The organism is Psychroflexus sp. MBR-150, assembly GCF_053628795.1.
The window spans coordinates 1-45,096 of the sequence record NZ_JBRJHB010000017.1 but is presented as its reverse complement, the minus strand read 5'-3'; the positions used below and the strand labels follow the sequence as shown (position 1 = coordinate 45,096).

The window sequence follows — 45,096 nt, the reverse complement described above, 5'->3', positions numbered from 1 at the left end:
ACGTCATAAACTCCACCAAAAACAGAAGTGTCAAAATATAGTCTTAATTTTCTCATTTTCTAAAGATAAAAAATCTTTTAGAAATCGAAGTATTTAATGTAGCAGAATTTTTTTTTATGCTGTCGCACAACGGGCGAGTGTAACATTAGTGGCGTGCAAAAAGGCAACACATTTTCGTTTTTATTGGTAAAGATAGAAAAAAAATTCAAACCCTAAAATTCTGCCCAAACACAGCCATTAATGATATACATTGTTGGTAGTAGCGGTGGAGTAGGCGAGAACATTTGCTGAAAACGCCCAAGCCTTTCGTACCCATTTTTTTTCTTTCCCACGTTTTAAATTTCCCATAATTTCGATGTTATAACATTTCGTTGACGCTTAGCCATAGTTTTTGATTTAGCATCGTTCCTCGTTTTCTTTATTCACTATTTTATTGCAAATCAGCCTTTTGTTTCGGATTGTGATTTTCTCGTCGTGATGAGATTTTATTCGTTATCAATCATCGTGATAAGCCTATCATTTAGGATTTAGAAAAATTCCACCGAAAAAAATCCTACATCTTACTTTATCAAAAAATGGGTGAGCCTATAATTTTAAAAATATTATAGAGTAGTTGCTACCAACGGGCGAGTGTATCATTAGTGGCGTGCAAAAAATCAACACATTTTTGTTTTTATTGGTAAAGATAGAAAAAAATCTCAAACCTTAAAATTTTGCCCAAACACAGCCATTAATGATACACATTGTTGGTAGTAGCGGTGGAGTAGGCGAGAACATTTGCTGAAAACGCCCAAACCTCTCGCACCTATTTTTTTTCATACTCACGTTTCAAATTTCCCATAATTTCGATGTTATAACATTTCGTTGACATTTAGCTTTAATTTTTGATTTAGCATCGTTTGTCGTTTTCATTAATCGCTATTTTATTTGCAAATCAGCCTTTTGTTTCGGATTGTGATTTTCTCGTCGTGATAAGATTTTACTCGTTATCAATCATCGTGATAAGCCTATCATTTAGGATTTAGAAAAATTCCACCGAAAAAAATCCTACATCTTACTTTATCAAAAAATGGGTGAGCCTATAATTTTAAAAATATTATGGAGTAGTTGCTACCAACGGTAAGTGTATCATCAGTGGCGACCATAGATACGATGCTCTTTATTTTTTAACCATAAATTTAGAAAAAAATCCAGAAACGTCAAATTTAATTCCAAACTTCGCCATTGATGATACACATGGTTGGTAGCCGTTTTATAATTTTCTAGTTCATATTTTATTATTCATTAACACTTAAATCAATAATATTTAAGTTCTTAATATTCTTGATTTTTTTGATTTTATCTACTCTTTTTTGTAATCTTCTACCCATAAATAGACCTGACAAATAATATAATTCAATATCTTTATCTTGTATGTTATTTCTATTATCGACTACAATTCTTGTTTCAGAGTTTAAAATTTTATTTAGCTTTTTTCTAATATCGTTGTTTGCTATCTCTAATTTTGAAAAATTCTTTTCATTTACCAAGTCGGCTTGATATTCAATATCTTCATAACAATTTAAATAGTAAAACTGATTATTTTCTTTATATTCAAGAACAAGCATTGGCATAGATAAGCCTTCTTTAAATGTATTTAGAAGTTTTGTAGAGTCACTAAATGTCCTTATGCTGTATCCATAATCAACATTACTAATCATACCTTCATAATATTCTTTTCTATCTTGATTGCTAACATAAATGTCGGCATCTTTAATACCCAAATACGTTTTGAGTAAAGCGTTACAAGAACTTAGCCCTATCACTATTAAAAATGATAAGACTAAGATTTTCAAGATTTTATTCATAAGCAATGTCTAAATCGACGTAACCATTAATTAATGAGCTATCATTATAATTAACAACATAATTTTTTGCTAAAATTATAATTCGATTATAACCTAAACTTTCAGATATATCATCAGGCAAAATAAAATCGTCATCTTCATTTGATATGAAAATTTCATTAACGTCATAATTTAACTGTTCTTCAAATATAAGTCTGATAACATTTAAATTATCTGTTGTTTCAAAAATAACTCTACTTTCATTATTATCATTTGATGTTCTACTAGATACCGTAGCAGTAACTCTCACGTTACATAAACCAAACGACGTTGTGCAAGGTTCAACATTATGTCTTTCACTCCATCTTCTTCCCCTATGAAGAGTTGCAGAAACACTAACACTTACCTTAGGTTTTTTGTTTTGATAAATAATTTCACTTTTAGAATCAAATTCATTTACATCTTCACTACAACTGATAGATACCATTGTAATTACTACTAACAGAAATAATAACTTTAGGATTTTTTTCATTTTTTAAATAATTATATGTTATATCTAAACTTTATAAGTTTAAGGTCATTATAGTTTAGTTCGTGGTCTATCCACTTTAGACCTGTTGGCTTTCATTCTTCACTTTCAGAGAGTCAATTCACATTTTTTCTTTCAAATTCCGTAAGTCGGATGGTCTTTAAATTGCTCTGTTCAGTGTTCAAATGGCTACCAACGGTTTGGCTATGGGCAGTAGCGCCAAAAAAGTCATTCAGTTTTGATTTCAGACGTAAAGTTAGAAAATAAATCCCAAACTTATGTTTTTAGCCCAAACCCAAGCTATTGACTATAGCTATTGTTAGTGGCTTTTTTTAATTTGATGATATTATTATTATACCACCCTTTTCTTTTCCAAATAAGTTTATTGTTTTCGTATAAATAAAACTTTGGAAAAAAATCATCATTAACCCATTTAATATCACATTCTTCAGCGTTAAAAAAATCAAAATTGTCAAAATACTTACCGTGTATTTTAGTTATATAGCTTGTTTTTCCATATTCTAAAATTATTACATTTATTTTTGAATATAATTTATTTTTATACATCTTTTCAAGTGCAATATCGCAATAACCACAACCAGCTCCTGATATCATTACTAACTTATATTTACCATAATTATTTTTATTATGGTCTTGGTTAATTTTCTCACAATTGTTCAATCGCGGAGCTTTTGTTTGAGCTAAACAGTTTAAACTAATGAAATTAATAGTCGATGTGATAGCTATAATTATTATTTTTTTCATTTTCTTTAATTTTAACAGTAAAAAGTTAGTGGCAATTTACATTTATTGGACTATCTCACCATAAATTATGCAAATCCAGTTATTTCTTCTTTTACAACCTCTCGGTTTAGGTTTATAACCCTGAAAAATTTTAGGATCTGGAGCTATCTCTAATTGTTTATATACTTCACTTTTGTATTCCACTAAATCATTCAAAAATGAATCCATATCTGAATCATCCAATCTTTTTTTGATACTTGAAATATCAGCACCAATAACTCTGCCCTTATCATCAAAAATTAGACTTTCAGTAAATCTAGCATAAGCTTGACTATCAATACCATAGATTTTATCTAAATTTTTATCAAAAACTTTTGTTTTAAAATCTAAATTTTTAAAATCCAATGTATCATTCTGTAAATCATCGTTATTCTCACTACAAGCGGAGAATATAAAAATCATAATAATAAAAATTGTTTTAATTTTTTTCATAATTCTAAATTTTAAAGTTAAAAAAAATCGTAACTAATCAGTCCGCAAATTAGCAATAATATTTAGTGTAGATAAAACTGATTGCTGATTTTTTAAACAAGAATCTGTTACAGATCTAAGTATGGCAAAGTTATCACAGCCCTGTTCTGATCTAAATTGTCCAGAGATTTTCTGTTTTACTTTTATATTTCTTATTGCTCTTTCAGAGGCGTTGTTATCTGGAGGTACATCCAGATGATAGAGGAATGTAAAGATATAGTTCCTGTATTTTATAAGTCTTTTTTTAAAAGTTATTAATTCTTTATGTTCTTTTGGCGGATCATGATTTAAGATGATATCCATTCTTTTTTCTATACTTTTCTTTATTGGACAATCCTTGTTAAAGGCTATATCTTTTATATTTTTCTTAAAGTTGATGGCTTTTAAAAATAAGTTTTTGCAAGCTCTACTCCATTTATGATCGTACTTTTCAGTTAGATAGTTTAAATCCCGAAGTAAATGTGCCATGCAAATTTGGTGTGATTGAGCGTTGGTATTGAAATGACTCTTCCAACAATCGTGCACTAACACAGCATTTTCAAAACCATTTTCAAAGGTTTGTTCTATACTTTTTTGTCCTCTATTATCAGTTATGGTAATAAAGGTTGCTTTTTCATTTTGCCATGTCCACGCCCAGTTTTTGTCTCCTGATACTTTTACTCCTGTTTCATCGCTACCGATAGGTGATTTTGAGTTTGCTATTTCTTGTTTTATCAGATTATATGCAGGTTCAGCTTTAGTGACAAGTTTGTTTAATAAATAGTGTATTCCTCCTTCACTTATAGGAATATTAAAAACCGTATTGAACATTTCTTGCATTCTCTTAAAAGGCAAGTATTGTCTGGTATGAAAATATCCTATTAAACTTTCAATATTATTCCCATAGCTTACGGGTGCATTTGCTTGTGATGGATAGTCGCTTTTTGTTTCACAACCGCAAGGACAAACTTTTTTATAAACCTTGTGTTCTGTGACTTTTATTTTTATTTCAGGGATGTCAAATACCTGTCGACTTCCTGCATATTGATGTGGAAGTGATGAAAGGTCGTTTCCACAACAGTTACAATAATCTGGTATGTGTTCTTCTGTAACATCAGGTATCTCAACCATCTTCAAAGTATTGCCTTTTCTTCCTGTTTGCCCACCTGGCTTACGCCCTGTCTTTATTCTTAGGCTTTTCCTCTTTGGTCTATTTTCATCCTTTGAGGGTGGTATGGAGCTATTATTACTGTTTTTTGGAGTTTCATATTTGGCCAGTCGTGCTTTAAGTTGACTATTTTCTAATTCTAAAGCAATTAGCTTTTTAGAAAGTTCTTCTACCTTCTGCAAGAGTGATTCTATAAGCTTATCCTTTTCCAACTTTTTTTCTTACAAATGTAGGGTGGTATGTTTGTAACAAACAAATTATTAACCAATTAGTTATCAATCCAAAAAGTTAAAAATGTTGATAAAGGTCTGATTTTTAAAATCAAGCTCTAATGAGTGGCTTATTTGAAATTTTTTTTAAAAAATTGAAATAAGCACAAAGAAAATATATGCTCAGTTTGTATTATCCAAAATTTATAGTCTTATTTTTGACACTGATTAGTTACAAAAAATCAATTGCCACTAACTAGTATATATCCACAAAAATACACCACTTTTTTAATTTTTAGGCTTGTTTTTATACTTTTTTGCCATTTTGTCTAATGGACTTTCTATCTTTTTAGTGCTTTTTTGACTAATATGAGTATAAACTGTAGTCGTTTTGATACTGCTATGGCCCAAAAACTTTTGTATATATCTTATGTCTGTCCCGCCTTCTAACAAATTCTGACTAACGTAAAATTATATCACTATAAATCAGTTGTTTATATTTTATTCAACATTTCAATTTTCAATCTAAATTTACTCATTTTACGTTAGCCGAGAGTCTGTTGACAATGACTGTATGGCTATGTATTGTTGTGTAAAAAATCCACAGGATTCTTTCTGTCGTAAACCAATTTTCGGTAAAAGTAAGGAATTTTAGATAGAAAATTACGAAGCATTGAACTATAGCTTGTGTTGTGCGTTTGTATTTTTTCGCTATTGACATTATTTTTTTCTTTTTTTCCGAGTGTAGCTTTTCCTCCAAAACTTTGGTTTGGGTAATTCATTTTCCACAATTTCGATTCCTTTATTTCTCAAAACCATTTCAATCAGTTCAGATGTTTGGTCAAATTGCATAGCTAAATCTTTTATTGATATACCTTTTAGATATCTTTTCTGAATTTTCTGTTGTTCCAAGTCAGTTATATGTTTGTTTACAAAGTCAGATTTATTGGGAATTTTTGCTTGATAATTTTGAAGAACTTTTATAATGTCAGAAAGGACAGTTGGATTAATTTTTATTGATCTTTTTTCGTTTTCTGAATCAATAATGTTTTGGACAATTTCGATGTATAATAATCCGTTATCCTGCTTAACTAAATCAATCAGAAAATCACTTTTGTCGAATTCAAGTTGAGTGGTTTCTATTATCGTTTTCATTCCTTAAAGATTGGTTCAGTATGACTCACAACGTTCAGGCTATGAGTAGTGCGAGAAAAGAACGCTCTAAACTTTCAAACTCGGCCCAAACTCAAGCGAGCAATTCTCTATTTTTTAATTTTATAAATATATAAATCTCTCGTGAAAAAACACCCTTAATTTTTCGATTTTGCCAAAACATGTGCATTACTGATAGCTTTGTTAGCGGTTATTATTATTCTATTTTCACAGAAATTGGACCACCATGTGAAACGTATCCTCCACCAATTTCATCAATATTCACATTCAATTCATCACTTGTATTGACACCGACAATGTTTACATCAATTTCATCATGATTACTCAGTTTAACACTAATAGTTCCATCTTCATTTACTGGTACAATGCCATAATTGACATTAGGAGCAAGTTCCAATTTTTTTGTTGGCTCATTAGCATAAGTATTTGGAATTAAATCCAGATTTTTAATTGTCAAAATTGTAAGATTAACTGCAATAATTGTCAATACGATTTTAGTAAATTTGTCTGCTTTCATTTCTTTTAGTTTTAGTTATTGTTACATTTTATAAATATATAAATTGCTCCCGAAAAAACACCCCTAAATTTTTGATTTTGCCAAAACACGTGCTTTACTGATAGCCTCGTGTTAAACTCAATACATTAGTTCTACAAAACATAGAAAGGCGGATGCTTCTTTATTCCGTTAAGGCAATGAGCAAAGTTTTTAGAGCCAAGTTTGTGGCAGAATTGCGTTTTAATCACCTTGGCTGTCAATCTTTGTATGATAAACTCTTTTCTAAAGATTGGGTTATCTATGCCAAAATAGGTAATTTTTGCAAAAAGAAGGCTAAACTCAACGGTTTAGTTCAACATAATTTTTCATCGTTGGTGCTACGCACCCGACGAAAACTTAGTTGTTGGCAACAAACAGGCTTTCATTTCGTTTCGTCAAGTCTATTAGGGTTTTGTCTTGTATCAAAAACATTTGCTATTTCCACTCGGTTGAAATCATAATTTACCCAATAGACAATTTTATAGTTTTTATATACTATGTATCGAAATTCTTTTTCTCTGTGCTTTAAATTTAATTCAATTTGCCCGATTTCAGGTTGATTTTCTATTCCAATAGTCGTATTGACTACCAGTTATAAGTTTTTCAGCTATTTTTTTATTCGCTTTAATTGAATAATATTCGTAAATCGCTACAAGTTTATGTTCAGCAAGATCAAGCCAGTAAACTTCTAATTCCATTTCTGAATTTTAGCTTTTAATTCCGTTGCTTTAATCATTCGTCCATTTTTTGAATCATCCATCGCTTGGTCTATTTCAACGTCATATTGTTCCATTGTCATTGGCTTAAAACTTTCATCAATCAACTCAGCTTTTCTCTGGTGCAGAAATTTTTCAAGTTCGCTAACGATATCTTCATTCTGAAGTCTTAAGAATTCTTGAATAAATGATATTTTTCTTGTTTCTAAATTTTTTTAAACTTTAATCTAAGATACAAAAAATACAATTTATTTTCTATTGGTTTTTTAGTATGATTTTTTTTTATAGCTTCTGACTAACCTAAAATTATATTACTGTAAATCAATTGTTTATATTTTATTCAACATTTCAATTTTCAATTCAAATTTACTCATTTTACGTTAGCCGAGGGACTAAAGTTTCTATGAGTCTATGAGGGATTGTGGGTAACAGTTTTTATTAATTCGGGTTACAGTTTTTCATTCAAATCTTGTCTTCCGACAATTGCCATTATTTCTATAATATCTTCATTTACTTTAAAATAAATGCTATCAACTCCACAGACACAGCGTCTGTAGTCTTTTTTAATATAGTCAACCGATTCAAATGAAAAAGGTCTTTCAGCAATAATGTCGAAATATTCAAAAAAAGATTCGAAATATTTGTCCGCTTGGGTTATTCCAAATTTTTCAATTCCGTAGTGATGAATTCGTATCAAATCATTTTTCGCTTCGTTGCTTAATCTATATTTAGCCATTAAATAAAGACTTTGATTGTGCTAAAATTTCTTTTTTGCTGTCAGACGTAAATCCGCTATTTTCAGCTTTATCTAATTTAGTACGAACCCAGTCAATTTGAGCTTGTTGCTTTCGAGCTTGTCTAATCAAGTCATTTACCAGTTCGCTTTTACTCGAATATTCATTACTATCAACTTGAGATTTTAGCCATTCCTCGTTCGGACTTGTAAATGATATACTTTGTCTTGCCATAATTTTATTTTTTGGTGTAAAAATACATCAATTACGCATCATTTCCAAATTCTGACTAACGTAAAATTATATTACTGTAAATCATGCGTTTATATTTTATTCAACATTTCAATTTTCAATCCAAATTTACTCATTTTACGTTAGCCGAGGGACTAAAGTTTCTACGAGTCTATGAGGGATTGTTATCAACGGGTTGCACATATGGTTTGTGGCGAGCAAAAATGTGCAATTTTTTCTGTTAAGGTTTTATGTTTTTAAAAATACAAAAACTTTGGATTTGTTACTAATTCCGCCATAAACTATATGTGCTGTTATGCAACGGTTTTTTATATTTTTTTCTTATTCGGATTCTTTCTGTTTGAGAACAAAGAAACAATCTCAATTGAATTTTTATTAATTCGGTAATAAAGATTATTATGTTTTTCAACTACAGCTTTTCGAATATTTTTTTCTCGAATGATACTGGGAAAATTTCAGGGGATTTAGAAATCAGTTCTAATGTATGGTCTAATTTAGCAGAAAATGTTCTTAATTCTCTTTCAGTCCATTTGTTTTCAAGGTATTCAAAAGTTTCTTTAAGTTCTGATTTTGCGTGGTCAGTCCACAGTATTTTATAACCACTTTTCATAAACTTCTTTCACGTTTGAGTGAGAAGTCAATTTTCCGTTATCAGCATCTTGAATTCCTTTTTCAATGGACTCTTTTTCGCTTGCAGAAATTTCACTCCACCAATCATTTTTTTCTTTTTCTCTTAATTTCATTAATTTATCAATCAGAGAGATATCATTCAATGTAGATAACCATTGAATTAATTCTATTTTTTTATTTTCTAAACTTAAATCCATAATATCAAAGTTACAAATTTAATCTAAACATTCAGTTTTTGAATGCGATTTTTAACTGTTTCACAACGGTCTGGCTATGAGTAGTGCGGAAAAAGAAAGCTAAAACCTTTCAAACTCAGCCCAAACTCAAGCGAGTTATTTTGGATTTATAATTTTCATTCTATAAATATATAAATCGTTCGCTAAAAAACACGCCTAAACTTTTTGATTTTGCCAAAACACCTAGTCTCGTGATGTCCACCGTTTTCTATTCATTATCATAAAATTCAACTGTCTTTAAAAGCTGCTCTTCAAACTTATAAATGTCATCAACAGATTCAATTTTTTCTTTAGATTCATTTTTATCTTGGTCAAATAGGCTTATGTATTTTACTCCACCGTTTAGATGTAATCTGCAAATAGGTTTCCTGTTATTATCGTCTAATAAAACTCCAAAATAAGATTGAGTATCTCTATGGACTATTCTTTCCTTATTTACTTTTCTTCTTAGAATAGCAACAATAATTTGATAACCTTCTAACTCTTCATCAGTCGTTACAATTTTACTTATAGGTTCTTCTTCAACCTCTTCTTCTTGTTGCTTTTCTTGTTCTTTGTTTAAAGCTGAATTTAATCTGTCATTTACTTTTTCACTAATAATTTGATTAAAAGCCTTATTTACAAATTCTGTGAATTCTTCCATTACTCTTGAAGTCAATTTCCCACTATAAGTTTTTCTTGCAAATAATTTTACAAATTCTGGGGATGGTTCTAAAAGTTCATTATCAATTAGTGTTTTAATTTCGCTTGTATATTTTAAATTACTTGCATTGTCAACTATTAGAGAGACATCAAATTTTGATTTGTGAAATTTCTCAACTTCTTTTGCTGTGCTTTCTTTAATTTTAGTGATATCAAACTCCAAAAAGGGTTTTTCATCCATTTTGTTGTTTTCTTCCAAATCAGTATAAAATCTGTATTTTATTCCATTAGTTAAAAGTGCAAATCTTGTTTTAGTTACGTGAAAATATCTGAAAAGTTGAGAGTTATGAACGTCTAAATTTTGTTTCCAATGTTTACATTCTACAATCAAAATTGGGTTTTCATTTTGGAATATCGCATAATCAACTTTCTCTCCCTTTTTTAACCCTAAATCAGCTGTAAACTCTGGTACTACTTCAGTTGGATTAAAAGTGTCATATCCTAAGATATTAATAAATGGTAAAGTAAAAGCGTGTTTGGTAGATTCTTCAGTTTCGATTTTATCTTTCAATTGTTCGATTTTTTCGGCTAGTCTTTTTAGTTGATTGTATAATTCCATATTTGGTTATTTAAGTTTTTTTTCAAATGGGGGGCAACGTGCTAATGCTTCATTAATAGCATACAAAAAGTCAACACATTTTTGTTTTAATTGGTAAAGATAGAAAAAAATCTCAAACCTTAAAATTTTGCCCAAACACAGCCATTAATGATACACATTGTTGGTAGTAGCGGTGGAGTAGGCGACAACTTTTGCTGAAAATAAATGAATTTTTAGTTGGTTTTTGACTCAGTTCTTTGTTAGCTGCTGGCTTTTTATGTTTTTAAATTTTCTAATAATTCAATTCGGTTTAAGAAGTAGCCTAAATCTAAATCTCCTTCACTACGTCCTCTGTGAATATTTTCAAGGATATTCAAGAAACTCGAATTTTTGTCTTTATTAATTATTGAATCTATTAAAAGTTTATTTGAACTTGACTCACTATCATATTCATATAGCTTTTTGCGATAATATCTCGATTCTAAAAAGTTGTGATAGAAATTAACCAAATAAACTTCTAGCCACATTAATTCATTTTCTGTTTCATCATTCTTATTTAAAATAATTGTTTTTAAATACCTCTCCTGAACCTCCAAAAGAGTTAGTTCTTTATTTTTCAAACTAGTGTAAAACTCATTGTCCGTTATTTTAATAAAAGCTAGAAAAAGAAATATATGTGGAACTACATAGTTGTTAGATTTGAAACTTCTTAAGGCTACTCTTGCCAATCCAAAAATCTTTTCTTGTTGTCTTAGTGGAATATTTCGGTTCGTAAATAACAATTTGGCTATTCTCAAAAAGTATTCACTATCCTTTTGTAATTCACGATATTTTTGTCGTTCAGTAGAGTTGAAGAATTCATTGAATTCGTAATATTCAAAGAGGTATTTGTAGAAGACATCAGCATCTGGTTCGGGAATAGAATATTCCAAGTCAATAAATCGTCTTAAATATTCCTCTGAGTCAATGAAATCACTTCCATAAACACCTTTTATCGCATTACCTAATTGAACTTTGTCAATAGATAATACAAACACCACATTTGGAACAGAAAAGAAATGTTTGATCTGTTCTAAAATTGATACAGCATAATTTGGTCTACATCTATCAAGTTCGTCAACTATGAAAATTAAAGGTTTTCCTTCATACGTATTTGCAATAAATTCCGATAGACTTTTTTTGAATTCTGTAATGCTCTTTTTCTTTTCGGCATATTCGTTTACCTCATTTTCAAAAACATCTGATAATCCTTTGGTTACTCCTGCAATCGCATCTTTAACTCCTTTCGTGTCAATATATTTGTCGGCTAGTGCTTGCGCTATTACAGGTGCAATATGTTTAGATAAAGTTGCGGCTTTCTTTAAAGTTGATTTAAATTCTGGTTCAGTTGATTTTTTTGTCAGAGTTTTTAATTCTCCCATTAATGCTGTCAATGGATTATCCTCAAAGTCATTTTCCCAAGCGTTGAAATAAACTGTTTTATGTCCGTTATTTTCTAAGTCTTTTTGCCACATTTTTACAAACGTGGTTTTTCCGGTTCCCCATTTATTATTTATTCCAAGGACGAAACCATATGTGTAGGAATTAACAATATTTGTTAAAACATCAGCATATTTTTTTCTATCAAGTTTGCAGTTCGCAAAAGGATTTTCTTCTGATATATCTATTTCATTATGCCTAATGTTCATTTATTGTCTTTGTGTTTTTTTCAGCTTGCAGGTAACGGGCGAGTGTAACATTAGTGGCATACAAAAAGTCAACACATTTTCATTTTTATTGGTAAAGATAGAAAAAAAAATTTCAAACCTTAAAATTTTGCAAAAACACAGCCATTAATGATACACATTGTTGGTAGTAGCGGTGGAGTAGGCGAGGTCTTTTGCAGAAAAATGTCCAAACCTCTCGCACCCATTTTTTTATAATCCACTACGGGTTTCTATTATCAAATCACTATATGATTGGTCTATCAGGTTGGCTTGGCCCAATTCAAAGAATTCAAAAAATTTATCACATTGTTGTTTCAACTCTTCTATTGTAAATTCTTCATTGCTATCTATGGCTTCAACTTCTAAAAAGGTTCCTAAATCTTCAACTAAATCAAAGTGAAATTTAACATTATTGATAAAATATATTTTTCGTTTTTTATCCACTATAACTTTGATGCCAAGCTGTTTTGTCAATATTTTTTTCAAAGCAACGTTGGGTTCATGTTGGTATAAAATAATTTTAGATTCTTTTGAACCTAAAATATCTTCTCTATCATAGTTTATCAATGAATTTTCAATATTGCCTTCTCTTAGTTTCAATCTACCGTGTTGAACATTAAAATATGTATCTATTTGGTGGTCAATACCTTTAAATTCTGGATTAAGTGTTAGTAACTTGTTTTCGTAAGTTTCAATTTTGTCTATTTTTGCCTTAAATTCAAAATTCTTAACGTTCATTTTTATTTTTTAAATATTTAAACCCTTCAGATTATATCATTCGGTATTACACATATTGACAAAGTTATATTTTTCTTTTTGGAAACATATTTAATTTTAGCGTAAGTTCAACTGATAAAATTTCGACATTTCACGAAGCGATGTGTTTTTAAACCACTAATTCATTGACTAATGCAAGCTTAATCAATGCATTAATAACAAAAAGTAGAATTTGAGATAAATATAATTTCTATTTATTGATTGAAGTTTTAAATTGCTGTGGTGTCATTAATTCTAATTTTTTAAACTGTCTGTTGAAATAGCTAATTGAATTAAAACCTGAATAAAAAGCAATATCTGAAATACACAAATCTTGTCGTTCTTTTATCAGTTTTTTAGAAAACCTGATTTTTTCAGAATTGATATAATCTACAGGTGAGATGCCTAAGGTGTTTTTGAAAGTTTTGTGAAAATGGGACTTACTCATATTAGCTATTTTGGCCAATTTTTCAACGCTAATGTCTTTATTGGTTAAGTTTTGCTTGATATATTTTATAACCGAACCTATTCTTGTATCTGATAACGTATTTTGCATATCACTGATCAATAAAGCTTTAGCCTTGGTTTGAAGCAATCTGACAATCAGTTCTTGAATCATCAAATCAAGCAACACATCTTTTGACTTGGTATTATGCATAAAAGTGTGAACCAAACGATTGATCAAATCATTTACATCGCTGTTATGGGTTAAATGATTTGACGTATCATTCAAAGACCACGAATTATTTTCATTTTCAACACTTACAATTGTGTTGAACCTATCAACAACTTCAGCAATTTTAGCGTCATCAATACCAAGAGCTAAGCACTGCGTTGGATTTTGATTTGAAGCTAAAGGAAAGTCGATAAGCATTTTTTGTCCACTTGGCATAACTACAGACTCACCAGGAAAGAAATCAAAACTCGGTATGCCGTCAATGTGCATAATTTTTTTTCCTGAAAGCATACTGGCTATAACAGGAAAATTAAATTTCAATTCAACTTTCTCGGCATATTCATGCGTCTCATAAATATTAAGCTCTGCAAAATCAGCACTATATACAGTTCTATTTTCTACTAAGGTAGTGAGTTTTCTTCGTTTTTTATGATAATTTAAAAGGCGTCCCATTTGATTTAAAAAAAAATTGCAGATTATAAATATAATAGAATTGTGCAATAAAATGATATTATTGTTCAATAAATAAACAAAATAATTCAATAAATTTAGAAAATAATAAAAAAACACAAAATCATGAGTTATTCTAAACCTAAATTTAAAGCCAGTTATGGCAACTTTATTAACGGTAAATTTGTTGAACCTCTCGGTGGAGAGTATTTTGAAAACACTTCACCTATAGACAAAAGTCTAATCGCAAAATATCCCCGATCTCAAAAAGAAGATGTAGATTTGGCTGTCGATGCCGCTAACAAAGCCAAAGAAGCTTGGGGCAAAACATCTGCTACAGAACGAGCAACATTGCTCAATAAAGTAGCAGATATTATTGATGACAACTTAGAGGAATTTGCAAGCGTAGAAACCTGCGATAACGGTAAACCCATTAGAGAAACATTAAATGCAGATGTTCCATTATCATCAGACCATTGGCGGTATTTTGCTTCAAGTATTAGAGCAGAAGAAGGAACTGCTTCAGAGTTAGACGAGCACACGCTATCATTGAATATCAAAGAACCCTTAGGTGTCGTTGGTCAAATTATTCCTTGGAATTTTCCACTCTTGATGCTGTCTTGGAAGTTGCCACCAGCTTTAGCTGCAGGAAATTGCGTTGTTCTAAAACCTGCCGAACAAACTCCATCTTCAGCAACTCTATTGATGGAAAAAATTGCAGATGTCTTCCCTGCTGGTGTTGTTAATGTTGTTCATGGCTTTGGACCAGAAGCTGGCAAACCTCTTGCTTCACACTCAAAAATTGACAAAGTCGCCTTTACTGGAGAAACAACAACAGGTCAACTCATCATTCAATATGCTTCCAAAAACATAAACCCTGTAACCGTTGAACTCGGTGGTAAATCGCCCAATGTATTTTTTAATTCTGTCATGGATGCTGATGACGATTTCTTAGACAAATGTATAGAAGGTGCCGTGCTTTTTGCCTTTAACCAAGGCGAAGTTTGCACTTGTCCTTCAAGAATCCTTGTTCAAGAAGATATCTATGATAAATTTATGGAACGCGTTGTTGAAAGAACTAAAGCCATTGTTCAAGGCAGCCCATACGATATTAATACACAAGTCGGTGCACAAGCTTCAAACGACCAATATGAAAAAATACTATCCTATCTAAAAATTGGTCAAGACGAAGGTGCCAAATTACTATGTGGTGGCGAAGCCAATAAAGAAGACGATTTGTCAAAAGGATTTTACATCAAACCTACAATTTTAGAAGGTCACAACAAAATGAGAGTTTTTCAAGAAGAAATCTTCGGTCCTGTAGTTTGTGTTACAAAATTTAAAGACGAAGCCGAAGCTATAGAAATCGCTAACGATACGCTATACGGTCTTGGTGCTGGCGTGTGGACCAGAGACGCTCACCAATTATATCAAATTCCAAGAGCCATCAAAGCCGGTAGAGTTTGGGTCAATTGCTATCACGCTTATCCAGCTCACGCTCCATTTGGTGGTTATAAAAAATCAGGCTTTGGTCGCGAAAATCACTTGATGATGCTCAACCACTATCGCCAAAACAAAAACATGTTAATCTCTTATGATAAAAACAAATTAGGTCTTTTTTAAATCAAAACTCCATAAAAGTAGGCTAAACTCAGCCTACTTTTTTTTTAATCTTAAACTTAAAATAAAACAAAGCAAGTAACTAAATATGAATTATATAATATAAATAAAAATAACAAATCTATACTAAAAATGAAACGCATAGACATCACACCCGAAGCTGCAAAAATTGTAGAAAAACTAAAAGCAAAACATGGCGACTTGATTTTTCACCAAAGTGGCGGATGTTGCGACGGCTCTTCACCTATGATTTTTGAAAAAGATGATATGTATCTCGACGAAAGTGATATTTATTTGGGTAAAATTGCAGACGTGCCATTTTATATGAATCAAGACCAATTTGAATATTGGAAACACACTTTTCTAACCATAGACATTACCGAAGGACGCGGTTCAAGCTTTTCATTAGAAATTCCATTAGGCTTAAGATTTATCATTCATTCTCGCCTTCTTAACAAAGAAGAACAAAACTTTTTTAACCAAACAGAACAATAAAATATTGACAAAACACATCTATATAATTTGGGCGTGCCTCCCGTCAAAAGCGGAATGTGGGATTTCCGTTGCAATCCCTCACGCAGGAGCAACAAGATTGATCAACCTAAAAAAAATAGAAAATAAGCAGGGTTTTAGTGTTTGCAAGCTTGTTAATCAAACCTATTTTCATAAAATCTTGCAGATTTAAATTCTAATTCTAATTAAAATTTTATTTTTAAGCATTGAAATACAACATTTACACAAAATAATAAACCATGAGCAATTACCATATCAAACACCTTGAAGAATATTATCAAGTTTACAGAAAGTCAATCAGAAATCCCGAAACATTTTGGGAAGAAATCGCTGAAGAACATTTTATGTGGCGCAAAAAATGGGATAAAGTCTTAGACTGGGATTTTTCTAAACCCGAAATCAAATGGTTTGAAGGTGCAAAACTCAACATCACCGAAAATTGTATAGACCGTCACCTCTACACAAAAGGCGATAAAACCGCCATACTTTTTGAGCCCAACAATCCCGATGAAGACGCTCAACATATTTCTTATAAAGAATTACACAAAAAAGTATGTCAAATGGCAAATGTCTTAAAATCAAAAGGCATTCAAAAAGGCGACCGCGTTTGTATATATCTTCCTATGATTCCAGAATTGGCCATTTCAATATTGGCTTGTGCACGAATTGGTGCTATTCACTCTGTAGTCTTTGCTGGATTTTCAGCCAATGCCTTAGCTACACGAATCAATGACTCTGAGTGCAAAATGCTCATCACCAGTGATGGTTTCTATCGCGGTCAAAAAATAATAGACCTAAAAGGCATTGTAGATGAAGCTCTTAAATCTTGCAGTTGCATAGAAAATGTGCTTGTCGTTAAACGGATTCAAACTGACTTCGATATGAAATCAGGACGTGACCATTGGCTTCAACCGCTTTTAGACCAAGCCGATACCAATTGCGAAGCTGAAATTATGGATGCTGAAGATCCGTTGTTTATCTTATACACATCAGGTTCAACAGGTCGTCCTAAAGGTATGGTTCACACCACAGCAGGTTATATGGTTTATACGGCCTATACGTTTAAAAATATATTTCAATACAGAGACAACGATGTCTATTGGTGTACCGCCGATATTGGTTGGATCACGGGTCATAGCTATACTGTTTATGGTCCATTGTGTAATGGTGCAACAACGGTGATGTTTGAAGGCGTTCCAAATTACCCTGATTTTGGTCGCTTTTGGGATATCATTGAAAAACATAAAGTCAATCAGTTTTACACCGCACCAACTGCCATCAGAGCTTTAGCCAAAGAAGGTGTTGAACACGTAGAAAATCACGATTTATCTTCTCTCAAAGTTCTTGGCACAGCAGGCGAGCCTATCAATGAAGAAGCTTGGCATTGGTATGATGATAATGTAGGGAAGAAAAAATCTCCTATTGTAGATACGTGGTGGCAAACTGAAACTGGTGGGATTATGATTTCGCCCATTCCGTTTGCAACACCAACCAAGCCGACTTATGCCACATTACCATTTATTGGCATTCAACCAGTTTTGATGGATGAAAGCGGAAAACCTGTGGAAGACAATCAAGTTGACGGGCGTTTGTGTATCAAATTCCCTTGGCCAAGCATAGCAAGAACCATTTGGGGCAATCATCAGCGTTATAAAGACACCTATTTTTCAGCTTTTAAAAATATGTATTTCTCAGGCGATGCAGCTTTTAGAGATGAAGTAGGCTATTACAGAATTACAGGTAGAGTAGATGATGTGATTATTGTTTCAGGACATAATTTAGGCACCGCACCGATTGAAGATGCCATCAACGAGCACCCAGCTGTGGTAGAAAGTGCTATTGTAGGTTTTCCTCACGAGGTCAAAGGCAATGCACTTTATGGCTATATCACGATGAAAGAAACTGGTGAGAGCAGAAATCAAGACAACGTTAGAAAAGAAATCAATCAAATCATTACCGAACAAATCGGGCCTATCGCCAAACTGGACAAAATTCAATTTACTAATGGTTTGCCCAAAACCCGAAGTGGAAAAATTATGCGTAGAATTTTAAGAAAAATCGCATCAAATGATATCAGTAATCTTGGCGATACCAGCACATTGCTAAATCCTGAAGTGGTTGATGAAATAATTAAAGGTAAACTATAAATTATTTAACGTGAGTTCAATTCAAATTCCAATAAAATATATTCATATAAAATACAGATATTTAATCATTTGTCATGTCGATAGAGCGAAGCATGAGCGATGAGACATCTCAGATGAGATTTCTCCTCATTCTTCGTTCGAAATGACAAAATTTGCTAACAAATATATGTAATCATCTGATTTACAGATTTCAATAAATCGAACTCACGTTATTTATGTCAATAGGTGGAAGCCTAAGTAAAATAGTCCAAAACAAACTAAAAACCAAAGACAAATTCTGCTGAACCATAGATAAATTGGTTTTAGCTTTTGGTTTTGTGGGAAATCATCAGTTGTAACTAATTTCAAATTTAGCCAAGCAATAATTGGCGAGGTTAGAAACGCTAAACCTGTTGCAAAATCTACAAACACCGTAAAACTATTAGAAAAAAAGTAGAGGAGACCTAAACTCAAAATTGAAATTAAAAATAAGAATAAAACATAACGGTATTTTGACTGTTTACTGGTTTTTAATTGCAATTTTGTATATTCATCAAATACTCTTGGATAGGCATCAGTAACGGCCAATGTGGTGCTAAACATCGCAAAAAATGCAGCTATTGCAATAATGGTTTTACTCCACTCACCAATACTATATTGGTACATTTCTATCAACTGACCCGAAAAACCAACAGCAGTTGTTGATAATTCTATTTCTCTACCAAAAAAAACTAAAACTCCAAGCAAGAAAAACAATAAGCCGATAAACGAAGCTGATAAATAACCAATATTAAAATCAATTAAACTGTTTTTAGTAGAATTATTTAGGTATTGTTTGTTTTTTTCTTTAGTCCAAATAGAATGCCAAACAGAAGCATCAACTGGAATCGGCATCCAACCCATAAATGCTATGATAAAGGCTATTGAACTGACTTGCCATAAATCGGGATGTGCATAACTAAAAAGCTTGGTGTTTTTTTCATTGTCAATTGCTAAAAAGACAGCGATTAAAGTCGCTATGGTCAATCCGCTAATCAACAATTTCATTAAACGGTCAATAGTTTTATAACGTCCAAGCCAAAGTATAATAATACAAACACTCAAAATGATACAAGACCAACCAAAAATGCTTATTCCTAATCGAAATAAATATTCGGCTAATCCAGCAGTTACCAAAGTTACTGCAGCTTGAGTAATAAAGGCACTACCTATGCTGACAAAAAAATACAATTGCAAAGCCCATTGGCCAATGCCTTTATAACCTTCAATTAAAGATTTGCCTGTTGCAGAAGTATATCGTGGTCCAAACTCCATAAATGGATATTTGGTTAAACAAGCAATGATTAAAGCTCCAATCAATACAAAACCGTATTCAGCACCAGCTCGGGTGGCTTGCACCAAATGAGAAACCCCGATTGCAGCTCCAGCCAACAAAAAACCTGGTCCGATGGATTTTACTAAAGATGTAAAAGACTGTTTCAAAATCAATTAAAATTTTGGATTGGTCATACATTCGATATTATCTATAAAAAAACGACTTGGATAGGTTACTATTGTTGAATTTTCTATGTTTTGAATTAGCTCATCTTTCAAAACAAATGTCTTTTCATAATTTGTTGCACTTATTTTTATCAATACGATTTCAGATTTGATCAATTCATCAAAAGCTTTTTGTGTTAAAATAAATTTCGCATAGTTCGATACCGTTGTGTATTCTGTCTCTTCATCATATAATTTGATTCCACAGATTTTTTCATCAACTTGAGAGATACTCACAATTGATCCATTTTTGAGTGAAAAGTTTAACCGAGAGCCTTTTTCAAAACAAATAGGTTCTAAGTCTTGAGCAGATGAATCTTTAGTGATTTCAATTTCTATAAAATATTGATTACCAGTTCTTATCAATGAAGCCAATACAATTCTGCCGTTAAGCGGGGTTTCATAAATATCTAAAGTGATTGGAAGTGATTTTAAATAAGCTTTGTTAGTCGTATTATCATAAGCCATTTCGCTATATTCACATTGCCCAAAAGAGAAAAGCGAAAAAGTGAATATAAACGCAAATAAGTAAACCTTTATCATCAGTTCTGAATTTTATCACAAATTAATACTATTTTTTGATTATTAAAATCTGAAGTAAAAAAAACATAACAATCTCCACCGTCTTTTATTTTGTATTTTGCTTTAATCTGTTCGGGTTTTAGTGGATAGTTTCTGCTACTAACATTAGCTTTTAGATTGGGAATATGCTTTTTTAAATCTTTCTGTTTTGGCGATATCATGGATTTAATCATAAATCGTCGTCCTGGAAAATCAACTAATTTATCACTTGTGAGTAAATGCGTGTTTTTAGCTAAAGCCGAAAGCTTAAATTGTGTTGATAATTCGCCAAATAAACCAGATTTCATAATGGCTGCATTAGGTTCGTATAAATAAGTTTTTGGCTCAGATATTTTTGGCAAACAATCTGATAAACTCAATGGACTTTGAAAATTGATTTGCTCGGTTTCAAGATTTACAGCTTTTAAAACAGGTGAACTTTCATCAGGGTTAAAATCTATTAAAAGCAAAATTTCTTTAACTTCATTTGTTATTGCAACAATATGTATTTCAGTTATTAAATTTATTTTACTTAAGCAATACTTCAAGTCGAGTAGAGGTGAGGTTTTTATTAAAACACGATTAGATTTTGACTGAAATAAACCTAAATATTCTAAAACATTAGGCGTGGAATCTTCAAGTTTAAATACTTTTTTTTGATGTTTATTTCGTCTTGAAGGATCGATATAAATCAAATCATATTTAGTTTTATTTTTTTTGAGAAATTCTATGCCATCGGTTTGGTGTAATTCAATATTTGAATTTAGGATTTCAAGATTATGGTTGGCATAATCAAAAGTTTTGGATTGCATTTCACAATAAGAAATCTGTTTTGTTTTTTGTGCAAAAGCCAAGGTGTCAATTCCCATTCCGCCAGTAATATCAATAACTTTATCATTAGTATTGATAAATTGAGCTTTATAGTTTGCGGCAATTTCAGAAGAAGATTGTTCTAAATTTAACTTTGGTGGATAAATAATTGTTTCGCAATCATAAAATTTAGGAAATTTAGCTTTAGCAACTTGCCGACCTTTAATTTGCTGTGCAATCTGCTGAATGCTAACAGACTTAAAAGGACTTCCTTTTAAAATTAATTCTGGAATATTATGATTTTCGTGTTGTTTTACAAAATCAATAATTTCAGGTTTTAAAAGATTTCGGTCGATACTCATAATTGCTGATTTACACATGCGTAAAGTGCAATAGCTGTGGCTTGGGCTACATTTATACTACTGTTGTGACCATACATATCAACATGAGTTGACTTATCGACAAGATTTAAAATAGACTCAGATACACCTGATTTTTCATTGCCTACTATTAAAGCAGTTTTAGAGTTAAATCTTATCTGAGGTAAGGCTATACTTTTATCACAATATTCTATAGCGACATTTTCATAATGCTCATTTTTAAGAATTTTGTGTAATGAAATGAAATCAGTATAAAACCCAATATCAAGATGTTGATGTGTATGTCGAGCAGTTTTTTTTAACCTATTAGATTTTAGAAAATCTTTATTGGTTTGGTGTATATACAATTTTGCAACACCAAAAGCATCAGCTATTCTGCAAAGATTTCCTAAATTGGCAGGCGATTTTAAAACATCACAAATTAAAATAATCGACAAATTGTGTTTTGCATTGGAAATATCTTTATGAGCCAATTGCTGCATTTTAAATCTTTAGTTTAAGAAAACGTATTTAATAATATTGGCGCCCATTTTTAAAGCTTTTTGACGCACTTCTTCAGGATCGTTGTGAACTTCAGGATCTTCCCAACCGTTGCCTAAATCACTTTCATAAGAAAATATCAATATCAATCTGCCTTCGTGGCTCAAACCGAACAATTGCGGTGGCTTTCCGTCGTGAACGTGTATTTTGGGTAATCCTTTTGGAAAACTGAATGCACTTGAAAATATGGGATGATTGGCTGGTATTTCTTCTAATGTTTTATCGGGAAATACGGTTTTAATGGCTTTTCTAAAATAAGGGTTTAAACCATAATTATCATCAACGTGAAGAAATCCGCCACTTAATAAATAGTTTCTGAGATTTTGTGCATCTTTTTCACTAAAGAATACATTGCCGTGACCTGTTAAATAAACGTAAGGATAGTTGAACAGTTCAGGCGAATCAGGTGTTACTGTGGGTATTTTTTCAGATATTGCGGTATTTATTTCTGTATTGCAAAACTTCACCAAATTGGGTAAAGCTGTAGGATTGCTATACCAATCGCCACCGCCTTTGTATTTTAGGACGGCTATTTGCTGTGAAGTAGATTTAAGGGATATCAGAAATATTAAGACAAAAAAAACTCTAATCATATTTTAAATTTGAATTCAAATTTAAGCATTTAATAGCGTTAAATAAATACCAAGTGTTTTAAATAACACGAATTTAGAAACAAGTTTTTTAATTGATTTTAAAAAAAATGCATACAGGTTTAATTTTCTTCAATCTTTTAGCATTAAAATATTAATTTAGCAACCCAAGATTAAAAACAGTTTATGTCAAATACTCATTATATTGATTATGAAACACTTACTATAAATAAAGTAGAACAAATTATAAAAAAAGATGTTCAACTTAAATTAAGTGATAAAGCAAGACAAAATATCATAAAGTGTAGAGCGTATCTCGATAAAAAACAAGATCAATCCACATATCCAATGTACGGTATCAATACGGGTTTTGGATCATTATGTAATGTAAAAATACCAAAGGATCAACTAGCTCAACTTCAAGAAAATTTAGTGCTGTCTCACGCTTGTGGCACTGGCAAAAGAGTATCAAAAAAGATTGTGCGTTTGATGTTGTTTTTAAAAATTCAATCTTTAAGTTATGGTTATTCTGGTGTAAGTATAGAATTAGTTGAAACCCTTATAGACCTATATAACCATAAGGTTTGCCCGTTGGTATTTGAGCAAGGTTCGTTAGGAGCTTCAGGAGATTTGGCTCCTTTAGCCCATCTGTCTTTGGTTTTGTTGGGTCAAGGCAAAGTAGAATACAAAGGCAAAGTTGAAGATAGTGCAAAAGTTTTAAAGCAAATCAACCTTAAACCGCTCAAACTAAAATCAAAAGAAGGATTGGCTTTACTCAACGGTACACAATTTATGAGTGCACATGGATTATGGGCTTTAATTCAAAGTCGCTATATTTTAGGTTTTGCCGATTTGATTGGGGCTATGTCCACAGATGCTTTTAATTGCAATTTGTCACCATTTGACGATTTGGTACATCAAGTCAGACCACATGAAGGACAACGTCAAACTGCAAAACAAATTTTAAAGTATTTAAGCGATAGCCAAATTGCCCATACCAAAAAAGATAATGTTCAAGACCCATATTCTTTTCGCTGTATTCCACAAGTTCATGGTGCTACAAAAGATGCATTAAAATATGTTTCTCAAACTTTCACAACCGAACTTAACGGAGTAACAGACAATCCCAATATTTTTGTAGAAGCAGACCAAGTGATTTCAGGTGGCAATTTTCACGGTCAACCGCTTGCTATTGCTTTAGATGTCATGGCTATTTCACTTGCAGAAATTGGCAACATATCAGAAAGGCGTATATATCAATTGGTTTCTGGCTCTCGAGGTTTGCCAAATTTTCTAATAGATAATTCTGGACTCAACAGTGGATTTATGATTCCTCAATACACAGCTGCCAGTATTGTGAGCCAAAATAAACAACTCTGTACACCAGCTTCGGTTGACTCTATTGTATCTTCAAATGGTCAAGAAGATCATGTGAGTATGGGTGCTAACGCGGCGACAAAACTTGTGAGCATTGTCAAAAACATACAAACAATTTTAGCTATTGAATTGTTAAATGCAAGTCAAGCCTTATATTTTAGACAACCTTTAAAAAGCTCTAAGACCATTGAAGCCTTTTTAAAGTTGTATAGAGAGGAAGTTCCAATAATTAAAAACGATAAACTGATGTCTGATGAAATTGAGAAAACACGCCAATTTTTATCCACAAAACAAGCCCGAGCGTTTTTAGATTTTTAAACTTTCAAAGTCAATTTTAGTCATACAGTTTGATTTGATAAATATGCACACCTGCAGGAAGTCTTGAGAATTAGAGATATAATTGGATTAACAGTTTACAAAATCAATCAAAAAAGGCTTTTAGGATAGCTTAAACTTTAGTGATTAAAGATTAAAAAAAATACTATTTTTGCAAAATATTAAATTTTCGGGATGTAGCTTAGTCCGGTTAAAGTGCACGTCTGGGGGGCGTGAGATCAGAGGTTCGAATCCTCTCATCCCGACTTTTTTCTTTTAATTTCTTTTAAGATTTTTGCGACAGGTTCTACGGCTTATGTTCACTATATTTGCAGAGTAAACAAAAATTATGATAGTAGATTTTAACGAACTTTCAGATGCCTCTCGGGTATGGATTTATCAATGCAATAGAAGTTTTACCGATGAAGAAATCCAACAAATTTCAAAAGATATAGAAACATTTTTACAATCTTGGGTAGCTCACGGTCAAGAACTAAAAACATCTTATCTTATCAAATACAAGCGTTTTATCGTCATTAGTGTTGATGAAAGTCAGTCTTCAGCTTCGGGTTGTTCTATAGATAATTTAGTGAGATTTGTGCAAGGATTAGAACAAGAATATAATGTAGATTTGTTAGATAAAATGAATGTTTCTTACAAACATGGCAAGCATATTGCATTCAAACCACTTTTGGATTTCAAAAAAATGGTCAAACAACGTGCAGTAAATGCTAATACCATTGTTTTTAATAATTTAGTTGCCACTAAACAAGAATTTGAAGATTATTGGGAAGTTCCATTAAAAGATAGTTGGCAAGCTAGATTTCTCTAAAATATAAACATTGATGAAATATTTTTATAGCTTAATCATAATTTTTTTATGTTCAAAAATTTTTTCTCAATCTTATTCGTATCAACCTTTACAATCAAAAGACAGCTTAGCCCAACAACAATGGGTAGATAGTTTATACCATGCTATGAACCTTGACGAAAAAATAGGTCAACTGTTTATGGTTGATGTTTTTTCTAGAAATCCAAGAGCTGATATAGAAAAACTTATTACAAAATACCATATCGGTGGTATTATTTTTTCTAAAGGTAGTCCGATGCAGCAAGCTGATTTGACTAATAAATATCAAAAGTTAAGCAAAACCCCTTTGATGATTGCTATGGATGCCGAATGGGGTTTGGCTATGCGGTTAGATTCTACCTATGCTTTTCCTTGGAATATGACTTTAGGTGCCATAAAAGACACTAACACCGTTAAAGATGTTGCACGCCAAATTGCAAAACACAACAAACGCTTAGGCGTTCACATCAATTTTGCCCCAGTTGTGGATATTAATACAAACCGCAATAACCCGATTATCGGTAATCGATCCTTTGGTGAAAACAAATATAACGTTACCAAAAAAGCAAAACTATTTGTTGAAGCTTTTGATGAAGTTGGTATATTATCCAGTGCAAAACATTTTCCAGGACATGGCGACACCGATAAAGATTCTCATAAAACTTTACCATCAATTCACTTTTCAAAACAACGTTTAGAAAGTGTAGAATTATTTCCTTTCAAACAACTTGTCAACAGTAGTTTGAGTAGTATTATGGTGGCTCATCTAAACGTTCCAGCTTTAGAGCCACAACAAAATTTACCAACTTCGCTTTCCAGAAATGTAGTCACAGGTTTAATCAAAGAAAAACTGGGTTTTGAAGGTTTGATTTTTACCGATGCTTTAAATATGAAAGGTGTTGCCGATTTTGAAGAACCTGGCGAAATTGATTTACAAGCATTTTTGGCAGGCAATGATATTCTTTTAATATCTGAAAATGTGCCTTTGGCTATAAAAAAAATAAAAAAAGCTTATAAAAAAGAATACATAACCGAAGACAGATTAGCCTATTCAGTCAAAAAAATATTATACGCCAAATACAAAGCGGGTTTATCAGAATACAAACCTATTGATACTCAAAATTTAGTCGAGAATTTGAATACTCAAAAAAACGACGCCATTTATATGAAAGCGATTGCTGATGCTATTACTGTTGTAAAAAATAATGCTAATGTTTTGCCTTTTAAACACTTAGACACAGAACAGATAGCTTATCTCAAAATGGGAAAAGCCAGCAATCAACATTTTATAGAGGTTCTAAACCTATACGACCAAGTTGATACCATAGATTCAGGTTTACTTTTAAGTGATAAAATTGAACAATTAAAAGCTTATGATAAGCTGATTATCGGGCATCATTCTTCTAATGAAACGCCATGGAAATCTTATAAGTTTACAGAAAAAGAACTGGTGGCTATACATGAAATCAGTTTGCAAATTCCAGTCATATTGGTCAATTTTGCAAGTCCGTATGCTATAAGCGATATCAAAAGCACGGTGAACATAAAAGGTATTGTGCAAGCTTATCAAAATTCTGATTTGGCACAATCGGCGGTGGCTCAAATTTTGTATGGAGCAAGACCAGCTCGAGGTAAATTACCTGTAAGTATCAATAAAATATATCCTGAAGGTTCGGGTTATCGTTATAGTTCTATACACAGATTAGCCTATGGTTTTGCACAAAATCAAGGGATGAATCCCAACTATGAAGCCAAGATAGATTCAATAGTCAGATATGCCATCGCACAAAAAATGACGCCAGGTGCTCAAATATTAATTGCTAAAAATGGCGTGAGTATTTATCAAAAAAACTTTGGCTATCACACCTATCAAAACAAAGTTAAAGTCAAAGATAATGATGTTTACGATTTAGCATCATTGACCAAAATATTGTCAACTTTGCCTTTGTTTATGCGTTTAGAAGAAGAAGGAAAAGTAGATATAAATGACAGTTTATATCAACATATTCCCGAACTTTTAAATACCGATAAAGCATTTATCGATTTCAAACATATGCTTTCTCACTATGCTAGATTTCAATCTTGGATACCGTTTTATTTAGAAACCATAGAACACCCAGAAATTTATTATAAAAACAAATTAGATTTAGAATTTTCAACTCAAGTGGCTGAGAATTTTTATGTAAGAAATGATTACCGCGATAGCATTTATACAAAAATTTTTGAAAGTGAATTACGCCCAAAATTAGAATACAAATACAGCGATTTACCATTTTATTTATTACAAAAAATAATAGAAAACTACAACAACGAAAGTCTAAAACGATCAATAGAAGACAAGTTTTATAGTAAAATGGGCATAAATAAAATGCGGTATTTACCATTAAAACATTTCAATAAAGATCAAATTATACCAACAGAAAACGACACCGTGTGGCGAAAACAACTCCTTAAAGGTTATGTTCACGATCAAGGAGCAGCCCTTTTGGGTGGCATTGGTGGTCACGCAGGATTGTTTGCCAATGCCAATGCCGTAGCCAAATTTATGCAGATGTATATTAATGGAGGAACTTATGGCGATGCTCAACTGTTAAAACCTTCTACCATAGACAGGTTCAATACTTGTTATTTTTGTGAAGATGATGTGAGAAGAGGTGTAGGTTTTGACAAGCCCCAATTGGATGAAATTGGACCAACATGTGGCTGTTTGTCAATGACAAGTTTTGGTCATAGTGGTTTTACAGGAACCTATGCTTGGGCAGATCCCGAAGAAGATATCGTCTATGTTTTTCTATCCAATCGCGTTCATCCTGATATGACTAATAGAAAATTAATTTCAGAAAATATCAGAACTGAAATTCAAAAAATTATCTATGAAAATATAAATAAACCATAATTTTGGATTTCCTTAAGACCAATACCTTAGAATTAGATTTATCTTAGTGCAAAAATTTATAAATGAAAATTGCAATTGTTTGCTATCCAACTTTCGGCGGAAGTGGAGTAGTGGCTACCGAATTGGGTATTGGCTTATCCAACAGAGGACATGAAGTCCATTTTATTACCTACAAACAACCCGTAAGGTTAAAATATTTGTCAGCTAACATTCACTTTCATGAAGTTTCTGTACCTGAATATCCTTTATTTCACTATCAACCATATGAATTGGCATTGTCAACAAAACTGGTCAACACCATAAAAAAATACAATATTGATATTTTGCATGTGCATTATGCTATCCCGCATGCTTATGCTGGCTATATGGCCAAACAGATGCTGAAAGAAGATGACTATGAAATTCCTATGATGACCACGCTTCACGGCACTGACATAACTTTAGTTGGAAGTCATAATTTTTATAAAGGAGCCGTCAACTTTAGTATCAACAAAAGCGACTGTGTAACTTCGGTTTCAAACAGTTTAAAAGAAGATACTTTAAGAATATTTGATATAAGAAAAGATATTCATGTCATTCCAAATTTTATTGATTTTGATAATCTCATTAACAATGTTGAGGATTGCCAAAGACATACTATGGCAGATGATGATGAAATGATAATCACGCATGTCAGTAATCTTAGATCTGTAAAACGTTTGGGAGATGTCATAAAAATATTTGCCAAAATATCAGAGCATCAAAAAGCAAAACTCATCGTAATAGGCGATGGTCCAGATCGTGATAACGCGGTAAATATTGCTATGGAACTCGGTGTGAGAGAGCAAGTTATTTTTATGGGAAAAAGCAATGACATAGAAAAAATTCTTTGCTTTTCTGATCTTTTCATTTTGCCATCAGAAAAAGAAAGCTTTGGTTTGGCTGCACTTGAAGCTATGGCTCACGGCGTTCCTGTAATTTCGACTAACACTGGTGGTTTGCCTGAAGTCAATATCCACGGATTATCGGGATATTTAAGCGATGTTGGCAATGTTGAAGAAATGGCTGATAATGCTTTAAAAATTTTAAAAAACCCTGAAACACATCAAACCTTTAAAGAAGCTGCAAAAAAACGTGCCAAAGAATTTGATATCAAAAATGTCATCAAATCTTATGAAACACTTTATCAATCTATGTTAGTTGCCAATAATGTCGAAAAACAATAAAAAGTTTCTATTTATTGCGTGCTAAGCATTGCTATTTGTCAGTTGGTTGTAATCCCTTTATGAAATATACTAAATAACGTGAGTTTGATTTATTGAAATCTGTAAATCAGATGATTACATATTTTTGTAAGCAAATTTTGTCATTTCGACGAAGAATGAGGAGAAATCTTATCTGAGATGTCTCGTCGCTCATGCTTCGCTCTATCGACATGACAAATGATTAAATATCTGTATTTTATTAGAATTTATAACGAACTCACGTTAAATAAATTCGATTAATTCCAAATGGCTTTTATGTTCTTTCAACGACACCTTTTATTTCTTTATTATTCAGGAATTTCTTAGCATTTTCTGCTGCTTTTCTTGCTCCTTCAATCAAAATGTTTTCGACAATAGCTGAATTGTGCGGCGATCCTAAGAGATTGGGCAATTCAAAAAAGGGATAATTGATTTTAAAATGTCCAAACTTAAACGGCTCGATCCACCACGCATCAATTCCAGCTGAAAAATCGGGATGGTTTTTTAGATGTTCATATAAATCTTTTTCTTTAACAATTGGTCCTCTCGCTACATTAATCAATATGGCGTCATTTTTCATTAGCTCTAATTCTTTTTTTCCGATTAATCCTTCTGTTTCGTCTGACAGGGGAATGGAAATAACCACAAAATCAGAGTGAATCAACAGGTTATCCAAATCGTTTAATGTCCCTATAAAATCAACATCTTCAGTTGTTTTTCCGCTTGTGTTTAATGCCATTACTTTCACATCAAAACCACGCATCAACTTGGTAACTTCTTTACCAATTGAACCGAAGCCGATAATTCCGAGCGTGGCTCCTTTAATCTGCCTCGTAATGCTTTTCAGTTGTTCAAATTTTCCTTCTGCCATGCGGTTGTGATACAAGCGCAATTTTTTTGACAGTGCAAGAATCATTGCGACCGTATGTTCTGCCATCGCTGGTGCATAAGCACCTTGGTTTGCTGCAATTAAACATGTGGTGGGAAACATATCGAATTCTAAATGATCATAGCCGGCAGACAATAGTTGAATAAAACGAAAATTACGGAACAGGTTTTTATCAAATTTTTCTAATTCTCTTGTCGGATTCCACGCGATTATTATTTCACTTTTCAATAATATCTTTTCTTTTTTATCTGTTTCTGTATCATCTAAAAAAGAAATTGCATGATCCTTAAAAAAATTTCTATAAAATTCTTTTTCGTTTTCGTTGGTTTTATATGTTACTAAAATATTTTTCATTTGTGATAACTTTTAAAAGAGATATATTGATTTTGCACCTAAATCGCTATTGTTTTAAGAACATTATTGATCCGATATGTGATTTTTTATTTCTAAAGTTTCAGAACGGAATTTATTTTTACCAAAATCTAAAGTTCTAATTGGGAATGGGATATTGATGTTGTTTTCGTTATAAGCTTTCTTAATGGCTAAAATTGCCTTGTGTTTTGCAAGCAATTCGTCTTTTGCATTTCTTTCTTTAATCCAAAATCTAACTTCATAATCAATAGAGCTGTTGCCAAAAGCTTTATAAAACAACTCAACTTTCTCACCAGGTAACTGTGGTAAAGCTTTTTCAATGGCTTGCACAGTGATTTTTTCTACAAACTCTAAGTCGCTTTCATAACCAACACCACATTCTACAGTAGCAATGCTTCTATCGTCACTACTCAAGTTTTTAAATGGATTGTCAACTATTTTTGAATTGGGAATTGAAACTAAATTCTGATCTGCTGTTTTTAAGGTTACACTTCTTAGATTGATGTCTGTAACAAAGCCTTTAAAGTCGTTGGTTTCTACCCAATCTCCAATCTGTATTTTTGGGATAAAACTCAAAATAACGCCTGAAAAAGTATTGTTTAAAGTGCCTTGAAGTGCCAAGCCAACAGCTAAACCAACAACACCCGCAGCTCCAAGAACAGAGGTTAATACGGTGCTTAAATTTAAAATTCCTAAGCCTACAAAAAAACCAATGAGTATAAAAATAGTTTTATAAACTCTAATGGTAATAACAACTACCGAATGTTGAGCAGAAGTTCGCTGTAATATCTTTTTTAGTAATCTAGAAGTAAGGTTAGCAAATACTATAAATAAAATAAATACAATAACTGCTAACAAAAAATTGGGCAGACTCAATATAAATGAATCTACCCAACCTTGAAATTTATCATTAAGTTTATCCCAAGAATCTTGAGTTTGATTTACAATACTTTGTGAGACATCATCTTGAAAATAAAACATGTTTTTTTATTGCAAATTAACGCAATTTTTTGGTCCATACATCAAGCATCCAACTTGTTTTTTCAAGTTCTCTGATATATGCTCCAATCAAATCTATAGTCCCTTCGTCGCCAGCATCGCCTGCAACTTTGACAACCTTACGCATTTGAGAGATAATAGTGCCGTGATCTTCAAGCAAAATATCTACCATTTTAGCATCGTCTAAATCAGCATCTGATTCTTTGAGATTAGTGATTTTTAGATAATCAGATAAGTTACTTTTTGGCGAATGTCTTAAAGTCAAAATACGTTCAGCAATTTCATCAACTTTAAGTTTAGCATCATCATACATTTCCTCAAATTTTTCATGTAAATCGAAGAAATTTGTTCCAATCACGTTCCAATGAAAGTTTCTCAATTTTTGATAATACAAATGATAGTCAGCAAGCAAAATGTTGAGTTGTTCAACAGTTTTTGAAGTTTTGTCTTGGTCTAAATTCAGATAGCTCATAGTTTTTATTTATTGATTTATAAAATTTAATACAAATATACAATAGGTTAGAGGTTTTTAAACTAAAACCCTTTAGACTTAATATAAGTTTAACGTCTTCTATCGAGAAAGTTTTTGGTATAACTCATCCGAAATTTGTCCACCTGAAACGCCATAACCATCAACCAAAACTCCTTTTTTGCCATCAGAAGTTGTTATGGCATACAGAATAGAATTGTCATCAGGGTTTGACATACCTTCAAACCTAAAAATACCATCTACTTTAAACTCATTTGGTTTATAAGCAGTCTTGTCTTTGTGCTCAGATATTCTATCAGATTCAATATTAAAATCAAGTGTGTAGCCTTGATCTTTTAGTTCATTGATTTTTTGTGAAAGTGTTGTGTTACTCATAGTTGTTATTTTTTTTATTAAAAAAACTAAAACTTATCGGTAAAGCGAGAAAAAGGAAAAAATAATATCCTGTAACAAGCCCAATTATTGTGATGATGAGACCAATTATATTTAAAATCCATTTCGTATTCATATCTTAAAAATACAAATAACAATTTGTTTCAAATAGGTTTTTGATAAGTTTTTAACAAAAAAACGATTGATCTAATACCAAATCAAACCTCGTCGAGAAGACAAGCTTGGTGAGTAGAGTAGTGGGCTTCGTCTTGGCGTGCCTGTTAACTTGTCAGCACGTTGATAGACCGAGTTTTTAACTCTAAACGAACCAGAATATATCGGCTGATTGTTGTAATCCATAAAAATAGAAGATTTAGAATTATCTATCTCAACCTTAAAATTTGCATATTGAGACATTTGACGATCGATAGCGTCATAAAAATTCTGATAAGAAAGTTGATGAGTTTTAGAAACAGAAGCCTGCATAAAATCAAATGCATTTTCAGTATTGGGTGATGCAAATACGTTGACATTTTTTACTAACAAATCAAATTCGTTGACATCAAAATCTTGATAAAGTGGCGATTGAATTTGAGGTGATAACTCATCTGGGCTTAATGGTGGCAAACTGAATTCTTGAGCTAATCCAAAATTAGCAACAAAAACAATAAATATGTATATCAGCTTGGTTTTCATTATGATAAATATATCAAATTTTATTCCAATTCAATCAAATAGGCATAAAATCTAAAAAAGATTCATCTTTCCATAACTTTGGAAAAAACTGACGCCCTTGATGCTTGGGATGAAGATATTTTTTCCATTCAGAACCACCAGTAGCTTGCTTGTTTTCGCCTTTTTTATCCAAGTAATGTTGAGCAGTTTTTAAATGGACTAATGGCCATTTTACGTTATAAGTATGATCAAAAGTTTTCATCAAATCAATAAGATCTTCTGAAGGATCATTAAGCTTTTGAAAACGTTCAGCAATGGTTTGACCTTTTATTTGGGTGGCAAGAGCTTTAAATTGTGCAAGATATTTGTCTTCAAACAGACTTAAAGTCAGCGTTTTTGAGCCATCTTCGGGATTGTAACCTGCTGCTCGCCAATATATATGTTCAAAAAAATCATCTATATTTGGCGTATCAGGCAATAATTTTTGTTTTTTTTGATGTACAAGATTGATTAAAGGCGTGCAATATATTTCTAAAAATCTGAATTGTGCACTTTGAAAACCACTGGCAGGCGTAAGGCTTAATCGAAATTTGTTGTAATCTTCATAGCTCATACCGTCTTTCATAACATCAAAAGAGGTAATCAGCATTTCTGTATAGCGGATAAGGCGTTTGAGTTTGTCTTTGAATATAGGTTCGTTTAAATTTTCTTCAAAGACTATTTGCTTAATTTCGTGTATCATCAATTTTAAAACCAATTCGGTAACTTGATGATAGATGATAAAAACGGTTTCATCTTTAAAATCAGTTCGTGGTTTTTGTAAGGAAAGCAAAGTATCTACTTCCACATAATCCCAATAGGTTATAGGTTTAGAATGAAACAAACCGCTTAGGTAGTGCAAATGATTTTCGCCTAAATCTGTATATTTTTTTTTGAGTTGTTTTATGATGTCATCAGACATAGATATAGTTTTCTACAAAAATACTAAATTAAATGAACGTGAGTTCGATATAAATTCCAATAAAATATATTCATAAAATACAGATATTTAATCATTTGTCATGTCGATAGAACGAAGTATGAGCGACAAGACATCACAATAGGATGAGATTTCTCCTCATTTTTCGTTCAATCTGATGTACAACTTTCAATAAACCGAACTCAGGTTATATGATGATTTCTTTTATTAGTAAGGAAGCTTAATCAATCCTTTAGTGTAAGAAATTATAAATTTCTATTTTACATAATATATATTATGATTTATTTAGATATTAAAAAAATCATCGCAGAAAATTATTACCAAATACCCCAAAATAGATATAATTTGCTCTGCGATGATGATATACAAATATAAAAACATAATTTGTTATAATCCTAATAAATCAAACTAAAACTTTTATATGAATGTTTAAAATTTTGATACTGCATGTTGAGCCACTATAATATTTTGTTTCTTTTAAACCAAATATAAATAGCAATACAAATCAAAACCATTATGCCTAAAACGATGAAATATGCATTTTTATATTCTAATTCAGGCATAAACTTAAAATTCATGCCATAGATGCCTGCAATAAATGTTAAGGGTAAAAAGAACACCGAAAAAACAGTCAATAGCTTCATCACATCATTATTTTTTTGTGCTGTGATAGATAAATATGAATTGAGCAAAGCTTGAGTATCTTCTATTATTTCATCTGCTGTGTGCAAAAGATTGAGCATTGAATCTTTGATATCTTGCAATTCGGAGTTAAAACCTGTGTTGTTAATTGCTAATTGATTAATGACATTTTGATTCATTTGTAAAATCTTTTTGTGCATTCTTGCTTTAGACTTGATAAAATATATTTTTTCTATTGAAAATTCTTCTGTGTTATCGAGCAAAACAAATCTTTCCATTTTGTCAATTGCTTTGCTGTAGTTGTTTAAAGGCTTTTCAAAGCTATCTATGATATGTTCAATCATATAAAAAAGAAATGCACCTGTGGAATTGAATTCTTTGTTAACTTGGCTTAAGAAATTGATTTTTTTTCTGTGAATACTAATCAGATTTTTGTCTTGAATTATAAAAGCAATTTTAGTAGAAAGTTGACCAACACTTAATATATCAGGGTTTTTAATGTCTGTTGAAACTCGCAGAATGATAAGTTCTATGTCTTCATTTTTCTCATATTTTGGCAAATGTCCTACCTCTAAACTATCTTCAATAAAATTATCAGGTATTTGTATAGGTGTATTGAGTTGTTTTAGGTCTTTGAAATTGGCTTGAAGACAGTCGTACCAAGTAAAGTTTTTATAGGTTTTGCTATTGAGTTTCATATTTTATTGAACATCTAAAGTCATTCCGTTGATATGTTCTAAAACGGCTTTAGCAGCAGATTCGCCATTGAGCATTGCTGCATTTAAAGAACCGTTAGACAAAACATCACCGGCTAAAAATATACGGTCTTTTAATTTGGTTTCGGTATGCGGTATTTGGTAATTAACGTCTGCTATGTTTGGCAAGGCTTTTGGTATTTTGTAATGTTTAAGCAGTTTATTGATTTTTATATCGCAAACATCAAGCAGTTCTTTTTGTGTTATTTTTGCTAATTCTTCGTTACTTAAATTGTGATTTTTGACTACACTGACCGACAAAATTTGCTTTGGCTCAGAGGCTAAGCTCAAATAATGAAAATTGTTCACAAGTGTATTTTCTTCAGCAACCAAGCCTATCATAGGCAGATTAATAACTCGGTTTTCTACCTCAAAGTATAGATTGTCAACACTTTTCCATTCTTGTGGTTGATTTTTTAAATTGGAAACTAAATCTGAAGGTTCTGTAGCTATAATGATAAAGTCTGCTTCAACTTGAGTATGGTTTGCTAAGGTGATGGCATTATCTTCAACACTTTTGACCTTAGTATTAAAATGAAATGTTGTCTGTTTCAGTTGATTGGCCAATTGATTAGGTATAGCTTGTATGCCTTTTTCCGGAATGCCAGCTTTTGTTTCAGAAAACAATTTAAAGGTAAACTCAAACATACGGCTTGACGTATCTAAGTTTTCTTCGAGAAAAACACCAGCATAAAAAGGTTTAAAAAAATTATTGATAACCTTATCAGAAAACCCAAACGACTTAAGGAAGTCAAGCGTTGTTTGGTTTTTTGAATTAAAGATTTCTTCAAAAGTTTTATATTTTAATGACCGATATAGTTTTATGATTTTTAGCTTATCTGAGAAGTTAGCCAATTTTGAAAACAAAGTTGAAAACAATATATCAAAATCTTTTGCGGGATTGCCTAATTTGCCTTGTTCTCCTTTTTTAAACACAAATGCACCTGGTGAAAAATATTTTAAATGTAAAAGATCAATATCTAAATATTTTTGAACTGCTGGATAATTGGGCAGCAAAATTTGAAACCCCTTGTCAAATGTGTATCCATCGATATAATCGGTTTGAACTCGCCCACCTACTCTATCCTTTTGTTCGTATATAATAGGTTCATAACCAGCCTTTTCGAGATTTATAGCTGCTACAAGTCCACTGACTCCAGCTCCTATAATTACAATTTTTTTATTCTCCATAAATTATTTATCACTCTATATTTATAAATTTTTACTAAAAATAGGTCAAGTCTTTGAAAATCCAAATGAAAATGCGTTATTTAATAAAAAAATATGATGATTTCAAAAGACAACAAACAAATAAACCTGTATTACCATCCTGATTATGCTTTGTCTAAGAAATGTTTAGCCATTGCTCAAGCCAATAAAGCTGTTATTTTTCCTATTGATATCAGCAAAGCAGGAATTAGCCAAACCGATTGGTCTGAAATGGCAAAAATGTTAAACCTTAGTGTTGTTGATTTGATTAACCTCAATCACGAAATCATTACTTCAAAGTTTGGTAAATCTCCAAATATAGACGAGTTTGATGCTTTAAAAATTATTGAAAAGCATCCAGAAGTCGTTGATAAACCTATTGCAATCAGAGGTAACAAAATTGTTCGTGCTTCTCACGCCAACGACATTTTGCAACTTCAATCTGTCGATACAGGAGAAATTAAAATTCCTTAGTATTTCTATTATCTGATATAATATTTAAAAGGATTTTTTTACTTTGCTATTTTATTGAATAATCTCACAATAATTTAGTTATGAAAATCCACCATATTTCTAATCAAAACTCTGTCTTAAATCAATTTTTAATAGAAATAAGAGACCAAAATATTCAAAAAGACAAATTGAGATTTAGGTTTAACCTTGAACGTATTGGTGAAATACTTGCCTATGAAATGAGCAAAAGTCTTGATTATAAGTCTCAAACTACAACAACACCTCTCGGGCAACACCAAAAACCACTCATTAAAAATGAATTGGTAATTTGCTCAATTTTACGTGCAGGATTACCAATGCATAATGGCGTTTCTAGAATATTTGATTGTGTTGATAATGCTTTTATTTCAGCATATCGCACAAAAAATGACAAAGGCAATTTTGAAATTCATTTAGAATATTGTGCAACACCTGATTTGACTTCAAAAGATTTAATATTAGTAGATCCTATGTTGGCAACAGGACATTCTATTGTTGAAGTCTATAAAACTTTAACTAAAAAGTTTAAAATTTCATCTGTAAATATTTTATCTGCCATAGCTGCCCAGCCAGGCATTGATTTTCTTCAAACTCGATTGGGTCAAAACACTCAACTTTGGTTGGCAGATATAGACAAGAAGCTTGATGATAATGGATATATTGTGCCAGGTTTAGGCGATGCTGGCGATTTAGCTTTTGGTCCTAAACTTTAAATGATTTACTGCTCACCTGGAAATTTGATATAATTTGGAACTAAAGATTTAGTTTTTGTTTGGTCTTTGTCTTTCGGAGTTTGTTTGTTGCTGTCATCAGATTCTTTTTTGTTGAGCATTTTTCTAAATAATTCTTCAAAAGTTTCAAAATCAACAGTATATAAAATACCTAAACCTTGAGTGTATCCTAATTCTTCACCGATAAACTGAATATTACTTTCTCTATTAAACATTTGAGCTCTTAATGAGCCTGATTCGTTGAGTAAAAAATTTAATTCAACATCGCCAAACACAAACGACTGCGTCTGCCCACCTACAGGAACGCCAAACCGACCATTAATAAAAATTCTATCACTCAATTGGGTTTGAAGGGTCATCCCTACTCTATCTGAGCCTATAGCGTTTTGGTTTGGAGTTTTTTCCGCTTGAATATAATCAAAACCAATGTTAAACTTACCTTCATCATCTTTTAGAATCTGATCTATAATACTTGTTGCTCTTTCCGCTAATAGATTAGAGCCAATGGCATTCATACCAACGCCTTCGTTGTTGTAGAAAGTACCTTGAACAACGAGAGACAAAGCTTGCTTTTCAGTGTTTTCACGACCTTGAATTCTGTAATTCAATTCAGATTCTACTGTTGAGCTCAGATTTGGGTATTGTATATCAAAACTAATATCTGGTTGCATAAGCTCACCATTTAGTGTAATGATGACATCTATGGGTATTTCTCTATTAACGGATGGGTTGTCCAGTAAAACAGCAGGATTTGCATTTGTGGTATATTTGGCTTGTATATCCATATTGGCGTCAACGGGATTGCCTTCCCACGATAAATAACCACCAGGAATAACTTCAAACTTTTTTTCGATAAGACCTTGATATTTATAAATATATTCTCCTGATAGTGCTACAAAATCTCCATACATATCAAATTTACCATTCGTATTTATCTCTATGAGCAAGTTGCCGTCTCCTCGACCTCTTAGCGTGCTTCCGCTTTCTTGATCAACTACAACTTCTACTAAGGCATCATTGGTGATGATCAAGTCAAATTTTAGACTTAGCCCAGAAACTTTTTCAAGCAAATAATCTTTGCCTTGTGCTTTTTTTTGTTTGTCTTCAGGTGTTAAAAAATAAATAAATGAATTATCTCCAATAGTTTCAGTATCTGAAAGCGGAATATTAAAAACGGTATTAGGTTGACTTGTAGCATTAACATTTATTGTTAAAGCATCGGTTGGTCCGCTTATCGATGCTTTTCCTGAAATAAATGCGGTTCCGTAGTACAAGCTTTCTTCAGTATATGGTGTGTCTAAAGTTAAAATATTATCTGAGGTTAAATCTAAGTTTAAATTCCAATCTTTGAATTGATCGTGAGATATAAAACCACTCAATGTGCCTTGAGTTTTGTATTTAGTATCCGTTAGAAGAATGTCATCTAGCACAAATTTCTTTTTGTCTAAAATGATTTTAGCCTTGTTTTGAAAGTCAAAATCAATATTGAGGTAAGGAAATTTTAGACCTGCATCATCTAAAAGTAATTGACCAGAAAAATCAGGATTTGATAGAGAACCAAATAATTTTGCGTTTCCATTAATTTTGCCTCTTATCCTACTGATCACATCTGAACCCAATGGGCTGAGAGAACTTATATCTAAATCATCAAAACTTATATCCAAATCTATCAATTGCTCTTGTTGGTTGGTGGTTATTTGACCTTCTGCTGACAAAAAATTCTGTTGTGCTTTAGTCAAATAGGCTTTTAAATCAAAATCTGATAAATTTTCATTGCCATTAGCTGATAGTTTTAAATCGCCGTATTGCAAATCATTGACTTCAAAATCTCTTACCATCACATTGAGATTTGGGGCGTATTGACCATTTTTTTGATATATTCTCATATTAGCATTAACAAGACCACCAAGCTTTAGACTGTCTATATATGGTGTGATATTGTTTAGTTCAACGGTTTCAAGTTTAAGGTTAATGTCTTTGTAGGTAGAATCTCGCATCTCTCCATTAAGTTTTACAACTTGATTTTGATAAGAAAATGCAAGTGAATCAAATATAAATTTTTGGAGTCCTGATTCTAAAATAACTCTGTTGTTTTTGTAATTGTTGTTTTTATTTATTTCCCAAGTATTATTTTTGAAAAGTATATTTGAGTTTTGAAAACCTACCACCGTATTATTGTCTTTATCATAAGTTTGATATAGACTCAAATTAAATTTATCATCTTTGTTTGCTCCACCAGAAAATTCTGTTCTAAAAAAAAGCGTGTCATTAAGTTTAACATTTATTAAATTTAAATTTGAAATAGGATACGTAGCATTTTGAATATCAGCTATTTCTATATAGGTATCAAAAAATGGATTTTGCTTATCAATCTGTATTTCAACATCTTTCAGAATATTTTCTTTATACCTTATTTGGGGTGATATAAAGCGCAACTTCATTTCGTCTTCATTTGAAGATATTTTACCATTTAAAAATGTTTGAGGAGCAATGCTGATTTCAGGAAAAATAGCTTCAACGATTTTGTTGTTAATTTTAAATTCAAAGTTCACATTTTTGTTTGTGAACTGGTTTTTAATAACATCTTTAAAATAAAGATTTCTAAAAGAAATATCTATAAAATGTGGAAGTTTTGAAGGCTCAAAATCACCGTAAATTCTACCATCAATAACATCTGGAGAATTTACTGTAATATAATGAATGTTATTTTTAATTTCAGAACTGAGGATAAAATCTTTAAACTTATAGGTGTCATAACTGGTTGTATAATTAAAATCATTAAACTTAATTTGTCCTACAGCATCATCAATAGTATTGGCTTTCATATCACTTTTGAAATTGCCTTTAAAAATTGAAATACTGTCTTTTTCAATAAAATTAAGCTGATACAAATCGGCATATTTGATGTTTGACTCAAAACTGAAAATGTTTTGAGTATTTGAAGCATTGACAGTGCCATCAAAATCAAATAAAAAATTAGGGTCTTGACTGTCAATCTTGCCGTTAAAAATAGGATATTTTAAATTTCCATCAATGCTAAGGGTTTTGTAAACATAGCTATTATACTCAAAAGTATGAATTTTTCCATTGACTTGAGTGTTCAAAGATTCTTCGGTGAAGCCTTTACCGTTGATATAAAAATTAAAACTAGCCAGTCCTAAATCGTTAGACTGTGCCAATTTTGCCAAGTTAACCTTTTTAAGATTCAAAAAACCTTTGTATTCTACTTCATCAGGAAGGTTTAGGTTTTTAAAATCAAGTTTCACTAATCCCTGACCTACCGTTGATTTTAGATTGAGTTCTGCATTTAAATTTTGCCCAAATATTTGCGTTTGCCCATTGACAGAAAAATTGCCCATGTATTGTATAAATTCAGGTAAATTATCGCCTAATACTTTTGGTAACAAACGTTTTAAATCAAAATAATTGGTTGTAATGTCTATGTTTTGCGTTTTTAATTGAAATTTATCTGGATTGGTTATTTGACTAATGACGATGTCTCCAGAAATTTCACTTCTCTGCATGCCATCAATTTTGATGTTTTTAAAAGAAAAATCATTTAATGTGCCATTAAGCTGACCTGATAATACCAAATTTTCATTAAATCCAAACCCGCTGTAAAAATAATTCAAATCGGTAGTTGATATCTTTGATTGATCAAAATTTGCTGAAATTTGAACTTTATTTTCAAAATCAGACCAATCTCCCTTTTGAAATTCAAATTTTAAATCGGTTGCGATTTCAGATTTGGGCGTTTTGAGTTTTAATTGATCCAAACGCATTTGTGATCCGTTCATAAAAAATTTAGTCTGCAATCTATCTATTTTTAAACCATAACCCGTAATGCCAGAAAGTGAATTGATGTTTATGCTCACTTTGTCATCAACGATATTGATATTATTGACATCAAAATTTAAGTTTTTAATACTAAATGCCTCTGGCTTGTCTAAGTTATAATCTATTACACTGAATTCACTATCAACCAAAAACACATCGTCAATGTGAAGTTTAAAAGTTGAAGTAGAATCTTTGGGTTTATCCGTTTCAAATTTCTGTAGAAAAACGCCAAGATTATCAGAATCTTCATTTTTATATCGTATCAATTTCATCTTTAAGCCTTCAATCTCAGTGCTGCTTAAATCTAAATTACCTTTATTTAAAAGCCCTGAAATGTTAAAAATAGAAGTCGATAACTTATTAACATCAAAAATTGTATCGTTATGATGGTCAAAAACCATCACTTCTTGTATTTCAATATCTGCATTTAAACCAATTTTTAACCTTTCAATATTGATTTGAGTCCCATAAGTTTCATTGATGTTTTTGGTTAACTTTTGTGCGGTATAAGTCTGAACACCAGGGATTAAAAAAATCAATACCAATAAGAGAAACAGCAGAACAACCGCTATAACTATATGTTTGATGATATGAAAAATTCGCTTTACGATGGCTTTACAATTTTGTATAACAAATATACATTTAATCTATGATTGATAATACACAAAAATATTTAGCTTTGTTAAACATTTCAATAACTGTACCTGATTACGTTTATGACTAAGAAATCAATTTATATTCTCGCAATAGAATCCTCGTGTGATGACACTTCTGCAGCTGTTTTTGAAAACGACAAAAAACTGAGTAATATTATAGCTACGCAATCTATACACGAAGCTTATGGTGGGGTTGTTCCTGAATTGGCATCGAGAGCACATCAAAAAAACATTGTTCCTGTTGTTGACCAAGCCCTGAAGGAAGCACAAATAAGTCTTAACAATATCTCTGCAATTGCATTCACAAAAGGTCCAGGACTTATGGGATCGCTTTTGGTTGGAGCTTCATTTGCCAAATCTATGGCTTTGGCGTTAGATGTTCCGCTTATTGAAGTTCATCATATGCAAGCCCATATTTTAGCTCATTTTATTGATGACGGTCAAAAAACACCAGAGTTCCCTTTTTTAGCTTTAACAATTAGTGGCGGTCATACTCAAATTGTAAAAGTGAAGGATTTTTTTGATATGGAAATTATAGGCAAAACCCTTGATGATGCTGTTGGAGAAGCTTTTGACAAATGTGGAAAAATGATGGGTTTGGGTTATCCAGCTGGTCCGATTATAGACAAGTTTGCTAAAGAAGGTAACCCAAAACGCTTCACTTTTTCAAAACCCAAAGTAAAAGGTCTTGATTTTAGCTTCAGTGGATTGAAAACTGCTGTTTTATATTTTATACAAAAACAGAAAAAAACAAATCCTAATTTTGTTGAAGAAAACATAAAAGACCTTTGTGCGTCATTTCAAAAAACCGTTGTTGATATTTTGATGGACAAATTGCAATTGGCGGTTAAAAAAACTGGTATAAATCAAATTGCCATTGGTGGTGGAGTTTCAGCTAATTCAGGTATTAGAGAAGCCCTAAAACAAGCTGAAAAAGAGCTTCAGTGGAAGTGTTACATTCCAAAATTTGAATACTGTTTAGACAACGCCGCTATGATTGCTATAGTAGGCTATTATAAATATTTAAATCAAGACTTTACAAACTTTAAAACAACATCAAAAGCAAGATTAGAATTATGAAATATTTTTACTTAACTATATTATTTTTAAGTTTTAATTTTATCACTGCTCAAAGAGCATTATTTAACCAACGCTACACTTCAGAAGCAGAAGACTTTAAAATTGATCAAAACAAATTAAACGAATACAAAAAAGAAGGTCAATTGATAATTTTTAATGAAGAAAAACACAAAACTAAACTGGCCAAAACACTTTTAAAATCAAGGCAAGGTAAAACTAAAACTTTTGATAAAGGTTTTTTTGAAGAAGAATATAAAATACTTAGCAAGCAAAAAATACCCCATTACCGAGTGAGATACATTTTGATAGACAAAGACAGATTTGATACTGAAAAAGCTTTTAACAACTATGCCAACAAGGTGAGAGAATTATTAAAAACCAATGCTTTCAAGTCTGTTGCTATGCAATATTCTATGGATTACAACAAAAACGTTGGAGGTGATTCAGGTTGGTTTAAAAAAGGAAAAACACATCCAGTATTTTTTGCAGAAGTAACAAATACCAATCGGCTATCAGAAGAAATTTTTGAATTTGAAATTCCAGAAAATAACTGGTATTATTTTGTAAAAAAATCACACTCAAAAAAAGATATAGAAGAAGCTCTAGTGCTAAAGCAAAAAACAAACAAATAACCATTCAAAATGTTTTATGAGCCGTCTATAACTCCGCATCAAAATACACATACACTCAATCCTAACGAGAGCAAACACATTTTGCGTGTATTGAGAAAACAAGTTGGTGATAGTATAAAAATCACCAATGGACTTGGCGATGCTTTTGAAGCAAAAATAATTGCTGTCAAATCAAAACAATGTCAAATCAATATCATTTCGCATTTTTACGAAAAACCACTACCCTATCAACTCCATATTGGTATTGCACCACCAAAATCTGCTGATCGGTTTGAGTTTTTTTTAGAAAAAGCTACTGAACTCGGCATTTCTGAAATATCACCTTTGATCTGTAAAAACAGTGAACGCAAACGCTTAAATTTCAGTCGCTGTGAGAAAATAATTCAAAGTGCTATGAAGCAATCTTTAAGGCTTTATATGCCAAAGTTAAATCCCATAATATCTTTTGAAGAGTTTGTAAAAATTAAGTTTGATAATTATACCAAACTCATAGCACATTGTGAAAATGACAAAAAACACCCTATTCGCGATAAAATAAATCAAGCAGACAAGTTTTGTGTTCTCATAGGACCTGAAGGTGATTTTAGCCTTAGTGAAATTGAAACTGCAATAAACCTAAACTTCTCTCCTATCAGTTTAGGAAACAAACGATTACGCACAGAGACCGCTGCTATAACAGTTTGTCAAGCCTTAGCTCTATTAAAATACTAATTGTGTGTTATGCCAATTTGAAAGAATAATATCGCTAATAAACAGATAAAAATCATTGTTGTCCGATAAAAATCTAAATTACTAAAAAAATCTTTTGTATCGCCTAATTTCACTGTGTAGCTTTAGTATTTTAAAAATAGAACCT

The 45,096-nt window shown here is 31.7% G+C and carries 43 protein-coding genes, 1 tRNA gene and 1 pseudogene; 14 read left to right on the top strand and 31 right to left on the bottom strand.

Translation table 11 applies throughout. The annotated features are described in order from the left end of the window. Positions 1–1,277: 1,277 nt before the first annotated feature. The 8 genes from ACSSV5_RS09865 to ACSSV5_RS09830 form a co-directional block, all read right to left on the bottom strand. Complete coding sequence (locus ACSSV5_RS09865; RefSeq protein WP_454245737.1) at positions 1,278–1,835, bottom strand: hypothetical protein; 558 nt, start codon at positions 1,833–1,835, stop codon at positions 1,278–1,280. A 4-nt stretch (positions 1,836–1,839) separates the two neighbouring features. Then, positions 1,840–2,358 carry a hypothetical protein gene (locus tag ACSSV5_RS09860; protein ID WP_454245736.1) on the bottom strand — a complete coding sequence of 173 codons (519 nt, stop codon included), beginning with the start codon at positions 2,356–2,358 and terminating at the stop codon, positions 1,840–1,842. Between the two features lie 297 nt (positions 2,359–2,655). Beyond that, positions 2,656–3,120 (bottom strand): hypothetical protein, encoded by a 465-nt coding sequence (locus ACSSV5_RS09855; RefSeq protein ID WP_454245735.1) that lies wholly within the window; start codon positions 3,118–3,120, stop codon positions 2,656–2,658. 42 nt (positions 3,121–3,162) lie between these two features. After that, positions 3,163–3,591 carry a hypothetical protein gene (locus ACSSV5_RS09850; RefSeq protein WP_454245734.1) on the bottom strand — a complete coding sequence of 143 codons (429 nt, stop codon included), beginning with the start codon at positions 3,589–3,591 and terminating at the stop codon, positions 3,163–3,165. Between the two features lie 33 nt (positions 3,592–3,624). Then, positions 3,625–4,989 (bottom strand): IS66 family transposase, encoded by a 1,365-nt coding sequence (gene tnpC / locus ACSSV5_RS09845; RefSeq protein ID WP_454245733.1) that lies wholly within the window; start codon positions 4,987–4,989, stop codon positions 3,625–3,627. A 285-nt stretch (positions 4,990–5,274) separates the two neighbouring features. Continuing rightward, positions 5,275–5,439, bottom strand: coding sequence for a tyrosine-type recombinase/integrase (locus ACSSV5_RS09840; protein WP_211065652.1), 165 nt, complete (start codon positions 5,437–5,439; stop codon positions 5,275–5,277). Between the two features lie 267 nt (positions 5,440–5,706). Beyond that, positions 5,707–6,141 (bottom strand): hypothetical protein, encoded by a 435-nt coding sequence (locus tag ACSSV5_RS09835; RefSeq protein ID WP_211066353.1) that lies wholly within the window; start codon positions 6,139–6,141, stop codon positions 5,707–5,709. Positions 6,142–6,355: 214 nt separating this feature from the next. Continuing rightward, positions 6,356–6,676 carry a hypothetical protein gene (locus tag ACSSV5_RS09830; protein WP_211066352.1) on the bottom strand — a complete coding sequence of 107 codons (321 nt, stop codon included), beginning with the start codon at positions 6,674–6,676 and terminating at the stop codon, positions 6,356–6,358. A gap of 158 nt (positions 6,677–6,834) precedes the next feature. Here ACSSV5_RS09830 and ACSSV5_RS09825 point away from each other — a divergent pair. Next, positions 6,835–6,963 (top strand): annotated as a pseudogene (locus ACSSV5_RS09825) (IS91 family transposase); the annotation flags it as partial. A 282-nt stretch (positions 6,964–7,245) separates the two neighbouring features. Here ACSSV5_RS09825 and ACSSV5_RS09820 read toward each other — a convergent pair. The 9 genes from ACSSV5_RS09820 to ACSSV5_RS09780 all read right to left on the bottom strand — a co-directional run bounded on the left by ACSSV5_RS09820 (position 7,246) and on the right by ACSSV5_RS09780 (position 14,093). Next, entirely contained in the window at positions 7,246–7,392 is a 147-nt protein-coding gene (locus tag ACSSV5_RS09820; RefSeq protein ID WP_211066351.1) for a hypothetical protein, read from the bottom strand. A gap of 466 nt (positions 7,393–7,858) precedes the next feature. Beyond that, positions 7,859–8,146 (bottom strand): type II toxin-antitoxin system RelE/ParE family toxin, encoded by a 288-nt coding sequence (locus tag ACSSV5_RS09815; protein ID WP_454245732.1) that lies wholly within the window; start codon positions 8,144–8,146, stop codon positions 7,859–7,861. After that, positions 8,139–8,378, bottom strand: coding sequence for a ribbon-helix-helix domain-containing protein (locus tag ACSSV5_RS09810; RefSeq protein WP_211066350.1), 240 nt, complete (start codon positions 8,376–8,378; stop codon positions 8,139–8,141). The genes ACSSV5_RS09815 and ACSSV5_RS09810 overlap by 8 nt, the downstream gene beginning before the upstream one ends. A gap of 427 nt (positions 8,379–8,805) precedes the next feature. Beyond that, on the bottom strand, positions 8,806–9,006 hold the full coding sequence (locus ACSSV5_RS09805; protein WP_454245731.1) for a type II toxin-antitoxin system RelE/ParE family toxin: 201 nt from the start codon (positions 9,004–9,006) through the stop codon (positions 8,806–8,808). Then, positions 8,990–9,223 carry a hypothetical protein gene (locus ACSSV5_RS09800; protein WP_454245730.1) on the bottom strand — a complete coding sequence of 78 codons (234 nt, stop codon included), beginning with the start codon at positions 9,221–9,223 and terminating at the stop codon, positions 8,990–8,992. Before ACSSV5_RS09800 ends, ACSSV5_RS09805 begins: the two co-directional genes overlap by 17 nt. 247 nt (positions 9,224–9,470) lie before the next feature. Further along, a complete protein-coding gene (locus ACSSV5_RS09795) occupies positions 9,471–10,523 on the bottom strand; it encodes a type I restriction endonuclease (RefSeq protein ID WP_454245729.1) in 1,053 nt (350 codons plus the stop codon). Between the two features lie 254 nt (positions 10,524–10,777). Continuing rightward, entirely contained in the window at positions 10,778–12,190 is a 1,413-nt protein-coding gene (locus ACSSV5_RS09790) for a KAP family P-loop NTPase fold protein (protein WP_454245728.1), read from the bottom strand. Positions 12,191–12,418: 228 nt separating this feature from the next. Next, positions 12,419–12,946 (bottom strand): class IV adenylate cyclase, encoded by a 528-nt coding sequence (locus tag ACSSV5_RS09785; RefSeq protein WP_454245727.1) that lies wholly within the window; start codon positions 12,944–12,946, stop codon positions 12,419–12,421. Positions 12,947–13,175: 229 nt separating this feature from the next. Beyond that, positions 13,176–14,093: an AraC family transcriptional regulator gene (locus ACSSV5_RS09780; protein ID WP_454245726.1), complete on the bottom strand. Its 918-nt coding sequence runs from the start codon at positions 14,091–14,093 to the stop codon at positions 13,176–13,178. Between the two features lie 123 nt (positions 14,094–14,216). On the opposite strand from ACSSV5_RS09780, the gene ACSSV5_RS09775 reads away from it, so the two are divergent. The 3 genes from ACSSV5_RS09775 (at position 14,217) to acs (ending at position 18,370) form a co-directional block, all read left to right on the top strand. Further along, the gene (locus tag ACSSV5_RS09775) at positions 14,217–15,713 is read left to right on the top strand and encodes an aldehyde dehydrogenase family protein (protein ID WP_454245725.1); all 1,497 of its coding nucleotides are present in this window, start codon (positions 14,217–14,219) and stop codon (positions 15,711–15,713) included. Between the two features lie 129 nt (positions 15,714–15,842). Further along, entirely contained in the window at positions 15,843–16,205 is a 363-nt protein-coding gene (locus ACSSV5_RS09770; RefSeq protein WP_454245724.1) for a DUF779 domain-containing protein, read from the top strand. A gap of 257 nt (positions 16,206–16,462) precedes the next feature. After that, the gene (gene acs / locus ACSSV5_RS09765; RefSeq protein ID WP_454245723.1) at positions 16,463–18,370 is read left to right on the top strand and encodes an acetate--CoA ligase; all 1,908 of its coding nucleotides are present in this window, start codon (positions 16,463–16,465) and stop codon (positions 18,368–18,370) included. A 213-nt stretch (positions 18,371–18,583) separates the two neighbouring features. On the opposite strand, the gene ACSSV5_RS09760 is transcribed toward acs, so the two are convergent. From ACSSV5_RS09760 to ACSSV5_RS09740, 5 genes are read right to left on the bottom strand one after another with little or no spacing between them, the layout of a single operon-like run. Beyond that, entirely contained in the window at positions 18,584–19,831 is a 1,248-nt protein-coding gene (locus ACSSV5_RS09760; RefSeq protein WP_454245722.1) for an Nramp family divalent metal transporter, read from the bottom strand. A gap of 6 nt (positions 19,832–19,837) precedes the next feature. Then, complete coding sequence (locus tag ACSSV5_RS09755; protein ID WP_211066340.1) at positions 19,838–20,431, bottom strand: hypothetical protein; 594 nt, start codon at positions 20,429–20,431, stop codon at positions 19,838–19,840. Continuing rightward, positions 20,431–21,621, bottom strand: coding sequence for a class I SAM-dependent methyltransferase (locus ACSSV5_RS09750; RefSeq protein WP_454245721.1), 1,191 nt, complete (start codon positions 21,619–21,621; stop codon positions 20,431–20,433). Before ACSSV5_RS09750 ends, ACSSV5_RS09755 begins: the two co-directional genes overlap by 1 nt. Further along, positions 21,618–22,112, bottom strand: a complete 495-nt coding sequence (locus ACSSV5_RS09745) for a TrmH family RNA methyltransferase (RefSeq protein WP_454245720.1) — start codon at positions 22,110–22,112, stop codon at positions 21,618–21,620. The genes ACSSV5_RS09750 and ACSSV5_RS09745 overlap by 4 nt, the downstream gene beginning before the upstream one ends. Before the next feature lie 18 nt (positions 22,113–22,130). Next, entirely contained in the window at positions 22,131–22,772 is a 642-nt protein-coding gene (locus ACSSV5_RS09740) for a DUF4159 domain-containing protein (protein ID WP_454245719.1), read from the bottom strand. Positions 22,773–22,955: 183 nt separating this feature from the next. Here ACSSV5_RS09740 and hutH point away from each other — a divergent pair, with 183 nt between their 5' ends. From hutH to bshA, 5 genes are all read left to right on the top strand, one after another. Next, positions 22,956–24,464, top strand: a complete 1,509-nt coding sequence (gene hutH / locus ACSSV5_RS09735; protein ID WP_454245718.1) for a histidine ammonia-lyase — start codon at positions 22,956–22,958, stop codon at positions 24,462–24,464. 188 nt (positions 24,465–24,652) lie between these two features. Beyond that, positions 24,653–24,727, top strand: a tRNA-Pro gene (locus ACSSV5_RS09730). A gap of 83 nt (positions 24,728–24,810) precedes the next feature. Next, a complete protein-coding gene (locus ACSSV5_RS09725; RefSeq protein WP_454245717.1) occupies positions 24,811–25,293 on the top strand; it encodes an ABC transporter ATPase in 483 nt (160 codons plus the stop codon). 13 nt (positions 25,294–25,306) lie between these two features. Then, positions 25,307–28,207: a glycoside hydrolase family 3 N-terminal domain-containing protein gene (locus tag ACSSV5_RS09720; RefSeq protein WP_454245716.1), complete on the top strand. Its 2,901-nt coding sequence runs from the start codon at positions 25,307–25,309 to the stop codon at positions 28,205–28,207. Positions 28,208–28,269: 62 nt separating this feature from the next. Then, positions 28,270–29,412 carry an N-acetyl-alpha-D-glucosaminyl L-malate synthase BshA gene (gene bshA / locus ACSSV5_RS09715; protein ID WP_454245715.1) on the top strand — a complete coding sequence of 381 codons (1,143 nt, stop codon included), beginning with the start codon at positions 28,270–28,272 and terminating at the stop codon, positions 29,410–29,412. Between the two features lie 292 nt (positions 29,413–29,704). Here the strand turns inward: bshA and ACSSV5_RS09710 are convergent, their stop codons facing one another. From ACSSV5_RS09710 to ACSSV5_RS09675, 8 genes are all read right to left on the bottom strand, one after another. Continuing rightward, positions 29,705–30,673 carry a 2-hydroxyacid dehydrogenase gene (locus tag ACSSV5_RS09710; protein WP_454245714.1) on the bottom strand — a complete coding sequence of 323 codons (969 nt, stop codon included), beginning with the start codon at positions 30,671–30,673 and terminating at the stop codon, positions 29,705–29,707. 63 nt (positions 30,674–30,736) lie between these two features. Then, a complete protein-coding gene (locus ACSSV5_RS09705; protein WP_454245713.1) occupies positions 30,737–31,672 on the bottom strand; it encodes a mechanosensitive ion channel family protein in 936 nt (311 codons plus the stop codon). A 16-nt stretch (positions 31,673–31,688) separates the two neighbouring features. Continuing rightward, positions 31,689–32,162 (bottom strand): Dps family protein, encoded by a 474-nt coding sequence (locus tag ACSSV5_RS09700; RefSeq protein WP_454245712.1) that lies wholly within the window; start codon positions 32,160–32,162, stop codon positions 31,689–31,691. 99 nt (positions 32,163–32,261) lie between these two features. Next, entirely contained in the window at positions 32,262–32,555 is a 294-nt protein-coding gene (locus ACSSV5_RS09695) for a phosphoribosylpyrophosphate synthetase (protein WP_454245711.1), read from the bottom strand. Positions 32,556–32,759: 204 nt separating this feature from the next. Beyond that, positions 32,760–33,248, bottom strand: a complete 489-nt coding sequence (locus tag ACSSV5_RS09690) for a hypothetical protein (protein WP_211066329.1) — start codon at positions 33,246–33,248, stop codon at positions 32,760–32,762. Between the two features lie 34 nt (positions 33,249–33,282). After that, entirely contained in the window at positions 33,283–34,188 is a 906-nt protein-coding gene (locus ACSSV5_RS09685; protein WP_454245710.1) for a tryptophan 2,3-dioxygenase family protein, read from the bottom strand. Positions 34,189–34,664: 476 nt separating this feature from the next. After that, positions 34,665–35,546 carry a CorA family divalent cation transporter gene (locus ACSSV5_RS09680; protein WP_211066328.1) on the bottom strand — a complete coding sequence of 294 codons (882 nt, stop codon included), beginning with the start codon at positions 35,544–35,546 and terminating at the stop codon, positions 34,665–34,667. Positions 35,547–35,549: 3 nt separating this feature from the next. Beyond that, positions 35,550–36,794 (bottom strand): protoporphyrinogen/coproporphyrinogen oxidase, encoded by a 1,245-nt coding sequence (locus ACSSV5_RS09675; RefSeq protein ID WP_454245709.1) that lies wholly within the window; start codon positions 36,792–36,794, stop codon positions 35,550–35,552. A gap of 93 nt (positions 36,795–36,887) precedes the next feature. On the opposite strand from ACSSV5_RS09675, the gene ACSSV5_RS09670 reads away from it, so the two are divergent. Both ACSSV5_RS09670 and upp read left to right on the top strand, forming a co-directional pair. Beyond that, complete coding sequence (locus tag ACSSV5_RS09670; protein WP_211066326.1) at positions 36,888–37,286, top strand: arsenate reductase family protein; 399 nt, start codon at positions 36,888–36,890, stop codon at positions 37,284–37,286. Positions 37,287–37,366: 80 nt separating this feature from the next. Then, positions 37,367–38,017, top strand: a complete 651-nt coding sequence (upp, locus tag ACSSV5_RS09665; RefSeq protein WP_211066325.1) for a uracil phosphoribosyltransferase — start codon at positions 37,367–37,369, stop codon at positions 38,015–38,017. 5 nt (positions 38,018–38,022) lie between these two features. Here upp and ACSSV5_RS09660 read toward each other — a convergent pair whose 3' ends face one another. Further along, positions 38,023–42,411, bottom strand: a complete 4,389-nt coding sequence (locus ACSSV5_RS09660) for a translocation/assembly module TamB domain-containing protein (RefSeq protein ID WP_454245708.1) — start codon at positions 42,409–42,411, stop codon at positions 38,023–38,025. A gap of 177 nt (positions 42,412–42,588) precedes the next feature. Here ACSSV5_RS09660 and tsaD point away from each other — a divergent pair, with 177 nt between their 5' ends. From tsaD to ACSSV5_RS09645, 3 genes are read left to right on the top strand one after another with little or no spacing between them, the layout of a single operon-like run. Then, positions 42,589–43,608 carry a tRNA (adenosine(37)-N6)-threonylcarbamoyltransferase complex transferase subunit TsaD gene (gene tsaD, locus ACSSV5_RS09655; protein ID WP_454245707.1) on the top strand — a complete coding sequence of 340 codons (1,020 nt, stop codon included), beginning with the start codon at positions 42,589–42,591 and terminating at the stop codon, positions 43,606–43,608. Continuing rightward, positions 43,605–44,240, top strand: coding sequence for a peptidylprolyl isomerase (locus tag ACSSV5_RS09650; RefSeq protein WP_454245706.1), 636 nt, complete (start codon positions 43,605–43,607; stop codon positions 44,238–44,240). The genes tsaD and ACSSV5_RS09650 overlap by 4 nt, the downstream gene beginning before the upstream one ends. Positions 44,241–44,249: 9 nt before the next feature. Continuing rightward, positions 44,250–44,951, top strand: coding sequence for a 16S rRNA (uracil(1498)-N(3))-methyltransferase (locus ACSSV5_RS09645; RefSeq protein ID WP_454245705.1), 702 nt, complete (start codon positions 44,250–44,252; stop codon positions 44,949–44,951). Positions 44,952–45,096: the final 145 nt, after the last annotated feature.

Excerpts from the sequence above, each read along its gene's own strand:
- ACSSV5_RS09860 (WP_454245736.1), bottom strand. The coding sequence starts at position 2,358 with ATGAAAAAAATCCTAAAGTTATTATTTCTGTTAGTAGTAATTACAATG.
- ACSSV5_RS09855 (WP_454245735.1), bottom strand. The coding sequence starts at position 3,120 with ATGAAAAAAATAATAATTATAGCTATCACATCGACTATTAATTTCATT.
- ACSSV5_RS09850 (WP_454245734.1), bottom strand. The coding sequence starts at position 3,591 with ATGAAAAAAATTAAAACAATTTTTATTATTATGATTTTTATATTCTCC.
- ACSSV5_RS09835 (WP_211066353.1), bottom strand. The coding sequence starts at position 6,141 with ATGAAAACGATAATAGAAACCACTCAACTTGAATTCGACAAAAGTGAT.
- ACSSV5_RS09830 (WP_211066352.1), bottom strand. The coding sequence starts at position 6,676 with ATGAAAGCAGACAAATTTACTAAAATCGTATTGACAATTATTGCAGTT.
- ACSSV5_RS09820 (WP_211066351.1), bottom strand. The coding sequence starts at position 7,392 with ATGGAATTAGAAGTTTACTGGCTTGATCTTGCTGAACATAAACTTGTA.
- ACSSV5_RS09815 (WP_454245732.1), bottom strand. The coding sequence starts at position 8,146 with ATGGCTAAATATAGATTAAGCAACGAAGCGAAAAATGATTTGATACGA.
- ACSSV5_RS09810 (WP_211066350.1), bottom strand. The coding sequence starts at position 8,378 with ATGGCAAGACAAAGTATATCATTTACAAGTCCGAACGAGGAATGGCTA.
- ACSSV5_RS09805 (WP_454245731.1), bottom strand. The coding sequence starts at position 9,006 with ATGAAAAGTGGTTATAAAATACTGTGGACTGACCACGCAAAATCAGAA.
- ACSSV5_RS09800 (WP_454245730.1), bottom strand. The coding sequence starts at position 9,223 with ATGGATTTAAGTTTAGAAAATAAAAAAATAGAATTAATTCAATGGTTA.
- ACSSV5_RS09795 (WP_454245729.1), bottom strand. The coding sequence starts at position 10,523 with ATGGAATTATACAATCAACTAAAAAGACTAGCCGAAAAAATCGAACAA.
- ACSSV5_RS09790 (WP_454245728.1), bottom strand. The coding sequence starts at position 12,190 with ATGAACATTAGGCATAATGAAATAGATATATCAGAAGAAAATCCTTTT.
- ACSSV5_RS09785 (WP_454245727.1), bottom strand. The coding sequence starts at position 12,946 with ATGAACGTTAAGAATTTTGAATTTAAGGCAAAAATAGACAAAATTGAA.
- ACSSV5_RS09780 (WP_454245726.1), bottom strand. The coding sequence starts at position 14,093 with ATGGGACGCCTTTTAAATTATCATAAAAAACGAAGAAAACTCACTACC.
- ACSSV5_RS09775 (WP_454245725.1), top strand. The coding sequence starts at position 14,217 with ATGAGTTATTCTAAACCTAAATTTAAAGCCAGTTATGGCAACTTTATT.
- ACSSV5_RS09770 (WP_454245724.1), top strand. The coding sequence starts at position 15,843 with ATGAAACGCATAGACATCACACCCGAAGCTGCAAAAATTGTAGAAAAA.
- acs (WP_454245723.1), top strand. The coding sequence starts at position 16,463 with ATGAGCAATTACCATATCAAACACCTTGAAGAATATTATCAAGTTTAC.
- ACSSV5_RS09755 (WP_211066340.1), bottom strand. The coding sequence starts at position 20,431 with ATGATAAAGGTTTACTTATTTGCGTTTATATTCACTTTTTCGCTTTTC.
- ACSSV5_RS09750 (WP_454245721.1), bottom strand. The coding sequence starts at position 21,621 with ATGAGTATCGACCGAAATCTTTTAAAACCTGAAATTATTGATTTTGTA.
- ACSSV5_RS09740 (WP_454245719.1), bottom strand. The coding sequence starts at position 22,772 with ATGATTAGAGTTTTTTTTGTCTTAATATTTCTGATATCCCTTAAATCT.
- hutH (WP_454245718.1), top strand. The coding sequence starts at position 22,956 with ATGTCAAATACTCATTATATTGATTATGAAACACTTACTATAAATAAA.
- ACSSV5_RS09725 (WP_454245717.1), top strand. The coding sequence starts at position 24,811 with ATGATAGTAGATTTTAACGAACTTTCAGATGCCTCTCGGGTATGGATT.
- ACSSV5_RS09720 (WP_454245716.1), top strand. The coding sequence starts at position 25,307 with ATGAAATATTTTTATAGCTTAATCATAATTTTTTTATGTTCAAAAATT.
- bshA (WP_454245715.1), top strand. The coding sequence starts at position 28,270 with ATGAAAATTGCAATTGTTTGCTATCCAACTTTCGGCGGAAGTGGAGTA.
- ACSSV5_RS09710 (WP_454245714.1), bottom strand. The coding sequence starts at position 30,673 with ATGAAAAATATTTTAGTAACATATAAAACCAACGAAAACGAAAAAGAA.
- ACSSV5_RS09705 (WP_454245713.1), bottom strand. The coding sequence starts at position 31,672 with ATGTTTTATTTTCAAGATGATGTCTCACAAAGTATTGTAAATCAAACT.
- ACSSV5_RS09700 (WP_454245712.1), bottom strand. The coding sequence starts at position 32,162 with ATGAGCTATCTGAATTTAGACCAAGACAAAACTTCAAAAACTGTTGAA.
- ACSSV5_RS09695 (WP_454245711.1), bottom strand. The coding sequence starts at position 32,555 with ATGAGTAACACAACACTTTCACAAAAAATCAATGAACTAAAAGATCAA.
- ACSSV5_RS09690 (WP_211066329.1), bottom strand. The coding sequence starts at position 33,248 with ATGAAAACCAAGCTGATATACATATTTATTGTTTTTGTTGCTAATTTT.
- ACSSV5_RS09685 (WP_454245710.1), bottom strand. The coding sequence starts at position 34,188 with ATGTCTGATGACATCATAAAACAACTCAAAAAAAAATATACAGATTTA.
- ACSSV5_RS09680 (WP_211066328.1), bottom strand. The coding sequence starts at position 35,546 with ATGAAACTCAATAGCAAAACCTATAAAAACTTTACTTGGTACGACTGT.
- ACSSV5_RS09675 (WP_454245709.1), bottom strand. The coding sequence starts at position 36,794 with ATGGAGAATAAAAAAATTGTAATTATAGGAGCTGGAGTCAGTGGACTT.
- ACSSV5_RS09670 (WP_211066326.1), top strand. The coding sequence starts at position 36,888 with ATGATGATTTCAAAAGACAACAAACAAATAAACCTGTATTACCATCCT.
- upp (WP_211066325.1), top strand. The coding sequence starts at position 37,367 with ATGAAAATCCACCATATTTCTAATCAAAACTCTGTCTTAAATCAATTT.
- tsaD (WP_454245707.1), top strand. The coding sequence starts at position 42,589 with ATGACTAAGAAATCAATTTATATTCTCGCAATAGAATCCTCGTGTGAT.
- ACSSV5_RS09650 (WP_454245706.1), top strand. The coding sequence starts at position 43,605 with ATGAAATATTTTTACTTAACTATATTATTTTTAAGTTTTAATTTTATC.
- ACSSV5_RS09645 (WP_454245705.1), top strand. The coding sequence starts at position 44,250 with ATGTTTTATGAGCCGTCTATAACTCCGCATCAAAATACACATACACTC.